We start from the raw sequence: 57,671 nt of genomic DNA, 5'->3' as shown, positions 1-57,671 counted from the left end.
TGAGGGCGCGTCAAAAGCTTCCATTTGCGGCGGCGGTGCCACCTGTTTCCAGAAGGTATACATGCCCCGCCGGTAGAGGTCCTCTCCGTCATCACGCACAAACTTACCCGTGTTGCTGTTCGGACGCATCGTCTTCTCGAGCCAGAGCCCGTCGGGTTGATAAGGCTTAACACTCGGCCCTCCGACCTTCGGAACAAGCAGTCCGGATGCGGCCAGAGCATTGTCACGGATGAATTCGGCAGGCAGACGCCGGCGAGGGAACCAGGAAAGATAGCGGTTTTCCGGATCGGCCAGGTCAAACTCAGGCCGGCGAACCGACTGCTGACGGTAAGTCGCGGAGAGGACGATCTTCCGCATCAGGGCTTTCACATCCCAGCCCGATTCCATGAAGTCGACAGCCAGATAATCGAGTAACTCCGGATGCGTGGGCAGTTCGCCCTGAAAGCCGAAGTCTTCAGCGGTTCGAACCAGGCCGTTCCCGAAAATGAGCTGCCAGTAGCGGTTCACTGTGACCCGGGCCGTCAGCGGGTTATCCTCATCGATCAACCAATAGGCCAGCCCCAGGCGATTCTTGGGATAATCCGGATCCATCTCACCAAGCGCCTCAGGCACGACGCGATCAACGGGCCTGTCTTTGAGAGGCGAATCATAGGCACCGCGGTCCAAAACAAAGGTTGGCGTCGGCTCATCCTTTTCCTGCATCACCGCCACGCGAATGGCGTTTTGCTGCAACAAATAGTGACGGTCGGTAGTGGCTCCCCATTCGGCCAGCATCTCTGATGCGTGCGCACCTTTCGAGACGGACCATTCCAGGGCAAATTGCTCCTTGTGACGATTGCGAACGCGCTGCGGCGCGGTCGCCGTGAGCGAAAACGGACGGACCTGCTCCGCCATATGCTTTAAAGTCTGCTGCCCTTTCGCCACATAAACATGAACCATGCTCGTTTGGATCGGCAACAAACTGTCTTTCTCCAACTGGAAAGCCAGGCGGAGGTGCCCTTGCTCCTCCGTAGAGGGCAGTGCTTCATCCAGACGCAGCATAAAGACCAAGGCACGGTCACTCGGACTTTGCACCCAGGCTGTGGCAGGATCATCGTCAAAGGCATTTGCAGCCGGGCGAGCCATGCCGAGAGCAGAATCACTGCTCCAGTGCTCGGCCACGCCGAGCGTTTTGACAATCTCCGGACTTTCCTCCGGTCCTTTGACCATGTGCAGATCAAACTCAGAAACAATGGCTTTACCTTCAGCGGTATCGAGGTCGCGACTGTTCCCGATTTTATCGAATTCCAGACCATAGAAGTGAACCATCACAAGGTCCGCACCTTCAGGCGCGTCTTTTAATGAAATATCAAACTCCAAACGCCCCGCTTCTTTGCGGCGCTCCTCCAGTTCCTCCAAGGTAGAATTAATTTTCAGATACTTGTAGTTGGGCCCGGATACTTTTTCTCCATTCCAGAAGGCGTGCCGATACGCCGGAGTCAGGTGTTTCCAGTCGAGTTCATACGACTCCACCAAGCGGTTGAATTCCTCATGCCACGCCACGCCGGAAATGGCATCCTTAATCTGAACCAGGGATTGTTTGGTCGCATTGAGCGCCTGCTGGTCGTCTTCGTTTGGCGCGATATACATGTAAGGACGGTAGCCCTCCGCTTTTTTCGCATCCTGCGCTTCCAGGCCCACTTCGTCGATGCTGTTAAAAAAGGAAAGGAAGCTATAGTATTCGTCGATGGAGACGGGGTCGAACTTGTGGTCATGGCAACGGGCACAAGCCATCGTCATTCCCAGAAAGGCCGTGCTGACCGTATGCACCCGATCGGCAGCATATTCCACAAGATACTCCTCATCGATCGCCCCACCCTCGTTTGTGATGGGATGATTGCGATTAAAGCTCGTCGCCAGAACCTGATCCATTGTCGGATCTTCCAGGAGATCGCCCGCCAGTTGTTCGACGATAAATTCGTCGTAAGGCTTGTTCTCATTGAAGGCACGAATCACCCAATCACGCCAGGGCCAGCTGGTGCGGATCAGATCCACGTGGTGGGCGTTGGTATCTCCATAGCGCGAAACATCGAGCCAATCGAGGGCCATTCGTTCGCCGTAGTGAGGCGATTTCAGCAGACGGTCGACCACCTTTTCATAAGCAAAGGGACTGTCATCCTCCAGAAAAGCATCAACCTCTTCAGGGGTTGGTGGCAGGCCGGTCAGGTCGAGTGTTACGCGGCGGATCAATGTCGCCTTGTCAGCCATTGCTGACGGTCCTGTGCCCATGCTCTCGATTTTCTCGAGAATATAGTGGTCGAGCTCGTTTTTCACCCACTGCTTATTGTCAACTGCGGGCAACCCGGACTTTTCCGGCGGGATAAAGGACCAGTGCGTTTTGTATTCCGCCCCCTGTGCGATCCAGCGCTTGATAATCGACTTCTCGTTTTCGTCCAGCGCTTCCTTGGTCGATTCGATGGGAGGCATCAACAAGTCTCGGTTATGGTGGTTGATCCGCTTCCAGAGTTCACTTTCTTCCGGAGAGCCCGGCACCACGGCAAATCTGGGAGCTTCCCCTTCCGGCGCGTAGTTGGTGGTTGCGCCTTCGCGGGTATCCAGGCGCAGACCGCTTTCACGGGTATTCGGGTCAAAACCGTGACAGGCAAAACAGTTGTTCGACAGAATAGGTTTAACGTGAAAATTGTAGTCGACCTGTGCATCCGCAGCCAGCTTCAAAGGCTCAATGTAGCCTGACTCCTCGGTCGTATCGGAAGAAGTTTCTCCTGGCCCGGTGTCGGTCGTCCCGGATTCAGGCCCTTGGTAAGCAAACCAGAATGCACCGCCCAGAACCGCAACCAGCAGTAAAGCGACGACTCCTCTTATGCTTGATGAACTTTGCATTTTCTAAAATTGGGGCACTGGGAACTTCATTGGGATAGACGCTTCAGTTTCGTCATTCGCCCGGACGCATTCCAGTCCTGCACATAGATATTACCATTTTCGTCAAAACTCAAACCGTGCGGCGCAGTAAAGAGCCCCTCATCAATCGCGTCCAACTCGACTCTGAAGTTTGCCCACTGTTTTTCGTTCGGATTGTCGCCCAGATGGGTCAAAATGTTCCCTTTTTTATCCAACAAGGTCACACGGCCCTCCAACTCGGCAATCGCGCAGAGGTTACCAAAAATGGAAACCGCACAGGGGCGTCTCAGATCGGTGACGATCTCACCAATCCACTTCCCCTCGAGATCGGTATGAAATAGCCGGCGGTTTTCACGGTCGCACACCAACAGGCGGGGCGGATCGAAACGGGTATCGACCTTCAAACCATGACTGGTACGCGTGACGACTTTGCCTGCTTCAGGCTTCCCCTTGCCCCCAAAACTTTTGATGTAATCACCGAACTTCCCAAACTTGTGAATCAGGTTGGATCCATAGCCCATCGAACAGAAAATGCTCCCGTCGGGTGCCACGGCCACACCGGTTACGCCTTTCCAGCCTCCTGGAAGGTCGGGGTGCGTCTCGGCCGAGATTTCCATCAGGATGTTGCCCTCCGTATCGATTTTGCAGACTCTGAGCGTGTCTTTCAGTTGCGCCCCGTAAATGACGGTTTCCCGGTTGTCCCTGCCAATATCCATGGCGTGAAAACCGCGGCATTGCGGAGCGATCGATTCCACGAATGTTCCGTTCGCCTCATAAACCAGAATCGAATGTTCGGCGTCGGTCGATACGTAGACCCGGCCATCCTGAGAATCGACCACTACGCCGCCGTGGGTCGGACCGATCGACTTGCCTCCCGGTAGTTCTCCCCAATGGGGAACGGCTTCATACTGATATTTTCCGTGGCCCACCACAACGGAATGATGGTGGTCATGCGCTCCGGGCCTTGTCCCGGGGTCGACATGGGCCGACACCACGACTGGCATGAACAGTGTAGCCCCAAGGGCCAGATAGTTAGGAAGGGACGTGCGACAAGTCATACGCTTCATGATAGAAAAGGGTAAATGGGCTTCGTAGGTCATTCCCAAGATAAGCTTTCGTTGAAACGAAAGAACTTTATACGAGGTTGGACAGTGTATTTTGTCAAAAAAGTAGCTGAATTCACTAGGCATCGATCCCCACAAACTGACAAGCCGCTTTTTAAAAAAGTCCTGTACGGTATAAGGACAGGGTACACATCAAAGTAATTCCTCTTTCAGGCTGCAATCGAGGAATTAGCTCAGGTGGGGCATTTGACGGAAATCGTCTAATAATGAGGGCCGAAAATCCTAAAAAGATTGCCAGCAAAGACAGTGAAAGGCTACTAAAGAAATCATGCAATCCGGCCCCGAAAGTTGACTGATCCGCACCGGATAAAACGGAACAATCACAAGATAAGGCTGACAATTGCTCATAGACTGAAGCTTCCAGACCAAGCGTCAGTATAATCCCTCCCATCGTTTAAATGAAAAAGAGCCCATTTCGCCCCCTACTTTCCCTATCTGTCAGTGCTGTAGCCCTTTTCGCCGGGGTTCATGCAACCTCGGCCCAGCCGGAATTCATCGAATTATTTGACGGTAAAACCCTGAAGGGATGGGACGGGGACCCGCGCTTCTGGCGGGTTGAAGACGGCGCCATTGTCGGCGAGACGACCAAGGATATAACAACACCGCACAACACTTTTCTCATTTGGGAAGGCGGTGACGTCGCCGATTTTGAGCTGAAGGTGGAATTTAAGCTGCGCAACCACAACAGCGGCATCCAATATCGCAGCTTTCCGGTTGACGGTAAAGACTGGGTAGTTGGCGGCTATCAGGCGGATATCGCGGAAAACCCGAAGTATATGGGGATCGCCTACGGGGAACGGCACAAAGGGATTTTGGCACATCGCGGACAAAAAACACTGGTCGGCGAGAAAAAGACCAAACCAAAAGTTATGGCTGAAATCGGCGACCGGGATGAAATTCTGTCCGCCGTCGATATGGACGGCTGGAACGAGTACCATATCATCGCCCGCGGCAAGCAGGTGATTCAGATGATTAACGGGGTGACGGTTTCGGCATTCTATGAAAATGCCGAAGACCGCCTGAAATCGGGCCTCATTGCCTTGCAACTGCACCAGGGCCCGCCCATGCAGGTCAAGTTCCGCAACATCCGGCTCCGTCAGCTGGAGCCGGGCGATAAAAAGGAAATTCTCTTCCTTGCGGGCAAAAAGAGCCATGGTTACGGCGCCCATGAGCACAACGCCGGCAGCCAACTCCTGGCCCGCTGCCTCAATGAAAGCGGGACCGACGTCATTGCCCATGTGGAAACGGAGGGAACCTGGCCCGAGCCGTGGGTCGGCTATGACAATCCGGACACCGTTGTCATGTATTGTGATGGATTCCGCCGTCACATGGCCAAGGAGCATCAGGATAAGATCCAGACACTCACCGATGCCGGCGTTGGCGTAGCCTGCCTGCACTTTGCCACCGAAGTGCACCCGGATGAGCTCGGGCCCCAATTTCTCGACTGGATCGGCGGTTATTTTGAAATTGGCTGGTCGGTCAACCCGCACTGGGATGCGTCGTTCGACCAACTGCCCGACCACCCCATCACGAAGGGCGTGCAGCCCTTTACTATCCGTGACGAATGGTATTACCACATGCGCTTCCAACCCGGCATGGAAGGAGTCACGCCGATCCTCTCGGCGATACCTCCGGTGAGAACACTGACTTCCCGCGCCAAGGACACCAACCGCGGCAGCAACCCGACCGTAATGGCAGCCGTCGAGGCCGGAGAGCCGCAACACGTGGCCTGGGCTTATGAGCGTCCCAACGGCGGTCGCGGCTTCGGTTTCACCGGGGGGCATTTTCACAAAAACTGGCAGGACGACGACTTCCGTAAAGTTGTGCTCAATGCACTACTCTGGACGGCAAAGGCCGACATTCCAACCGAAGGCGTACCCTCCCGAACCATAAGCGATACATATTTGGAACTGAACCAGGATTATCCAAAACCGAACCATAAATAATACAGAACACTAGGTACCTATGCAGAACATCACCCGTCGAAACTTCGTCAAAGCCGCCACCATCACCGGCGCGGCCATTCCCGCCTTTAATATTTTGGGCGCTCAGACCGTGAACGGCCTGAATACCAGCAAAATCAAAGTCGGATTGATTGGCTGCGGAGGCCGGGGCAAAGGCGCTCTGAAAAACTTTCTCCAAGCCACGGAGCTCTTAGGCATCGAGACGGAAATCGTCGCGGTGTGTGATGCTTTCCAGGACCGCCTCAATGGTGCCCTCCAACGCTTCGAGCTGGACAGTTCCGTTGGGCACTACGGCTTCGATGCTTACCATAAGGTCGCGAATTCCGATGCCGAGGTTGTCCTGATGGCAACACCTCCGAATTTTCGCCCCGTTCACTTCAAGGCCTGTATCGAAGCGGGTAAGCACTGCTTCATCGAAAAGCCGGTAGCGGTCGATCCGGCGGGCGTGCGCAGCGTGATGGAGACCGGGGAACTGGCCGCCAAGAAGGGACTTTCCGTTGTGGCCGGCACACAGCGCCGCCACCAACAAAACTATCTTGAAATGATCGCTCAGGTGGAAGCCGGTGCGATCGGTGATGTCGTCGGTGGTGCGGTCTATTGGAACATGGGCACCCTCTGGACCATGGAGCGCAAGCCGGACATGGATAACCGCGATTTCCTCGCCCGCAACTGGCTGAACTTCACCGAGATGTCCGGCGACCATATCGTCGAACAACACGTGCACCAGCTCGACGTCATGAACTGGATCATGGGCCGCCCGCCGAGAGCGCTCATTGGTTACGGTGGTTGCGCACGCCGCGAGGTCGCCGGCGGCAATCAGTTCGACTTCTTCAACGTCGACTTCGACTTTGGTGACGGCGTCCACATCCACAGTCAGTGCCGACAAATCGCGGATTGCTACAACCGTGTAGGCGAAACCTTCCGCGGCACCGAGGGCTACACCAACGGCCCCCGCGCCTTTGGTAAGGATGTCTCCATCAAACCGGTGACGGTCGATCACTCGGCTGGCATGGTTCAGGAGCATGTCGACTTGCTGAAAGGCATACGCGGCAAGGGCGGTCCCATCAACCGTTCCCGCGAGGTGGCCGAAGCCACGCTCTTGGCTGTCGGCGGTCGTATGGCAGCCTACACCGGCAAGCTCATTCGCTGGTCCGACCTGACGGAAAATGCCGACTCGGAATTCTACAATGGCACACTCGCACCCGCGGCCATCGATTTCGAGAAAGGCGATGTCGACATGCCCGACATGGAACCGGCCGTGCCCGGCGCGCACAGCGACTGGAAGGTGCTCAACGCCTAGTAAACAGGCACCTCTCGTTTATCGTTTGGATTTACTGGCCCGGGGTTTCATCGCCCCGGGCTTTTTCATAACCTTGAGTCCAGGCGCGGATGCTTCGCCAGTTCATCATCGCCGATGACTTTTTCCGCCCCCGGATCCCAATGCAGGGCGCGCCCCGCATCAATAGCAGCAATCGCCAGTTGACCGAATGAGGCGGCACGGTGCCCGGCCTCGGCAGGTGCTACGGTCGTCTCACGCGTCCGAACGCAGTTGATAAAATCCTCAAAGTGCGACGGCACGCGGTTCTGAAAATCCTCGGGCAACTCCCTCAGCATGGGGTGGCGGCGGTCACCCTCCTTTGCGTCCGGATCGCTTGCGGCGAACAACCCGTTACGGTTGACATGCATCCATCCGTTCTCACCGGTAAACTTCGCACCCCAGAAGTCGCTGCGTACCTCGAAGACCCGGCCATCCACGAAAGTCCCGTCGTACTGATACTCAGTGTAAACATCGTAAACAGGGTGCGGAGCTTTTACGCCGCTGCCCTCCACTTTGACCGGGCCGGTGTGATCGAGACCCAGCGTCCACATGGCGATATCCACATGGTGCCCGACCCAGTCCAGCAGCTGCCCGCCGCCGAAAACATTCGTCCACCGCCAATTCCAGGGATGAAGTACAGGATGATAGGTCTGCCTCCCGGCTGGCCCACAGTAGCGCTCCCAATCGAGGGATGCCGGAGGCTTGCCGATGCGCTCCGCCCACTCATCCTCCGGCGGTAGGAAACGCTCACCCCAGCCGCCGGGCGTGCCGCACTCGTAGCGGTGCATCTTCCCCAGAACACCCCGCTCGATGAGCGCCTTAAAACGGCGAAAAGGACCGGTCGAACGCTGCCAGCATCCCGTTTGCCAGACGCAGCCGTTCTGCTTGACCGCATCGGCCAACTTTCGCCCCTCGACCAGTCCCCAGGCAAAGGGCTTTTCCCCGTAAATGTCCAAGCCGGCATGGGCCGCATCGATGCCGATCTTCGCATGCCAGTGGTCCGGCGTGCTAAGACAAACGGCGTCCAGTCCATTCAAGGCGAGCAGGTCCTCGTGGCGCTCGAAGATTTTACAGTCCTTGTTACCGTAGAACTCATCCACCCAGGCCTTCTTTTCGGCCGCAAACTTGGCATCCACATCGCAGACGGCCACGACCCGGACGCCTTTGGTGTTGAGAAAGTTCTTAAGGTTGACCCCACCCCGCTGACCGACGCCGATACAACCGAGATGGACCTCGTCATTCACCGACCCGGCAAAGGAGCGATTGAGAATAAGCGGCGCCACCCCTAAAGCAACGGCCCCGGTTTTCAAAAACTGACGGCGCGGTAGAATACTCATAAACTGGAAACTGTGCAGGCAAAGACATCGGACAAGGCTGAAAATATTGACCGACCACAAAACACATAAAACGAGCCCAAAAAAAGGGCGCCACCGTAGGTGACGACCTTAAATTGGGTGCAGGGCCTGGATTGTTTGGTCGATCACTGCGTTCCTCCTGTGTCGGCGCTGAAGCGCCTCGGTAGAACCGACTGGTTCAACTCCAGTTTGCACCTGCAATAAAAAAACCCACTGTTACCAGTGGGCTTTTAAATTGGGTGCAGGGCCTGGATTTGAACCAGGGACCTTCAGGTTATGAGGCGGAAATTCGAGTCCTAATAATCAGTGACTTATGGCATTTCTGTCCCAATTTTTGGTATTTTATTTGGTTATTTTCCTCAGAAATCGGCCGAGCATTCATAAGTCTTCGCCAACATTCGTAGATGTTCAAAAATGCGTTTTTCTTAGTGGTATACTTCTTTGGAGGTTGGATTTTCTTCCTAACTTCCTTCTCGGATTTCTTTATCGACCATTTAATTTTTGGGTTTTGATTGCAACTATTCTTTTGCCCAACGTCGCGGTCTGGCATGGCGCATTAGCGATGTTACCCAGCTCCGTCTCGTTTGCACATGACTTGAGCTGCTTTAAGAAAGAAACGTCCGAAGATAGGAATATGGTTAGATCCAAAAAGGCGCTCAATATGAATCAGTTCTAAGTCAACACCAAAAGCGAATGCATGATCTATTCTACTGCAAACTGGCTTGTCGTCACCCTCATTACTTTCATTCACGCAGGTTGCAAACTGCTCATGCCTCCAGCCAGATATCGGAACAAAAGCCCCCGGGCAAATGGTGCTTGGGCATTCTACATATACAGTGCCTTTAGTAGGTAATTTCGAAAGGACATCATTACACTTTGAGTTAAAGTCACCTATCAAGCCACTAAATGGCTCTTTGGATAATTGCTCATATATTTTATTATTCCCTTTTTTTCTGTGAATTGCATCGAGCGTAAAATTACTGGTCGTTGTACGGCAATTGAAACGAATAAAATCATCGTATTGTGTATTCACAACTTCGATACAACCCGAGCTGATCATTTCCTTCCTAATCAAAACTATGAAACCTCTGCCACTTTCAGATGAACTAGCGGTGTAAGGAAAAAATCCTTTATTCTCATATCCTTTGATTGTTATAACTGAAGCAGATGTCGATTTAGGGAATTGAGGCCGATTCGCCTCAGACAATACGACGATATCTGGAATTAGTTCATCGAGTACTGCTTTAAGAAAGCTGATCTGATTCTCAAAAGTGGTTTCGGTGACGCCATCTCTAACGTTCCAGTAGAGACAGGAGACCGAAAAAGCACTCGAATTTGTCGTTAAATTATCGAACGGTCTATTCATTTTTTATTAACGTCAAAGTATATCACGTAGTGAAGCATGGAGCGCGTAACGGATTTAATACGACTGCCTCGATAGATTCTTTATTCGGGCCACCATGGGTGATACTTGTTGGTTGTTGAGGCTTCTGTATTAGACTTGCTCTTATTGCATTTTTCGCAGGCCAACTGTATGTTGCATGGGTCGTTAGCTCCATGCATATCAAGTGGGACAATGTGATCAAAATTCTTAGTAGTAAGCGTGTTTACGATTCCGGTTAAGTCGGTATTGCAGTAAATGCATCGCCCTTTGTCTCTGTGAAAGACTGCGTTTTGAACCCATTTAGGAATGCTTACCCTCTTTATCGTTCCTTTCTTTGTTAATACGTTTGTTGGGTATTTGGTTTCCTGTATCTGCTCTGCAACCAATCTATTGAATTTTATGAGAAAGTTACGATTTGGAAATAGAATATGAAAGACTTCTTCACTCATCTTATCAAATAAATCTAGGAAGCTGTCTTGATTATCGTCCATCCACTTTTCTGCCTCTTCTTCATCTTCGATTTTGAGTGGAACAATTTTCACTCCGTAGCTTGCGAAAAGTGACATCCAGTGTTCAAGCTCGTCTTCTTCGATAAGGTCACCATTTTTTCTAAAATCTCGATGATAGTGGTTGTAGGCGCGTGTGACTGTATACAAGTGTAACAAAGTATCTCTCGAAAACTTAGCCGATGCTGCGACGAACATCTCTTCATCGTGGTTCCAGAATTGCTCCTCGTAATGCACGGATCTGTCGATCAGTGAGACTAGAGAGTATATGTCGTGAAATTGAAATTCTTTCATCTAACGCCAGAATTATGTGCACTAATTTCTTTATGCCGTCTTTGTTCATTTTGATTTGGATCGGATCAATTCAGCAATTTCTGATGCGATCTCTTCAATTGTGTGGGTTGCCGTGCTGCGAGCGACTTTGTCAGCAAGCGATGGGCTAAAATCCATCACCTGCTGCTTAGTAAGACCGTGCCATATCGGCAGCAGAATCTGCTCACCTGAGACCGACCTAGTAACAATTCCATCCAATTCATAATTAGTCCACCCTTTCGTAATGAACGAAGCCGAAAGAACGACGAGCCCAACTCTACTGTGGGCAAGGCCTTGGTCAATCTTCTGCCTCAAACTGTCACCAATTCTTAATGTGAATTCGTCATACCAGACATCAAGTCCCTCCGAGATGAGCGCATTGGCTAATGGTCTTACTATCGCATCTTTATCTTCAGAAGCATGGGATATAAAGACGTCATGAACGCGACCCGATGCATCGGGAGACGGCGGCGTAAGTTCACGAACTAGTCCCGGCGCGGCAGAAAGTGGAGCCTCTCGAATATCAGGGAGTGCTCCAGGTAAAACTCTCACGCTTGCTCGTGTGCTCCCCCTCAAGCCCTGCATGTCAATAGCCACATGCCAGTGGCCAGAACGTGGGATTTGCAGTCTTAGAGGCGACGTTTTAGCCAGACCGCCAATATATGTATGACGCCGACCGTTTTTGTATGATGAGAAATTCGAGCTGTCCATCAATCGGACATTTGCCCCACTCGTTAACGTGATTTCCACTATTTCGCCACCGCTTCTGTGGCCAAGGTCATTGTGTATAAATTGCATTGTAGGTAACATTCTGTCCATAACGTCAAGAGGTGGCGCGGCGAATGCCGTTGCCACTCTCGACTGATTAGCCTTTTATAGGTTTCTAATGCTCTCAGGTGCGTGATCAAAGAAATAGTCCGCGCATGAGCAACGACCTACCTTAGGAAATATCGAAGTTCTGCCTATAGACCTTTTGGAAATATATTTCGCCCAAGAATTAATTTTTTCTTTTTCATCGGTATACTTAGGCGGAACGAGATTCTCCTTTATCTCGGCATACCGCCGAATGAAAAATGCTACAAAATCAGCTAGCTGAATTAGTGCTACATCCTTTGAATCACCAAAGTAAGGAACATCAATGATCTGATCTAACTGATTCTGTTTTTTCTTTTTATTGTAATATGTGTCGCACCATGCGGGTGGGTTTTTAATGAGGTCAATAAAGTCAACCATTTCACGATGCTCATTATCAAAGACAAAAATCGTATTACCCTTTTTCTTTGGTTCCGTTTGGTAGGCTCTCTGCATAGATAGTATGATGTGACAGCCCATGAATCGCCACAAGCTCCCTAATTCCTTAGGAAGAAGACCTGCCTTAAGACTCTCTTCATACTTCCCTTTCAAGACTGCTGTATAGACGACATGGTGCTTTCTAGCTTCAAGCCACTCGAAGATAACACTGATTACTTCTGCCCTATCGGGCCCGTCTAAATTCTTCCAGACACCAGAGCCGGCATAGAATTGGTGTGTGTGGAGTTCTTGCAATGGACGCCCAACAATTCTCGATAATTCAGCAAGTAGGCCTCCCCAGTGTTCTTTTGTTACGTGCATGCGAGATGAATCGACCACAATTCCCACCATAACGCCTATAGGTTCGGTCCCTATTCCAGTTTCATCGCAGTAACATACTTTCATTTCTCTTTCTGGCTAACGTTAGAGGTGTATCGCGGAGTGAAGCGGAGCGTAAAGGAGTTGATACCACCGACTGGTTGGCTCAGATTCTTTCCTCCCAGTAATCGGTCACATTGTAGGTGACTTCGCAATCACAGAAGCCTCCATATTCACCGAACCATTCACAAATTTCTTCGATATTTTGAATGCCTCGGGCCTGAAGAAAGGCTCTCGATTTGTTTAGTGTGTGATCGCAAAGAACAATTCTCTTTCCATTTTCTTCCCCAGCTAGAGCTGTCTCAAGGTGCTCGAACAATGCTTTCAGATCGCCATTCGGAATGGGCTTCTCTGCAAACGCATTCTCTTCTTCTTTTCTTTTAAGCTCTTTAACGATGGCCCTGCGTTCAGCTTTGCTTTTCTTGCTCATTTTCTTTCAGCCAACGTCGAACAGTGGTGCGCCTACGGCGTTGCCACCTGCGTCTGGTTCGGTATCTTATATTTAGGGTGATGAATCGTCTCTCCAGGCAACAATGCTCGTATTTTCTTTACCGATATCAATAGAGATTCTTTATCCTCTTCAATGGCACCGGTTAGTTCTATATGCGAACCTGGAACGGGGAGATCCTCGAATTCACTTTCAAGCTTCAGTCTAAAAACTAGATGTTCCGTAAGCTGAGACTCCGGGATAAACATCGTATGCTCTTGATTCTGATTATCGACGTATAATATGCCTCTCGTCCTGATAGATTCCTTCAACATAGTCGGGGTAATGGTTCGAGCATCAATCCATTCTTCATCATCTTCGACCAATTTATTTCCTAGTTCGACCCACGCTAGATCTGCAGAAGATCGAGTCTTATAACTATCTGAATTTCTTCTGATTTTCTCAGAGATAACTTTTCCATTCTCTACTTCGATAAAGAGGTCTTTTTCGTATATTGATGCGAAACCTTGGTTAACAGACTTAAGTAGCTCTCCCATTTGGATTTTCAGTGTTCCAGTATACCAGTCAGCAAATAGAGGGAGTTCCTCCTGTTTCGGAAGAAACTCTCCATAGTAGGTGTTAATCTCTCTACCATCCTTAGTTTTAATCGTTCTGGTTTGTTCACTTTGGCGGAATTGTGGCTCAACCTTTACGAGCCACAGTTTATCATCTGATATCTTCCATGTTCCATGATAACCCCGCCAGCAGCTACTTCTCGTATTTTTCATTTCGTTGGCCACCATGAAGGCTAATCTTTTTTCATCGCTTTCCTCTTCGCCTGGGAAGTAGCCCCATAGGGGGGTAGAGCTTAGCCACTTTTCTTCGCCTTTATAGATGAGTATTTCAGTTTCCTGAGCAGTCCCAAGTAAGCTGTATACACACGCGAAGTAAGCAAAGATATGTGTGACTAATTTCATATTTTTACCCAACGTCAATAGTGGTACGGAGTGAGCGCAGCGAACGGAGTTGTCCACTATCGCCTGGTTCAGCTTGTTTAGGCATAGGTCGCATCAAGCCTCGTGATTGTGAATCCGACATGCTCACCGATAACTCTTTCATCATTCGCGTGAACTACATCATGGACTTTGATTAATCCGCAATCAACTACGACTGGGTTGATCGAAATTACTTCACCAAATGCTCGATAACTCCACCCTTCAATATTCTCTATTGTCTTTTTCTTTTCTGGGTTACCTCTAAATATATCATCCCAGCTTTCGTCATCATCAAGAAGCATGGAAAGCTCGACTTCTATTTCTTGGTTAATCTCAGGGGAGTATCGATCGTCAATTGTAAGCTCATCCATGACCTTCAGGATTGTGGAACCGACTTCCAATGTCGCTTCAAGCCAAGGGCCTTCTGATGCTATGAATCTTGCTTTCATTTCTTTCGCTGAACAGTATTATCAGTAACACTCCGAAAATTACGAACTGAGAGAATCAGGGTTCGGAACATAGCATTAACTCACCAGCAATCCTCTAGTTCGTCAAGGTTTGCCCGTTTTGCTCTACCTACATCTCGGTAGCCCTTAGAATTCAGATATCACGCTCAACCAAGTTCTTCTAGCCTCTAAAGCGGATGCCCTAGTTACTTTGTTCGGAGCAGAGTTTCATGGTGGGCTTGAGGCAAAATTCTATGGCATCGCAATCCGAAGTCCTAGTGAAAGACTCACGGGTCGTACCTCCCAGAACGGCTTAGAGCTTGCATTCCCAATAAAAGCAGTAGAGTTCTACTTTTATGCCCAAACAGGAGAAACGCCAGGGAGTTCACAATCTTCGTAAAGTTCGCCGAATTGCAGGTCTAACCCAAGAGAAGTTGGCCAAGATAGTAGGCATCGCACAAGGAACGGCCAAAGATGCGGAGAACGGCATTAAACCTTACTCTCACGAGCTGGTGAAAAAAATAGCAAACCGCTTAGGCTGTGGCTACGTCCGGGATAGCGGGAATGGACTCCCCGGACTATCGGCTACAAGGATCGACACAAGCACACGCATTCCAAGACCTTCGGATGAGCCTTACACTCACCAGTGGTTTCTAGAATGGAATGAACGCTACATGAGACGTTTGATGTATTCTAATATATTTAAACGGTATACCGCCTGTCTACAGGAGATCATGGAAGCTGCAGGTGATCTGGATGCCAAAGATACAGAAGACAGCAACAATCCACAGTTTCATACCTCGGACGCATTCGTGCATGCTTTATTTGACAATCTGGATGATCTGGTCGACAGCGACGGGTTAGCTGAGGCCTTTTCAAAGCGTAAGCTGCTGAATCTGGAAAACTTCTCAATAGAAGAGGAATTAGACGAAAGTCATGCGCGTTATAAAGCGCTCAAGAGTGAGCTTGGCACGCTAAAGCCTAGAGACTGAGTAACACAGGTTCCGAGATATCTTGGACGATTATTTCTTGGTTTGTACTTCATGGCAAAAGGCCAGTAAATCGCTTTTGTATTCGTGTATACCGTACTCCCTACTGGGTATTTGACGGAGATCGTTTTGCTGGGGAGATGATTACCGGTGGTCTGTTTAGTCCATGCCCAAAAAGTGTCCCGTCTGAGAAAATCGAATGCATATCCCTTTCGGATACATTGTTGAGTGCCAACTACGATTTTGTGTTCAAATTGAGCAGTCCCATGATTGTGACCGGGTATAGCTTTTGGAGTGTTGTGATTGTCTACATTGCCTAAATAGTAGAGCTCTACTATTTTATTCTTGAAAAAAGTAGAACTCTACTAATATGTATGTGCTATGTCCCAAAGGTTCGTAACACTAAGCGAAAGCGCCCGCATCAGTATAGTTACTGTCGCGGGAGCGATGCGTGATGTGCCAGAGGAATTCGTGCGTGATTTGGACAGGTGGGCCAGTGAGTGGCCCCAAAAGATCAATACGGGCCAAACTTCCACAATCTGGGGGAAGGTCCGCCCTTACACCGTGGCGGAGCTGAGTCGCCTTCCAGGAATGCCGGGACAGACTAAAATTTACGAAATCCTCCACTCTCTCCCAATACCGCGGCACCAAATCAGAAATGTCGCAGGTAAACTCACGCCCGAGGCAGTACGCTTAATTTTTGAGAGGGTCAGCCAACCTGAGATTAAAGCGCAAGAGGGAACGGAGAAGGAGGCAGTACTATGAGCCTCGAACTAAGAAAAAACTCCAAGCGTTTCTACGCACGCTTAACTGTTAATGGGAAGCGAAAGGCATTCCCTCTTAATACACATTACCGAGGAAAACCACCTGACGGATTGAGGCTCAAAAATGAGGGTGATGCTGAATTCGAACGATCCAGGGGCGAGGCTTTGGCCGAAGAAAAGGCGCTTCAGAAAGAATTCCAAGAAGGTAAATCCGAACGCCAACTAAGGGAAAAAGTATACGAGGCCATGACTGGTAATGAGTTCAAGCCAGTTGATCTAAAAGATTTATTCAAGATAGCCAAAAACTTCCCGAGAACGAAGCCGTGGTCACCCAAATATGCTGAGCAAATAGAGAATAGGTGCCAGCTGTTTCTCGAATTCTTGAATAAACGCCATGTGAATATATCATACGCCCATGAGGTGACCAGGAATATGGTTGAAGGCTTTTTAGCTTTCTATCTAACCAAAACCAACTGTAGCGCCAAAACATTGGATGACGTCAGAGTTGGATTACAGGGACTCTGGACAGTTCTAGAAAAGAAAGAACTACAAAACGGGAACCCGTTCCGGGGAATCCCTAAAAAGTATCACATCACTACCACCAAGGAAATTTTTACTCCAAAGCAAATTGAACAAATCCTGCATGAGGCGGAGAAAGACCCGGAGTTATATCAGATCACGGTAACCTCAATATCGACTGGAATGCGCTTGGGAGACTGTTGCACCTTAAAGTGGGCATCGGTCAACATGAAGAAACGCATCATTTTCGTGCCTGCTGTGGGCAAAACCCAAAAGCCAGTCGCGATCCCGTTTTTCGGACAATTAGAAGAAGTCCTGAAAAACGCTGAGGAGGCACGAGTTGATGAAGAATACGTCTTTCCGTTGGTTCGAAGACTCTACGCCAGAGAGTCACAATATTTTAGTAAGTCTTTCTCTCAGCTGTTATTGCGCATAGGCTTTACCGACGATGAGAATCCAGAAACCTCGATCCGCCTAACCGGTGAATCCGGCGGCTCACGAAGACGCCCAGTAAGGTCATTCCACGGCTTGAAAACGACTTGGATGACCATGGCACTGAGAGGCGGGGTATCCCTCGAAGATATCAAGAAGATTTGCGGAAACGTGGATACGCAGGTGATCCTTAAGCATTACTTCCAGTCGGATGCTGAGCGCATACGTAGTGAGCTAAAAACAGCCATGCCGGAAGCTCTAAGTGGCGTTGCTTCCACAGGCTCAGAACCCGTATCCACGATACATCTTCTCAATCTTCTCGATCAAATGAGTGCGGATAACTGGGAATTCATCTCAAAGCGTATGAGAGAAGAGCTCCTCAAGACCAAAGGTAACGACGTGGATACATCTAACAATGATGTATCCACGACACAGTGAACGACGAATTACCATGAGCATAATTAGCGAGTTGAAGCAGAAGTGCTTGTCACAGAAAATGTCCGGGTGCGTCGCATATCATTCATGGGATGCCGCTGCCTCACACGACAAGGGCCTTTTTCAAATGAAGACCGGAATTCGCCTTTATAATCTATTATCAGACACGGACGTTAATGAGGAAGATCCCTGGAGTTCGATCGGATTAGATTTAATCTCAAACAGAAAAAACTTATTGGTCCTTCCAAGCATGGACCATCTGGGGGGTGACCTCGACTCGATCTACAAGACCCTCGAATTCCTGTTCAACGTTGCCGGCTGCGCAGTTACCACAGTTCGCCCATATTGCGAATTTACCTTCCCAGACGAAGAATTCGACCATTGGAATCAATCTCTCAAAAAGACTCTAAGTGAAAGGCATCTAATTGAAGAGATCCCTTCGAAGATGTCCCCTATGGACATCAGGAACCATCCGCTACTTGCGGATGCATTTGAATACCTAATCGCCGAAGGCGAAAACAATCAGGCGAAGCCTGAATTTCCACATCAGCCAGCAAACACGCCGTATCAGGTATACGGACGTGAGCTGGCTGAGGAGGTGGGCGCTGCCCCCTCCTTAGGATCCACCCCCATTGGCCGACAAGGGTCGGAAGATATCGCCATCAAGGATGAAAGGCGAATCTCAAATGACAATACTCCCGAGAAGTCACCGCATGTCATAACATCGGTAAAGAGGATCACGTCTGCGGCTGCCCTAAAATATGCGCAAGAGCGCGTAGAGCAGCAAAAGCAGATAAAGGATCCACCGAAGCCTGATCATACCGCACCAAGTAAGGCAGCTGATCATACTGACCAAGACAGAAACAAAAAAACATCGACAGAATCTGTGGATACAGCCGTTGATACGAAGACAAAAACCGGTATCAGCGATACAGACGCTGGCGATACTACGGTTGTAGTACCTCCTATCGCGGATACAAATGACACGCAGACAAAAACAACTGGTATACACGTTAAGTTTTCTACTGCGGAAAAAGAATCCCTCGAAAAGAAAGTTCCACCAGGCAGCAATAATTCAGAATTAATTTTAGATTTAATTACAGGTACAGATCCCCACAGGAGAGCTATCATCCGATTATGCCAATCACTGGATCTGCCTAAAGCTTCTATCCTCATCGGATTGAGCGGAATAAAGAGGAATATAGAAGAGGCCAGTATTTACTCCGAGGTTGAGCAAGCATCAGAGATACTCGATCAGATCGAGTCGACCCAAAGGCTACTCGCCAGCTTTCCGTCCAAGGATCTGCTTAAAGGTCACTACCCTAGCTTCCCACCACTTGAGATCGAAGTCGAAGAAGAGGAGAGGCTGGAATCAGTTAAGAAAATCGAGGAGGTGCCAATACGCCTTAGTCAATTAGAGAAGTCTTCGATTAAAATACCCGATCATACAAAATCGAGGTCCCACTACATAAGGAGTCTTTGCCGCCGATATAATCCAAAGAATCGAGAGACACTGAGACCGCTAGAAGACGCAGCGACATTATTGCAGGGGCTCGGTGGAAATCTCGGCCAACTTTGTCAAACAATCGAGAAGTCCACAGAAGAGTTTGAGCCATTCAATTCGAATTTTGTTCTTCAGACACTCTACGATACCGAGACAGAGATCAAACTTATCAAGGAGAAGCTATGCTAATAAAAATACTCCATCAAGGGGGCGCTGACTCAGACCCATTCGTTTATCTGTGTGAGAAAGAAAGGCCGGTGGCTTCTGAATACAACGAATTAGAAGTGAAAATCGCGAGAAAGCTAATTGCAAATAGCCCATACAAAAGAGCGTATACATCCGGTGTAGTCACGATTGAGAAAACAACGTACGAAAAATTTGGTCGAGATCATGTACTTCGCTCAATCAAGAAACGCGTGGAGAAATTCTTTTGCACTGGTATCAATCGAAGCGACATCCACATCGTTTGGATATTACACACTGAGCATGACCGCGATGAGTTACATTTTGTCATCATCAATACCCACCTAGGCACTGGAAAGCGCTTTCAACCATACTGGGTTGGCTCGGATCAAAAGCCATTGAAAGCTCTTCAGGAGCTACTCAACCTTCGATTCGGGCTTGCATCTCCTGATGACCCCGAGAGAGCTAGACTGGAATGTGTACCTAAAAGGTCGATTCCTGCTCGTAACAAAAGTATCTTCATAGATACGGATGCCGAAATATGTCAGCTTCTAAGAAAGGGGAGATTGAGAAGCTACAACGACATCTGCTCGCATTTGGACAAAAAAGGCTTCCAAGTAAAAAAAGGTAAGGGCTACATCGGGATTAGACCTAAAGAATCGAGCCAGAAAAATATTCGCCTCCGAGGCGTCAAATATACTGAGGGTTTTGACTACCAAGAATGGCTGGAATTCAAAAAGAATGCGCCAGCTTTATATCGCAATCCAGAAGAAATTAGAAAGCGAGAAGATGCACTAACCAATCAACTTAATCTTGGATTGGAGCGACGCTACGCCCGAATGGTCAAAAAATACGGTAAACCACATCAACCCGCAAAGGAGAAAGTAAATAATGAACCCAGAAAGTCCACTAAACGAGCGGATACGCGACCATTTGGTTCCGGTCCGCAAACAACTGAAAATGGTCCAGAGTGCCAACATCAACCTAAACAGTCGCATGAAATCAGTCGAAAGCAACCAGCACGAGTTCAAAGAGATTATGTCGAGCATGATGGACAACTTGGAATCAGCGCCTTCCTCCAACAAATCAAACAGAGGTTGCGTAGGCTTGCTGCACGTCGAAGACGATCAGACGAAGACTACCCACATCATCAAGATGAGCGGCTTCAGCCACTGCCGTTCCACCAAAAGTGGCTGCGATCTGTTTTTCTATTCCGCCGCCGGGACATTAACAGTCAAGATTACCGCGAAGCACGTGACAAAAAAAGAAGCCCCTCCGGAACCATATTGGTCGAGCCTGATTCCCGCATTACTAGAGATGACCAGAGTCCACCTACCATGTGAATCTGAACTCATTTACGAATTGGATGGCTACAACTACCATCTTTCTGCCTCAGTAGTTGATGAGTCCTGACTTTACGGATGAAACGATTAGGCAGCCAAAATTTCTTTGGCCCGATCAATGTATTCTTTGCACTCATCGGAAAGGTAAACTGCCACTCGGCTACTCCTGAAGCAGACGCGGAAGAAAACCAAAAGCGGCGCTTCTGAACCCTGTAACGCACCATACAATGATGCTTGGCAGACTTCATCTGGACTGGGAGCCCTCAAGAACTTGCCACAGGTTGTCTTAACTTCTCCAACAATACTTCTGTCGCCGCTACTTCCAATGAAATCAATTACACCCCATGTTTTATTGGACCTTATCGCGACCTCGGTGCGGATAGTAGCTATATCAACGCCAAGTTCTTCGACGCCGGCCATCACTCCGAGGCAGGCACCATAAAACCAAGGCTCAACGTGTTGACCTGACCAAAACCTTTCTAGCGAAGAATGGAATTTTTCACCAACTGCGACGGGGCTTCCAAAGGGTTGTCCCTTCAAAAGCGGAATCGAATAGATTAAGCTAGGCGTTGCGAATCGCCAGCGGAACGAATCCTTAGCTTCAGAGGGAAGAGACCTGGCGATTTCAGTTACTTTCATACTTTTAAACTTGCTCCTTTTGTCTTACATTGCAAGACATAATTCATGAAGTCTTCAGAAACGTTTACAATGCGGCTACCCAAGGAGGAGTTGGATCGAATTGATAATTTATCGGATCAGTTGGATGTCTCCCGAAGTCGTCTGTTCCGTCGATTGTCAGAGCTTGCTCTGGATGCCCTCGAAGACGAAGCCGTATCATGGCCTATTCGTGGGATGATGATCTATAGAGCTGAGAAATAGTCTGTTCCTGGACGTGTAGGGAGAACTCTTCGTTCTCCGACTAAGGTGCTGTCGACCTCGTTCCGTGGTCTCCTTTTGGCACCTGGATAATCTGTTTTTGTGCTCTGCAGAGGTTGCAGAGTGACGCTTACGCGTGCCTCAAAATCAGAAAAAACGTAAAATGTATAAGTCAAAATTTACAGCTAAGGGCTTTAAAGTCCCTATGGCTGTTCCCCCTCAAACCTTGGAATTACTCCATTCTTTCCAATGCGTCTCAAAAAATGAACAAGCGAATCTGATCTCGGCAAAAATGCGGTGTCCCGATGGCTTCGACCGAAGATGGCTGTCGCCAAAGTCACCATTAAGCTTGCCGCACCACTGGTGGCGAGATCGGGGCTGGAAGTTCGCTGTATGGATTCCAACTTTGAAAAAAGTCCTGAAGCTTAGGCTGGAAGGACCCTGTTGGCTACGTGACGAACTCGCAGATGACGACAATTGTAATCATCTATTGCCTACCAACATGATGAATGAAGCGTGGATTAAACTCCCGGCTTCTAAAAAACAAAAGGCTATAATTGCCGACATGCTCTGCATGCATGAGTCCGAGGTCCCATACCTTTGCGGATATGCAGCAAGCGCTGTGATTCAAAAACGCACCACGCTGAAACACTCCAAAGCCGTGGCCCGACATATTAGCCGGTGGCAGTTTGAACTAGAACAGAGTTCTCAAGCTGCCCCGATTTCTTACCCAGAGCTGAATCAACGCTCAGCATGACTGTTTCGGCCTAGTGTATGGGACAGGTTACGCACCGTTCCGGCACCTCCCAATCCCAGATATAATCCTACAAAATACAGATCACGTACGCTTAGAAGAAAGCGATCTCACGAGCCCGTCAGGCATCATTCCTGGCGGGCTTTTTTTCATCCACCTAATCACACACTTAACAACTAAACATTACATCCACCTATGAACGAAATTAATCTTCCATTACACCTCCTTAAAAACGCATCTCTGCTATCCACCAAATACGCGGACAACCAATTTTTTCAGGTCTCCTCTATTACCTTCGCAATCGTCGAACGAAAAAGTGGAGACCTGCTCTTTGCTTTCGCCTCCAGTGCGCTAGCTCGGTATATAGCCGAAAACGATAGTATCGAAGTTCTAGATGTATTTTTCATCCGAAATGAAGCCATGATAAGCTCTCTGCCCTGGCCGGAAAAGACACTCTACATTCAACTCAAAACACAACGTGCAATTGTATTAAACACGTACGACCACCTCTATGTCCAGGATCCGTACAAATCGCTCAATAGAACGCAAAGCCCACTAATCTCCCCTCACAAAATGTGGGGTGCGACTCCCTTTCGGCATTTCGATATGATGCTACTCACCGATCGACTCGTCGAAACGATTGAATCCCTTTCGGACGAGGGCCAGCAGCTTCATCTTGTCCACATTTTATGGCAAGATTTTCGCCTTGCAGTCGAACCACCGCTTCTGACTGAGCGGATCGTAATTACGGGTGAATTCATGGAGTTCAGTGTAAAGCCGCTGAGATTCCTTTTCGTATTCGACCTAGTCACTTCCACCGACGACGACCAGAGAAACTCATATTAAAAATTATCATATGCGCGGTGCCCCGCTTCCAAAGGGCACCCAAAAAGCGCACTTTAAAAGTAGCATATTCACTCCCAAAAATGAAAAAATTAACACATAAAGATATTAAGATTACGGAATTCTGCCTCATCAGTTCGCCAGATTCGCCTCGCCAATTATACCGTCTGCGCGACAACACCTACGTTATCGCTCTACTCGACCGCCCAACCGAAACTTTTAGTTTCGTATCTGAAATCTTTTCAGATGTCCTTGATGACCTCGGAGGCGGCATCGAAGATGTCACGCTAATCGAATACAAAGAGCCGGACCGTCGAGAAGAAAGCCCCATACCGGGGTTCGAGATAAGGCTGCACCTCAAAAAGGGTGAAACGATTTCAGTCAACCATCGCGACGAAGTGCGCCTTATCATTCCGACTTCATATAAAGAAGACGCCAAGAACGAAGAGGTCTATTCAGTCATCGAGATCTGGGAGGATTTACCTCCTAAACACCCATTCGATAGCCTACAAATTACTGAAGGGTTGCGGAAGGAGCTAAGCCCACATTTCGAGATGTTCTCTCCATCTGAAATCTTGAGCAGGCTTTGGCTCGATTACGAAAACTCAATTCGAGGGTGCATACTTGAACCTCAAACCGGCTACCTTGCAGAGGTGCGCGGTGAGTTCGGCGATTTCAGAGCCGTGCGCCATAATTGTGGGGTCGTCACTTTCATGCAATAGTTGGTTTAAGCGGGGAAGGTTGGTCCGACCATCAGATATCTGCGACAGCGTTCGGCAGCGCGCCCTTTTCGTCTTGCCCAGGTGCTATCCTCAAGCACTTACAGAAACTTATTGGCCTTAGAGACGGCTTTATTGATGGCCTGTATGATCAATTCAACATCCGTCGATGAATTTGCAGGAAAAGGTGTATTTGCACTACTGTGGTGCTCCTTGGCGCGTCGGGATGCTTTAGCTTGATTCGGCTATATGCCGAAGTGCTGAAACCAGAAATCTGCATTATTGGCTTCGAAGTTAATATCATACTCATCTTCGTAGTTCTCGACGAATTCAGTAGAGAATACCTCACCTCTCATTGCTGAGCTTAAATCATCCAGCGCATCCGATAAGCGACTTACTTTTCGATTCTCATAGTTTACATCAGTTGCACTATCTACGAGGTAATTACTTGATATGGCCTGATCATACTCATCCTGATAGGTTTGGAAGTCGGGTGTGTATGGTTTGTTAAAATAGTTATGAATGATAAATCTGGCGATCTCCTTGTCGAAGTTTCCTACGCAATTAGCGACCTCTTTAATTAGTGCATCAAATCTTTCTTGATCGTCAGATTCATCGAATTCCTCTTCAACCTCTTCGACTTCTTCGGCATTTTTACATTTTTTGAGGGCCTCAACTTTTTTCTCTAGCTGACTTTTTTCCTCCTCCAAGTCCGAGATATAATCTTTTGAATCAGCTAGTTCTTTTTGGGCTGTTTCATAGTCAGTAATTGATACTTTGTCCGGTTTAGGTAGCTTGGCTATTATATCCGGTAAGGCCTCAAGGAATTTCCTCTTCTTGGAATTCCAGCGGGCTGTGTTTTTTGCTCCTAATCCAAGAGTCTCGCAAATGGCATCCCCAAGTTCGTCTAGCTCTGTCTCATCATTAATCATGGTGGACTCAGTGGTTTTTAGGACACCTTGAACATCACGAAATGCTAATGGGGGGACGACAATAGGCAGGTGATCATTAGACATTGCCCAAGTGGCACCTAGTTCGCAAAGGCAGAATTCTGATACGTAGTAGTTCTTGCTTACAACCGATATAACCAAAGCAGGAGAGTTTATTTGGCTTTTGATTACTTCAAGGAAGTCTTTGCCTTTCTTGGGTCCGAGTCCCGCTGAAGATGAGCAGAAGAACCTTTTCGCCGGTATGTCTAATCCGGTTTGAAGGAAGTCGATAAGTGTCTCAATGAGATCGCTGTCGTCTACTGCGTGGCTGATGAAAATGTCAGGTTCAGTTTTTGTAGTCATAAGTTATTCAGTCTCTAACTCGTACAGAATCCAGAGTGAAAACCCTTCTGAAGAGAAGCAAGGCGGCATTTTCTCCGCAAAAAGTCCAAAATCAGCTAACCCGAGCAAAGCTGAATCGGCATCTAAATTTCGACCTGTTGTTTGCCTTCTATGCCTCATCGGGTTCAGCTAGTGAAATTCTATAACTCAAACTATGCGCCCCTCCTTAGGTTCGTAGCGGTGTCTCGGGAGTGTGCCGTCGATCAGTTTTTGAATTGCTTCTTCAATGATCGGCAGTGGCACGAGGAACCACTCTCTCGGTTCCACGTCAAAGCCGAAACGATCCTTCAGTTGCAGGTCGAGGCGTGCCGGATCGAAGAACTTGTGAAGGAGTTTTTCGAGTCGCTTCAGGTCGAGGTTAGAAACCTTGTAGGTTTCGACGATTTCGACACCTGCAAGCAAATAGGTCGGGTCTTTGGCGGCATTGACGACGCGTTGCTGAACGGAGCCTTTGGTGATGCCGATCTTATGGATCACCTTTCGGTTTTCGGCGATAAACGGATTGTCTGATTTGCTTCTCAAGACATAGACGTAGCCAACGGCTTGATCGTCATCCTCTTCCTGATCGGAGAACAATGGGCCAAGAGTCGGGTCGGTGACACGACGGCTTGATTCATCGCGATTCAATGCCCTTTGCATTGAACGTAGAAGCAAGTCGCTCTCAGTCCCATTGTCGTAGATCACACGCAAGCGGCGGTCTGGCTTATTGTAGCTGCTGATAAAGGGCTCGCCCCAATCTGCGATATACGCCTTTTGCCCTTCGACGATGAAGAAATCGCCTTTTTTGACTTCTCCATTGTCCTGATACTTGAGGGTTTTACGGAAGCCGGATTCCAGGTCGCTCTGCACCTGCTCGAAGAGTGGCTTGAACACGCCGAAGTTGCGGCAAGGTATACGCTGCGCGATTTCTTCGGCTGCCATTTTTTCCTGACTGGAGCGGACGTGCTTTAACTCTGTGATGTCATCAGCGACGCCATTGGCCACCCCCAGAGCTTCCAAAAGCTCCTCATCACTCGCCTCGTCCTCATTCACGACTGCGGACTTCACGTCGTCCTGCACGTCGAGTAATCGCTTTACATCAATGTCTTTGAGGACTTCACGGCATTCGGGCTGCTTCCTGATTTGATCCAATCGGACAGCGTATAGGCGCTCGAAAATATCGCGATTTTCGCCGTGTTCCGGCATTCTGCCATGCTGCTCTATAAAGCGTTCAATCTCTTCGTAGCCAGCGATGATACGCTGCTCACGAGGAGTGCGTGCAGCCTGTTTTTGGGGCGCGGTATCGACGCCCAGCTCATTGAGAAGATCCAAGTCTTCTTTACTGACCTTTTTAGGCATCTGCTTGATCCTCCTTTGCTTTGCGTTGCAGGAAGGCCACGCCTTCCGCCATGCGTTTTTCCCATGGGTCGGCTGCGGTCAACGAAGGCAGACGGCCTTTCTCATTTTTGAATTTCAGTGCACGTTTCGCCAGCTCACGCGCTTCTTCGAGGCTCATGCTGACTTTCTTCGCCTCGATGACTTCCTTGATCCGCTTGAGGCGTTCCTCGCTCATGGTCTTTGCAAGGATCGCATAGGCTTCGCCGAAGGGGTTGATCCGGTCAATAAGGTCAATGTCGAGCGACTTCACATCCATAGCATACTTACGCACGCCATCAATCAGCGCGGTGTTTGCGGTCGGTGCGCCATCGCCAGTGTCGATGATGTTCTCTTTTGCTTTTTGGATCAGGTTCAGTGCGGCCACCGCGTGCTGACGGACTGCTTCCTGATCGTCATCATCGAGTTCTGGATACTTGTCCTTAATGATCTTGCCCATGCGAACTTGAGTGAGTTCTTCGGGCACGAGTTCTTCGTCGAACATACCGCGCTCGACGGAATCCTTATCCTGAACGAAGGCAGTAATCACTTCGTTTAGGTCATCCTGACAAATTCGTTGAGCCTCTTTGCTCTTTGGCTCCACCAGACCATTGATTTCCATCTGGATTTTGCCCGTCTCTTCGTTGAAGCCGATATTCGGCTTGTCGTGCTGATAGCCGTCTTCGCCATAATCGTAGCCTTCACTCGGCTGACTATCAGGACGTTTCGGCTTGAACTCGAAGCGTGGCGCAAGCACCTGCTCCATGAGCAAGCTGGCAGCAATCGCCTTCAGCGTGTCATTGACTGCTTCAACGACAGCGTCCTCGGCTGCATCCGGTTCAGCAATCAAATTGGTGAAACGAGCTTTACGCTTGTTGGGTGCATCACGGGTGGCGCGTCCAATGATTTGAACGATCTCGGTAAGACTGGAGCGATAGCCGACTGTCAGTGCGTGCTCGCACCAAATCCAGTCAAAGCCCTCCTTGGCCATGCCAAGGGCGATGATAATGTCCACATGGTCACGGTTGTTTTTCTGAGCAGGGTCTTTCAGTGAAGTCGAAACGCGGTCACGTTTGGCAGCATCGTCATCAACCAAGTCTGCTATTTTAAGGACTTTGCCTTCAGCGGTCTTTACCAGTTGAAAGCCCGTGTCGGGATCGGTGCCTTGCCAATCACCTAGCTCTTCGAGGATGTGCTCCACTTCACGGATTTTATCCTTCGTGCTTTCCCGTGAATTCACGTTCGGGATATGAATGATTGTTTTCTCATTCGGATCGAGCACTTGAAGAATCTCATCCGAATAGCGGCCAGTGTAGAAGTAGTAACCAATGTCGAGTTGCTTTAGATACTCGTAGCCATTTAATTGCTCGTAGTAGGTGTAAGTGACGGTATCGAACTTGCCCTCGTCCTCGGGATGAAGGACGGCCTCTGCGTCCCCACGAAAATAGGAGCCTGTCATGGCGACAATGTGGGTTTTGCCCCGGGATATAAAATCGCCCAAATGCGCCCCAAGCTTGTTGTCAGGGCTCGCTGACACATGGTGGAACTCATCGACTGCCAGCAGGCAGTTATCAAAGGCTTCTACGCCAAACTTATCGACGGCGAAACGGAAAGTAGCGTGTGTGCAAACGAGCACTTTGGAGTCTCCGTCGAGGAAAGCCTTTACCGAGTTGACCTTGCCACCTTCTGAGCCTGGGGCGTTACAAAGATTCCATTTGGGCTCGACCACCCAATCCGCAAAGAAGCCGTATTTACTGAGCGGTTCATTGTGGAAACTGGAGCCAATTGACTTTTCCGGCACCACAATGATGGCCTGCTTTAAACCCTGGTTTTGGAGCTTGTCCAGTGCGATGAACATGAGAGCGCGACTCTTACCTGAAGCCGGAGGCGATTTAATCAGCAAGTATTGTTCGCCGCGCTTTTGGTAGGCGCGTTCCTGCATCGGGCGCATGCCCAATTCATTGGCGGCTGCGGACGTGCCCTTCTGTGCGTAGGTAACGGAAATGGATGGAACTGATTTCATGAAAAAATATTTACTTATGAGAATTGAATCCAGAAATGAAGAAGTTGGATTGATTGACTCCGGCAGCCTTTGTTCCGACCGTGAGTTGAGAGCATTCGATACTTAGGGTTGGAGTCCTGAAAACTTTCTAAAGCTTCACTGTCCTTCCACTTTTTCGCGTCTGACCGTGATAAGTCGGCGATCCAAGAATTGATGGCAGCGAACCATGATGCAGCCTCTCCATCTTGGAGATAACCTAATATAATCGCTAAATCATGTTCCTTCCCATGTAACCCTTCCTTGAAGCGTTGAATACCACCTGAAACCTTATCAACGCCAGTTACATATTCCCGCTCTCTCGACCTGCTTGGAGCAGGCAACCGTTTACCTTCAATTACGATGAACGGATCATAATTTGAATATCGGCGTCCTTCAATTATGGTTGGAGAGGTTGGTTTAACTGAAATATCAACACGTCTCTGACCTTCTTGTCTTTGTTCATGTTGAAACATAACCATGGGGAAATCAGCGGTTGCCCTAGCTTGAATGAAGTTATGAAACTGGGCATTCAAATCTTCTTCCGCTTCGACAAAATTTCGCTCGGGATCATCCCGCCATGGGGTGAGGCAATCCCAGATGAACTCAACAGTCTTCTCGATGAGACTATCATGGATTACGGTGGGGGAAAGCCGTCCAATAGAGTTTTGTATTGGTTGGCTCATTAGAATCCCTGCTCCCTTAAATCTTCAAGAGTTTCATCAGCGTCTCGGATCGCCGTCGAGGCTATCCAGTTACGGACACGGTCAGGTTTAACGATCACAAGTGTATTCTTTTCGTAAAACCGAATGATGCGGTGCGTTCTCAGCGCAGCGCCATTTTTCTTAATCAGAATTGACTTCAAGTGACTTGACCAATCATCAGGCCAATCGAGCTCTGATGAGTCCCCAAATGTAAACGCTTGGAATGCCAAGCCATCCATCCTTCCGAATTTCCCTACACGGATATTGCGGTAGATGCTCCCGATTAAATGCGTAAACGTCTTACTGTATTTATCAAATACTTCATGGGTTGCGCACTCCTTGTATTGGTAAGAGTTGTGTCCAACTCGAACAATTGGGGCGTAAGCTTCGGAGGCATCAGAAAGAAGTATCTCCTCCCACCAAGACAAACTCTTGAAACCGTCGTCTGTTTTAGGCCAAGGAAGCTCTTCTATATCTCTTTTGAGTATTGCCGTAGATTTGCCAATGATCGACCTCGAACTTTTCAGGAGACAAAAAGTTCTTAGGTCACTTTTGTGTTTATCAAAAGATTCGGAAAATTTGACCAGCTCTTCCTTCTGATTTTCAGGAGCATTGATACTAATAATGCTATGCAGAAAGCTTAGCTCTCCCTTTAACCACAAAGAAGATGGCAGCTTTTCATTCTCACCAATCAGTAACATGGGAGGACTATAACGAGCTCGCACCCGAGGAGCGGCGAATACTTCCTCTTCAACAACCTTGATTGTATTTTCTTTAATCCCTTCGTCAGTCAATGATTCAGTGGGAAGAAACGGCATACCTTTCAACCATTCAGCCTTTTTGTTGCCAGACTTTTTACCAACGATAAAGCCCTCACCATGCGTCCAGCCTTGCTCATTAAGAAAGTCCTTCAACGTCGGCCATTGCATGACCTTGTGTGTCAAGTGAACTAGTCGGCCTCCGCCTAACAGGTTCACTTTCCATACCCACGGGCATTCTCTACCAGTCTCAAGTGGGACGGAATGTAAATCGTAGTGATCTAATTCAAACCCCAACCTTTCATGAACGCTTTTCGTTCTGCGAAAAGTAAGATGCCGAATAGTGTGTCCTGCCGCTGGCTCTTCATTGCGTGCCAGAATGGCAATAGCTTTGGTGTCTGCTGATTCGAAAAGATTCCGAATTGAAACAAAATCCAGAACAGCATCCACGGAATGTAGTCCAAGAAATCGCTTAGCGAAATTGCGCGATTTCGAGTTGTAAAGTAGTCCACTTGGTTGAAGTAGGCACATCAACGAGCCTGAACTAAGCTGTGAAGCGCATTCCTCTAATACGCGATAAGCAATGTTCCCATCAGGGATGGGTATGGCCTGTAAGTCTTCAGCTCGCGTCTTCTTGGCTGCTTGGGTAAGTTCTGAATGAAATGGAGGGTTGCCGACGATACAGGAAAACCCGTTTGGCGCAGCATCTTTCAGATTATCGAGATTCTCAAAGAAATCACCTACGAATAGGTTTCTCCCTAATAGCGTATCAAACTTCAAGTGATCCCAGATGACCCTAGGCTGCAAGGCATCGCAGACAGCAAGTGCAAGATTAAGAGCGGCAACATTGGCTGCTTCTGTTAGGTGTTCGACTCCAAAAATTGACCTTCTTAGAATGTCCTTCAGCTGCCTGACACGAGGGCGACTCCAATCATTATTGCTCTGCCAGTAATGAATGAGACGGCGAAATGCACCCACCAGAAAAACGCCTGATCCGCACGTCGGGTCGAGGATTTTTTCATTCCCCTGAATCTTATCGTAGGGCAATACATGATCCAAAATTAGGTCGGCAACAAATGGTGGTGTGTAAATCGCACCTTTACCTGACTGAGCAAAGTGTTGATACAAATGACTCAGCACACTTACGGGAATGAAGCGGAATGAATACTGTTCCCACAGATATCGCTGACGCTTAAGCGTCTTTGCTTCCAATAAATCAACAAACTGTGTGAGAACTTGGGGAGTCAGTGTTCCACCGAAATTTTCTAATGTAAAAATGTCTCCGTTAAATTTTTCTTTGAGCGAATTTAGCATCTTTTCCACGGCGGTGGTATCGGTGCTTTTAAGGACATCTATAAAGCTGGATGCTCCTTGTTTGTAGTCTTCGAACCATCCGTCCGGAAAAACGCCTCTATCCTCTAAATACTTAGCGAAAACAAACAACAATAGCAGTCTGCGCATCACAGGCTGAACATCTTTTGCTGCTTCTTTTTGCAAGCAATTGTCGGCCTCAATTGTAGCAAGCAAAAGTAGCTTGTGCGCTGCGCTATCCGCACGCGCCCAATCTTTATTCGCATTGTCCTCCCAGAATGTGCCCGTAGAAAGTCGGAATGCTGAAAACCTTTTAACTTTGTTTTCATCTAGAGCTCGCGATGCATCGGAGGCTATCCTTATACTTTCAGCAGCGGAATATTCATAATCGCCTGAGCGACTGTTCCAGAAGTCAGGCTTTGTTGCACATCTCAAGATATCGACTTGAGTTGGCCATTCCACATAGAGCAATGGGGCTGATCCATTGAGCCAGACTCTTCGATGTAACTCAGCTAGGGCATCTTTGCTGTAAAGGCTCTTTGAGTTGTCTACAACGTATGCTGCGACCTGAGGCGAACGCCCGTCGCTAAAACGGCGGAAGAATATAAAATCAATACCACATACTTCATTTTGCTTTTCATCCTTGAGGAGAGAAGCTTCGCGGCGTGCCACAGATTCCGCAATTGATTCAGGTGGCAGTGTGTCGTCGTGAACGGAAACTAGACCAGAGAGTGCAGGCTTGTTGTCTACTGGTGCCAAACAGAGCTCTTGCAGTAATTGGCTCATTGTTTGCCTCCTGTCATTTTAGTGTAGAGTTCAAAAAGCTTTTCTAGCCGCTCGGTGTCGTTTTTAAAGCGCCTACCTATGTAGATGCGCTCCAGCACTTCGTCGTTTCGTTCATGGGCTTTGCGAAGGTCATGTGGCATTTTTTCGGGGTCGTATAGGTCGGCTATATTATTGGGAAAATGAGACTCTCTAGCTAAAAGTATATTTTCCGAGCACTGCGTAAGTTCTGCTTTATTAGACTCCGTTAATTTTGGAACAGGAAATGTATTCCACCCGAGAGTATTCGAATACCTGATTCGCGTCTCCAATTGGCCGCAAACTGTAGACACCCAAACGAGATGCATCTTTGATGCTACGAGGGACATATGCCACAACGGGGCATCATACAGCCCAAATGCACTATTAGATAAAATTGAACCATCGGGCAGTAATCCAATAGGTAAATATGGCCTTCTCTCAGAACTTACGGCAGGAATAATTAAGGTGGTTTCACCACCTGTCTGCCGCACTTGTTGAAATCTATGAGGACGGGATGCATCTGAACGAGTCAGAGCCTTCTTACTTTTCGATCTAAATTCCTCAACCAACTTAAAACGCTCTTCAATTAGAGGAATGTTTCTAGCATCTTCAAGATCATCATCTAAAACCCAGATGCAATATCTAGAACTCCCCTTAATGTATTCCGCCGAACCATAATACGGGCGAATGAATCGGATTGAATCTTTATTCGACGATTCAATCAAATCCTTTTCATGGACATCTAACGTAAGAAACCCACCGTCTACTGGTTTACTGCCTATCGTAATTTCGCTAATTTCAGAAATTGGATTACTAAGTGCCTTTACAGTTACGTTTTTTTGCCCGATTAGGTAAGCGTTAATATTATCAACCACGCGACAACTTGGAGAGCCATCCGAATCTATAGCGTAAATTTTTCTAGAGGAACTGTTATCTCTGGATAAACCAATTATAACTACGGTCACACCTGCGTTGTGGGCGGCTAGGTTTTTCCACTTGAAAGATGTGTGCGCAAAATTGATGGCTAATATGTCATTTAATATTAGCGGCCATAGCCTAGCAACTTGCTCACCTTGGCAGATTGAATTTGTGCTAACAAAGGCACAGGCAGAGTCTGTGGCTCGCGAGTAGAGAGCAAATTTGTAGAACCAGCCAGATATGTAGTCTAGTGATTTCCACGTTGAAGTAACATCTGAGAAAACTGACGCCATATCAGATTTTTGCTCAGAGTTCTGTTCTGTGCCACCCTTGTATGGAGGATTGCCACAAATATAGGTTTCTCCCCCCTCATTCTTGAAATCAATTTCAGCTTGGTCGAGTGGCGTTTCAAAGAAATCCTCTGTTCGATGTTTTACGCCTTTTCCTGTTGGCGGGCAGATACTTAGCCAATCAAGCCGGAGAGCATTGCCACAGGTAATCCAGTTGGCTTTTTCAAGAGGTAGAAATTCAGCCAGTGCTTCTTTCTGGCCACGATACCTCACATCGCATTGGTATTCGGCGATGATGAGTGCCAAACGAGCGACTTCGGCAGAAAAGTCTCGCAGTTCAATACCACGGAAATTTGTCAGTGGGATATTAGTCCGACGCTCGCGTTCTCCACGACGCAAATTGATTTCCGCCTCAATAGCCCGCATTTCCTTATAGGCAATGACGAGGAAATTACCTGAGCCACAAGCAGGGTCGAAAACGCGGATTCGAGCAATGCGGTTGCGGAGATTGAGGAGCTTTCGAGAATTGTCTTCGGCCTCTTCAAGCTTGGCTCGAAGGTCATCCAAGAAGAGTGGATTGAGCACTTTCAGGATATTTGGGACACTGGTGTAGTGCATCCCGAGTGCGCCGCGCTCTTCATCATCGGCCACGGCCTGAATCATGGAGCCAAAAATATCTGGATTGATCTTCGTCCAATCCAGATTGCCTACATGCAACAGGTAGGAGCGTGCAATCTTGCTGAACCGAGGTGCTTCGAGGCTGCCCGAAAAGAGACCGCCATTAACCAGAGGAAACTGATTTGCCCATGGCCGAAAATTGCCAGCTGCACGATCCTCAATTTTCGTGTCCATGGCACGAAAAATTTCCGCGATAATCTCATGGGTATTTGAAGAATCCCTATCACTCATCTGCTCAACGGTGGCCGTGAACAAGCCGCTGCCGTTGAAAATATCGGTATCCTCGGCAAAGAAGCAGAAAATGAGACGTGCCATGAAGTGATTCATCTCATGGCGGCGGGCTTCCGTGCCCCATTCAGGGTTGTCCTTCAACAGTTCGACATAGAGACGGTTTAGGCGGCTCGTTGCCTTAATATCGAAGGCGTTTTCCTTGATCTGGCGAACCGTGCTGATTCCAGCCAGTTCGAGGAAAAATCCGAAATAGTTGGAGAAATCACTGAAGTCACAGGCAATCGTGTCGCCGCCTTCCAGGTCTTCAGCCTGAAAATCGCTGCCATCGGTAGCCAAAATGAAGCGAGCTTTCTGCTTCGCAGTGGAAGGGCTCTCACGAAGCGCATCCAGTGTGGTGGCGACTTCACCCTCATCACACGTCTTGATATGAATGTTGCCACGCTGCAAGACGCCGCCGACATCCGATTTATTGGTCGCGCCGCTTTTCAGGCGCTTGATCGTCGTCGCCTTATTGCCAAAGGCCTCCAGGAAGGCATACGGGAACGCATCAGCCTCGAAAGGCTGCTCGGCCAGCATGGATACTGCTTCTTCGATTTCTACGGCGTTCATGCTAAAGATTTAACCTTTTCCGGTTGCGACGCATGCCTTCCATGCATTTCTGACTTCGGCGAACTCATCAGGGTTTCTGCAGATAGCCTTCCATTTCCGAAGCGGATCTGGGAGTGCCTCGCCATTCTTAAAACAAATTTCGCTCAGAGTAGATGCCAACCCGGCTGTTTTGACCCTAAGAAACAGGCGTTCTGAAAATGCAGATGAATCAATATCATAACCTGTTTCATTACTAATAGCATCGAGCCCTCCGAGGATGGATTCTTTGACCTCTCCGACGATTAAATCTGGATACTTTCTCGCTACTGATTCCATCAGATCAATGGAAACTGGAAGTTCGGTAGTCTGCCGCCAGCGGATCTTGAGAGCTAGTTCATTTACGGTCTGATCTAAAACAGATACCACTTCACTATCTCCTGGAAGGCTCAGTAAGACGTCAATGGCACGAATCGCTTCGACGACATCCTCGCTACTATTTGAGGAAAGCAATTGACCTACCTCAGAGCTAATCATCTCTGAATTGGCAGACTCGTGAATTTCTAGTGCGACCTTCAGCCGGAGTGCAGTTACATTTCGGTCGTTCAACTCTTGCAAGATTCTCCTGGAGACGGCTAGTGAATCATCCAGGTCAAGTTTTACCGCCTGAGGAACAATTATTCGGGCCAGAACATTCTCCATTTTCTCGAAGCGACTTTTGAATTCGTTACCGATATCAGCCCATGCTCCCGCTTGTTGCTTGTTTTGAACTAACTGACTTTTGTCGCAATCCCACCATTCTGAAAGCTTTGCCGTGAGCATCCGAATGTCCTTCTTGCGCCACTTCAAAAAGTTATTTGCTCCGAGTAGTTCACGGCAGAGTAAAATATCTCCTGCGAGAATATGAACGTTCTTCTCTGTCCTTTTACTCTGAACAGGGAATTCGGCCTCATGTAAAAATTCCCTGATCCGCTCAACAACTTTAACATTCTCAGGACAAGGCATGTTTAGGTAAGCGAACCGATAGAAGCCGGTATCGGCTGGGAGGCCATGTTGATCCAACTTGGACCAAAGTGCTTCAGCGAACTGATTCTGTTCCGATTTATTAAGAAGTCCCCATCGGTACAGGTTCCCAAGGCTAAGGGTCGCCCAAGTCCTTGTTTTGCTATTCGAGCTACGGGCTTTGCTAAGAAATTCTGAAACTGAATCCCTACAATTAATGCCTTTCAATTGCCTGATTTCATTCTCGGTGAGGTCAACGAAGTGTAATGGATTTACGAATTCACCTTCGTCGATAATGTTTAGATTCTCAAGAATGGGAAATTCGAGGAGCTTCTCGACAAGTGCAGCTTTATGGGAGGAACTGAACGACGTGACTAACCGCTCAGTTAAAGTGCGGATCTTCTTATATTTCCCGCGATCTTCCGATTCATAGACCCCTTTGAGGAAATTAAGCAGCAGAAATCGCTTTTCATCAGTGCACTTAGTGCAAAGGCGCGATAAGATCTCGGGAACAATAGCCGCTAAAGTCACCCCAAAGTTGTCTCGGTAGATTCGATTTCCCCCGACAATATCGACCTTAACTTTTTCAAGGATCGACAGGTAATCCCCAATCAATTGATCGACCAACGGCTGAGAGTAACGAACCAGCGACTCTCTATTATAAAGAACATCTACCAGTTTTTCATCGCCGAGTCGCAGGAGTGTGGCTGTAGCCCAGTATGGTGCATACTTCGATATTCTTCTCAAAGCACCCTCAGCAGAATTTTTCTCAGAAGTTGTATCAGAGATTCTAAATACTAAACCCGTATCCTCAAAAAAGCGTAGAAATGCATATCCGAATAATAACTCTTTGTCACCACCCATGTGCTGAGTTTGCGAGAACCGCCCCACATCAAAGCCTGAGATTATGCTGACGGCCTCAAACTTTTTAGGCGGACGTTCCAAGTGTGCAGAGAAGACACGAACTTCATTCCAAGGGTCACATTTATACCTTTTAAGACTATTCCACCTTTCTTGGTAGAGCTTTAGCTCCTCAATCCGCTTCTTACTTCTAAGTTCTCTGACCAGGTCCTCCCATTCTTTCTTCCTGTCTCCGATTCTGTTATTCGATAAAGCGACCCAATCGTCTTCGCTGTTACCTTTATCCCGATACAAGTCACGGACCTCACTGATCTCTTCTGCATCAGACTCGATAAGTTCGGTATGGAACGAAGCTGTATCTTTTACGTATTTGTACAAGACCATGATATAAGCCTCTTGCGATACTAGACTGTAGTTGTTCGATACCGGCTTAAGATTGCGCTTTGATCGCACCTGATCGAGCGCATTCGCTAAAATTGCGGCGGCCTCATTTACCTTTCCAATTTCAGCGAGCAACATAGCACGCTTTGCCTCCATCAATGGCAAAGACTCATTTGGATGCCAGTTACTCAAGGAAGTTTTGAGCTTTGGGATATCGGCACTAAATAGTGCATTCAAAGACTGTTCGTAAAACACCTTAGATTGTTGACTAGGTGAAAGCATTTCCCAACGCGTCAATAGCTCCGAATAAGTTTTATCCCATTCGGGATGGAGTCCCTCTTCACGATAATACCGAAGCATGTGAATTTGTAGCCCTATCCACATCTCCATTTCCTCTTCGAGAGAACGTCTGGAGCTGCCATCGTCCCAAATCTTCGGTCGATACTTATCCAATACTCTTGAGATCAGAGGTGCCTGATCATTAAAGATTGGGCACAGGCTTTTGTCCATACGCCAGACAAGTTCATGGAACCATCTGAGGTCCTGCCATTCATCCACATCGTCGTTCTCTCTGAGGAAATAGCACCAGTGCTCAGTGTAACTCCAAAGAGAACTACGTCGGTCCTCAGGAACAACAACCCAACCCGGATAAGACTTCCTTTGTTTCTCCCAAGCCGAGACGGTTGCATCGAACTGCTCTTGCCTATCTTTATGCGGGTCTGGGAAAAGCTTCGAACTTGATGAGGGCCAGCCTAATGCAGAATCAGTTTTTTCTTTCGAAGAAAGAAAATCAAAGAAACGCTCTAACCCCTCATAATATAAGTTCGAATCAATGTCCGGACATTCGGCCATGTTCAGAACGACAATATTTCTCATTTCCAGCAGCTTTCTCTGGGCACTGGAGAGATTAATGACACCTACGAGGAAGATTTTTGGGGCATTTAGTTGGCCAAGATTGTCTCTGATCCATCCTATCCACTGTAGGAAATTCGGATCGTCGCCTGAAAACCCAACCAAGCATAAGGTATTTTCAAGCAGCGACTGCTGCACAGTGTTTACGAATGGTGCATACACCTTTGGGTATTTGCGGTAGTCTTCCTCGGTAATCACAAATGGCCTCTCCGAAGGAAAGCTACCGTGTAATTTGATGATCCGAGGTTTTGATGAATAAACGAGATCCTCTTTGTTAACAACCACGTCAAACCTCTGATTTGATACGGAGGTAGAGGCTCGCTCCAAGAGCGTGTCATAATTTGTGGTAAAGACGTCCGTCCAGGGCAACTGAAGTAATTTCAAATGCAATGCTGATGGCTCATAATCGAGATCGGGAATAGAATCCCTGAGCAACTGATCCAGCACTGGACGACCAAGTGAAGCGTGGACTTCGTCAGCAAGCTTCAGGACGTTCATATATTTACCGGAAGCATCGGGTAACTTACCGTGAACTTTCTCGTAAAAGAGATCTCCCAACTGGGACCAGTCGGGAAAGCCTGAACACGATGCGCTACTATTAAGCTTGGCGTTCTTACTAAAGCCAGAGCCAACCATAATAGCAGCATGGCCAGACCAGAGCCTCTCAGCGATTTGGTTCAAATAAGGGCGAAGATTCTCGGCAACCTCAAACTCCTCTGCCTTTGTAACTGATGTCCCTCCTTGGCCCTTATCGGTTTTCATAGCGAGGCTCCTTTCCCATGGCCTAGAAGTCTCAAAGAAGCCTCCAAATCAGCCACACAGACAATCTTACCACCTTGCTCGGTAATACGATCCGCCTCCGCGAGGGTCGTGTCATTTTCGTAGGGCACGACTACCAAGACAATTTCCAGATCCAAATGCCCCTTGAGCAGTTTGACCGAGGCAACGGTACGATCCCAATCGCGGTTCACATTATATTTACAGTCCACTGCGATACGCGGAGGCCCAGGGAGCAGGAAGTCGCAGATGAGATTCTCCTGCCTATAGGCGCGTTGAAAATCGAGACCCGTGCGATCCAGCTCTTTCTCAACGTCATCCTGGAAGGTGACGGACATCGACTTGATCTCCATATAGCGCTTCACTCGCTCCATCTCATCCAGAGGAATCGGCTGCTCCGGCGAAGACGGTCGTTCGGGCAACTCGGCCATCTCGGCATGGTCGTAGGCGGCTAGGATCCGCTGCTGCTCCTCGGCGCTGGGCTGGAGTTGCTCGATGAGCCGAGTCAGCGTCAGCTGCCGCGGACGGGCCTTGCCGTTCAAAATGTTCGAGAGGCTCGCCTCGGTAATTCCGATTTTACCCGCCAGAACCTTCTGGCGCAGGCCGCGATCATCCACAACCGCACGGAGAACCTCTCCGAGGGCAGCATTCTTGGGGCTTGGATCGGGGCTCGACATGCGCTCCAACCTGATTCAATCCACGTAAGGCACAAGATAAATTATAGTTCAGGCCGAATTATTATAGTTTATAGCCTCTGGAACCATGTTTGGTTTTCAAAAAGCCAAACAAGCATGTTTGGTATATTGTTTGGCTTTGCCGTCTGTCTTCGCAGGTCTTCGCCAGTCTTCACGAGCCAAACATGGTGAATCGCCGGATTTTCACCAGATACAATAAAGCCCGCTAAGTCAGTGACTTAACGGGCTTAAATTGGGTGCAGGGCCTGGATTTGAACCAGGGACCTTCAGGTTATGAGCCTGACGAGCTACCGGGCTGCTCCACCCTGCAATATGTGAAAGCGCTGGAATAAAGGTCTCAGAAGGTTTCGTGTAAAGGGTTTTTTTGAGATTTTCTCAAAACTTTGATTATACGTGTGATTGTCTTTGGTCTTGCGGGAAAGATTTGCGGAAACAGGGTAAACCAAGCTCACCGTAGTATGGAAGCTCTCCTCTCGAATGAATTCGTAGTTCTGGCGCTCGACGCCCTCCTTCACTTGGCCTCGGTCTTTGTGTTGGGCATCATTGTCATTATTGCCTGCAAACTACTGACCAAGGGCTTCGTCGATGCCAAGTGGCTGACCGGGATGATCATTGCGCTCCTGCTGGTCTTCATGCGGGTCTTCCTGCTCAATAATGCGCATTATTTGGGCGGCGTGGATGCGATCCTGATCATGGTCGCGGTGGGTTTCGTCCTCTTCCTCACCAGTCTGATTCTGGTCTACAAACTGGTGGCGATTCCAGTCCTCGGGACGATCCTCAGCTCGATCGTCATCGTAGCGGCCCAGCTGGCACTCGCCCACTACACGCCCATCCTTTCGCTTAAGCTGATGCCGGAGGGCCAACGCTTTGCCGAGTATGCCGGGGTTTCGAATGAGCGCACCAAGCAACTCATGGAACAGGCCAAGAATTTCCGTGGTGAAAGTAACAGCAACATCGGTAGAATCCTTAAAGAAGCACTGGCGACACTGGCCTTTCTATCCTCGGAGAAGGAGCAGGAAACCCTCTCCAAGGACCTCGCTTCGGGAGTCCAGTTCATTCAGGAACGCCGAGCCTACATGGAGAGCATGTCGGAAGAAGAACTGGCCGAATACCGTGCGGCCATGAGCTCTTTCATGCAGGAGCAGGGTGTCGATCTTCAGAATCGCTACTCACTGGAGAACCTGAAGAACGCCACCCCGGAAGACCTCGAAAATCTGGCCAATTTCATGAAGGACATGAACAAAGTTTACGGCTTCACCGAGGACTTGCCTGAGGGGATGGCAGAAGACGACGACGTGCCACCTACCCTGGATTCAATCCGGGAGATCGCCAGAAACCTGCAGGGCATGGAAATCGGAGGCGAAGGGAGTGAAGAATTTGCCGGCCTTTTAAAAAGCATCATCGGCGATGAGGACTTCGGCAACGAGATGGCTAAAGTTCGCGGTCAAATAGCGGATTTAAAAGCGAACTCGGGGCAACTCATGGAAACATTTCGAAATGCCGACATCGATGGTATGCGGCGTGACCTTGAGTCGGCTACCGGTGGCGGTAGCGGCATACCCCCCGACTTACCACCTTTCTCCGCTGGTAATGTCCCGACCGGCCGGGGCGAGAAATTGTTTTCTCAAAACGCCGGCACAGGAACTGCCGGTCGGATGCTATCCGCTTTTCAGTCCAATTCTGAAAACAGCATCAATAAAGAACTCATGGATCTGGTCGTTTTCCAGGAGACCGGTTACTATCCTGTAACTGAAACCAGTTTTGAAGCTTCTCCTTTGGGTGCAGGTGACGGCCCCACCTCAGCGGAAACCTCAGCCCGTTCCGAAAACAGCTCTGTCAACGTACGGGAATGGCTGGACAGCGAAGCCGCAACAGCCTCCACAGCTGAAGCACAAACTGCAGAATTCGCGGCCGCAAGTCAGTTTAATACGGGTGCCTTTCCCAGAAGCTCTCACGCAGAGAGCAATCGCGTGGACTATTACGTGCCGGTAAATACCTTCAGCGATTTTCCGGAACCGCCCTCTGAAAATAAAAGTAGAGAGAAACAGGCGCTTCACGAGCCCGAGTTTGAGCCTGAAGAATCCATAAGTGACTTCTTCCCCGAATCAGAACTAAGCAACAGTTTGACTGACGACTACGTACTGCGCGCGCCGAACGCGTCTGATGAACGCAGCCGTTGGGTTGAAGTGGCCAACAAAATACGTATCGGTGCCTGGTACGAGGGAACGGGTGGAGATAACAACGGAACCGTCTTCATTGACGGAATGGCGTTCCGCTCGGGCGAAAAGATCGAACGGGAACATCAAGGTGAGAAATACCTCTTCCGTTTTGAAGGTGTCGAAAAAGGCCAGGTCATCATTACTTCATTGAAGCGGGAACCCAGCGCCCCACCGGAGACAGCCGGTCAAATTCCCGAAAACATGTAGCGCTTCCCTACTCCATAGCAGCGCGGGTACTTGCGGCAGATGGCACGAAGCGCGGAATCGAGACCTTTCCGGTCAAACGCCTCATCACTAAAGGCCAGAACCCGATTCTCGTATCCGTCGATTTGATACATCATGGCATGGGGCAACCGGGACTTCAATTTCCGGTCTTTCAAAAGAGGCAGATGATTCACCTTTTCCGGCTCGATCGTATTAAGCACCAGAATACCTCCGGGCTTCAGCAATCCCACCAAGCAGTTAAACCAGTTTTTATCCATAGGCGCACACCGGACGGGCATGCCGTCCTCTTCGCTGTATAGGTCGTCGATGATTAAGTCATACTGCGGCGACTCATCCCCCTCGCCAACCCACTCCACCGCATCGGCAGCCACCAGTTCAAATTGCTCGGAGCACTCAAAAAAACCCTGGGCGATGGAAAGGTGCATCGGATCCATCTCCACACCGACCAAGCGTTTGATGCCTGCAAGGTCGCACAATTGACGGGCTACTGCCCCCGCGCCGAAACCAAGCATGAGCGCGTCACCAAGGGCCCCTGTGGGCCGATGTAGTGCAGGTAGAGTGATCAGATCCCAGATCGAACCGGACAGAGGCCGATTCGGATTCCACTGGGAATGATTCACCCCGTTACGATAGAGACGCAAGCTGGCTCCCGCTGAACGCACCTCATAGTGGCTTCCGTCAGCCTCATGACTCCATAGCAGCGCCATCGGTTCTAAGCGTTACGACCGCATCGACGACGCACCATGTCGTGCGCTTCCGGCGGCACCCAATTCTGCCAATCCTCGTCGTTATCTTCGATCATTTTTAGGATTTTCCGGCTGGTCTTGGCCAATAAGCTGGGATCCCCCACTCCAATCGGTAAAACACGTTTATTCTCCAGCAAATGCTGGTAGAAATGCTCCCAACTGTCGGGCGCTTTGAAATTTTCCGCTGTAACCAACTCCATGCTGTGCGTGTTATGCCAGGGATAGACGAAAAGTTGCACCCGGTTTTTAAAGAGCCGGCCGAAGGATTCGAGAATACCACCGGGCAAGTTCTCCGACCATTTGGCTTTAAACAATTCATTCAGTAGCCCGATACTCAGGATGATGGCAATCGGCTCTTCCGTGTAGCGGCTGAGGTAGGTCGCGATGCGGTGAAACTCGGCTGTGCGGCTGATCAATACGGTCTTCCCAAGCTCCTGCAGGGCATCCGCCCGGTCGATAAAGTCCTCGTGGTCGACCGCACCGCCATCCCGCAAAAGATTGTTCATACTGATCTCGCAAATCTCCATGGCACGGTCGCGCTGCTCTTCAGAGATCACACCGGAAAAAACCTTTCGGGATTGCTGAATCATATCCAAGTGCAGCTTCAACACGGGATTGAAACTACCGCGCAGCAGTAGAATCGGGCGCTTGTATAGAGCATCTGCCGCTTGCACCACCTCGCCCTTTTCATTGAACATGGCTGCATCGGAAAGCCCGCTTTGCACGAGTTGCAGTGCGCACAAACGGTTATCGACATAGCGGAAGCCCTCTCCGGTAAAACGCAACATATCCACTTCGATACTCCAGTTGGAAATGCCATCCCTCAGCGAATCAACGAAACTCTGCAGATTGTCCCTGTAATTGAAGGCCGCATGAATTAGATTCACTCCCAGCTTACCGAGTGCCTCCATTTGATCGGCATTCGTCTCATCCAGAAGGCGTACATGCAGAACAATATCGCAAGGCTCGGTTTGCGGCTTGAGCTGCAAGCGTATCCCCAGCCAACCGTAGCACTCTTCCGTGTCCTGATAGCCCCTTGCCCGGACCGTATTACAGAAGGAAAAGAAGGTCGTGTCTTTTCCCCGCTCCGCGCCCAGCCGATCTTCAAGGATGCCATACTCGTACTCCAGCATGGAGCTTAGCCGCGATTCCGACACATAACGCTTGGCCTTACCGTAGATGGCGTCACTCATCGTCATGTCGTAGGCCGAAATCGTTTTGGCCACCGTGCCTTTGCTGCCGGAGACCCGAAAAAACCAGTTCGCCGTCTCCTGCCCCGCTCCGATCTCGGCAAAAACCCCGTAACGGGTTTCGTCGAGATTGATCGCCAGTGCCTTCTCGTAGGTGCTGTAAATCTTACGTTCCGCCATGATTATGGAATTAAAGCAGGCTAAAATGAAAGCAACACCGGAAAGTGATCGATTGTAAAGATGCCATCCCGGCTTGGTAATGTCCGCTGCCCCAACGCTCCCCACAGCAAACACGGATGGACGACATAAAAAAAAACCACCCATTTAAGGGTGGCTTTTGAATGGTGGCCAGACGCAGAATCGAACTGCGGACACAAGGATTTTCAGTCCTCTGCTCTACCAACTGAGCTATCTGGCCTCATTCGTAAGCGCGCGATTAAGTGAACCCCTCTATAGCCCGTCAACTGAGTTTTTCGAAAATTTTCCAAAAAGTAAGTTCTTCTAAAAATTGCGATTATTTCAAACAAGTGTTTGATTTCGTTTACGGATCGGGCATCACTCACTATTCAATATCAAGCAGACCGATTCGACCGCACAATCTACGTATGAAAAAAACCATCTTCATTCTCAGCCTATTTTTGGGCGTGATTCTGTTAATCGCGTTTCTTGTCGGCACGAAAATGATGCAGTTCGGTGCGATGGCCGAAGCTGGTGCCAACGGCGGCCCTCCCCCGGAAACCGTATCATCGACAGAAGCCAGCACCCAGGTGTGGCAGACCCGTTTGCGTGCCGTGGGCACAATTGAGCCAGTGCAGGGGATTCTGATCGAGAGCGAGACCTCCGGCTTAGTCGATGCGATCGCTTTTGAGAACGGACAGGAGGTTCAGAAAGGCGATCTACTGGTTCAGCTCGACATTGACGTGGAGAAAGCACAACTGCGGGCCGCGGTTGCAACGGCAAAGTTAGCCGACCTTGAATACGAGCGGGCGAAAAGCCTGAGAGCTTCAGGCAGTATACCGGAATCCCGGCTGGACTCGGCGGCGGCGGATCTGGAACGCGCGCAGGCGGAGATTGAGAACATCAACGCGGTAATTGACCGTAAGACGATCAAGGCGCCTTTCGATGGGCGCGTGGGCATTCGCCAAATCAATCTTGGCCAATACGTCCCTCTTGGCTCTCCCATTGTCAACCTGCAGTCCGACGAAAACGTCTACGCCAACTTCAGCTTGCCCCAGAAGGATTTGTCTCAGATCGAGAAGTCCATCCCCCTGACCGTACGCAGCGATGCTTATCCGGAGAAGGAGTTTCAAGGTGAGCTCACAGCCATCAGTCCGGAGATCGACGCCACCACACGCTCGGTCGCTCTGCAGGGAACCCTACAAAATGCTGATGGCCTGCTGCGGTCCGGCCTGTTTGTGGAGATCGAGATCAACCTTCCCGACCAGCGGCAGGTGGTGGCCGTACCCAGCACCGCAATTTTGTATGCTCCTTATGGGAACTCGGTCTTTGTCATCGAAGAGAGCGAGGGGGCCGAAAACGGCGAGGGGCAGCTGACTGCCAGACAGAAATTTATACGTATCGGCCAGACACGTGGGGATTATGTCAGCATTGTAGAAGGCCTGAAGCCGGGTGAAAGGATCGTATCCGCCGGAGGCTTCAAGCTGCGGAACGGCAGCCGTATCCGGATCAACAACGAACTCGCCCCGGAGCCAAAGACCGAGCCGAGACCGAACAACACCTAGAACCGCCTCAAAGCTGCTCGCTTCGATCTCACGGCATGGAAAAACAAACCGCATTTACCGACATTTTTGTCAGGAAGCCCGTCCTCTCACTGGTCGTCACCCTCATCATTGTCATTGCCGGCCTGCAGGCGATCAAAACATTGACCGTCCGGCAGTATCCGCAGAATGAAAATGCCTCCGTCACGGTGACGACCGTCTATACAGGTGCCGATGCGGCTTTGGTGCGTGGCTTTATTACCACACCGCTGGAGCGTGCCATCGCGACCGCAAACGGGATCGACTACATCAGCTCCAGCAGCGCTCTCGGACTCTCCACCATCACGATACGTCTGGAACTGAACTACGACTCGACCAAGGCGTTGGCCGAGATCAGTTCGAAAGTGGATCAAGTTCGCAACGACCTCCCCCCCGAAGCCGAGGTACCCGTGATCAACATCGAGTCCGCCAACAGTGCACGGGCCGCAGCCTACCTCTCCTTCTCTTCCGAGATTCTGAAAGCCAACGAAATCACCGACTATCTTGTGCGTGTGGTACAACCACGACTCACAGCCGTGCCCGGTGTACAGGAAGCCGAAATTCTGGGTGGGCGCACCTTCGCCATGCGCATTTGGCTCGACCCGGACCGCATGGCCGCACTTGGTGTAACCGCCTCAAGGGTCAGGGAAGAACTCGCGGCCAACAACTATTTATCTGCGATCGGACAAACCAAAGGCAATTTGGTCCGGGTCAATCTCACGGCCAACACCGACCTCAATACCGTTGAAGACTTTGAAGAATTGGCGATTCTCAACCGTGAGGATACCATCATACGGATCAAAGACATCGCCACGGTCGAACTGGGCGGTGAAGACTACGATTCCGAGGTTCGCTTTTCGGGCGAGCGGGCGGTTTTTATTGGCATGCAGGTTCTGCCCGATGCGAACACCGTCGATGTCATACGCGCGGTCCGAGAGGAACTTGATTCGATCAAGAAAGAGCTGCCAACCGGATTGAGCGCAGACATCGGCTATGATTCGACCGTCTACATTGAGGAGTCGATCGCCGAAGTCGTAAAGACGCTGATGGAAACACTACTGATCGTGATGACGGTGATCTTTCTTTTCATGGGACGCATCCGCACGGTTCTGGTTCCGGTGCTGGCCATCCCCATTTCTTTGATTGGTGCGATATTCCTGATGCAGATTTTCGGCTTTACGATCAATCTGCTCACTCTACTCGCCGTGGTTCTTTCCGTCGGACTGGTGGTGGACGATGCCATCATTGTCGTGGAAAATATCGAGCGACACATCGAGAACGGACATTCGAAAATGGAGTCGGCACTGCGCGGCGTGAGGGAACTGATCGGCCCGGTGATTGCGACCACCCTGGTTTTGGTTGCCGTCTATTTGCCGATTGCCTTTCAGGGCGGGTTGACCGGGTCACTTTTTCAGGAGTTCGCCCTCACTTTGAGCGGTGCGGTCATCGTCTCATCCATCGTGGCGCTCACCCTGAGTCCGATGCTTTCCTCCAAGGTGCTCGCTTCCGGCGAGCATAAGGGTTTGGCCCGCTTGATTAACAACGGGTTCGCGAGCCTGCGACGGGTATACGGACGCCTGCTTTCCGTCTCTCTGAAATGCCGCTGGGCCCTGTACGGCGCATGGCTACTCCTCACATTATTCTGTGTTCCGATGTTCATGATCTCGTCCAAGGAATTGGCCCCCAAGGAAGACCAGGGTGTTATTTTTGGCATCGTTGACGCCCCGGCCAACCAGTCGATCGAGGAGAACGTCCGCTACACGGAAAAGGCCAATGACACCTATTTCTCCATACCCGAGACCGATTACACCTTTCAGCTGACCAATCCCCAGGGAGGCTTCAGCGGTATGATTCTAAGGACCTGGAACCAACGCGAACGGACCACTTTCGACATCATGCCGATCGTACAAGAGCGCCTCGCCGGTATCTCGGGGGTCAATATCTTCCCAACGACCCCGGATCCGTTGCCCGGTGGCGCCGAGAACTTCCCGATGAACTTTCTCATTCTATCCACTGCTGAACCGGCACAGATTCTGGAGTTCGCGGAAATACTTAAAAATAAAGCAGCTCAGAGCGGACTCTTCGCATTTCCACCAATTATCGATACAAAAATCGATCAGCCCCAGACGAAATACAAGATCAACCGTGACATGGTCAGCAGCCTGGGGCTCGACCTCCGCTCGGTCGGTGCGGACCTCAGCGCTATGGTGGGCGGCGGCTATGTCAACCGCTTCAATATTGAGGGACGCAGCTACAAAGTCATCCCCCAAATCGAACGGGTCAACCGTCTCAATCCGCACCAGCTGCAGGACATCTACATTTCAGGCCCGAATGATGAACTCATCCAACTCAGCACGGTGGCCGAGATGGAGCAGAGCGTGCAACCGCGCTCTCTGAATCGTTTCCAACAGTTCAATGCGGTCAAGTTGAGCGGGATCGCAATCCGCCCGCTTGACGAAGCCCTGAGCTTTCTGGAAGAAGAAGCGGATAAGATCCTCCCCGAAGGCTACCGCTACGATTATTCCGGCGAAGCACGGCAACTGCGCAAGGAAGGCAACACCTTCCTGCCAGCATTCGGCCTGGCGGTCATTCTGATCTTTCTTGTACTTGCCGCTCAGTTCAACAGCTTCCGCGACCCCTTCGTCATACTCCTCGGCTCCGTGCCGCTGGCGATGTTCGGGGCCTTGATCTTTACCTCACTTCAGATGAATGCACCCGGCGTTCCGTTCTGGACCAACGGATTGACCACGACCCTGAACATTTACTCGCAGGTGGGCCTGGTCACGCTGGTGGGCCTGGTCGCCAAGAATGGCATTATCATCGTGGAGTTTGCCAATGAACTTCAACGCGAGGGGCGTTCCAAGCTACAGGCCATACAGGAAGCTGCCGAAATCCGGCTTCGCCCTGTCCTGATGACCTCAGTTGCCACCGTCGCCGGACACTTTCCGCTGGTTTTGGTCACCGGAGCCGGCGCTGAAGCGCGCAACTCCATCGGCCTGGTGATTGTCGGCGGCATGGCCATCGGCACGACCTTCACCCTGCTTTTTCTGCCCAGCATCTATATGCTGATCGCCAAAGACAGACAGGCGGAGAAGCAGGCGGTCACTTAGGCTACGAATCGACCATCCGCCTTACAGACCGATGCGACGAGCCAGCCGGTGCAGGATTAATTTACAATCCCGCCACTGCTGAGGAAGATACCCTTGAGGTTCATCTCCAACTGGCGCGGGTTCGGGGAACTACTGAGCGCATCTTCCCGGGTAACCTTGCCTTCCTTCACGAGGCGGAAGAGGTCCTGATTGAATGTCTTCGAGCCGTTGTCTTCGCCTGATTCGATCACCGCCTCGATCTTCTCGAAGTCACCCTCCATAATCGTTTTTCTGGCCAGTGAATCGAGAATGAAGGATTCCGAGACAGGAAACCGTCCCCCACCCTCGAGTGCGGGCAAGAGCTTCTGCGTGATGGTGGCTTTCAGCGCATAGGCCACCTGGCGTTGGAGCGCAACCCTCCGCTCTTCAGGGAAAAACTCGAAAAGACGCTGAACCGCTTGCTGGGCATTGGAAGCGTGCAAAGTGCCAAAAACGAGGTGCCCTGTTTCCGCGGCCTGCAGAGCGGTTTCAAAGGTGTGCTTGTCGCGCATCTCACCGACCAGGATAACGTCCGGGTCCTGACGCAGCACGGCTTTCATACCGTGCGCAAAGGTCGGGCAATCGATCCCGACCTCTCGCTGGTTGATGATTGATTTGATGTCCGTGTATGTAAATTCAATCGGGTCTTCCAGAGTGACGATGTGCTTGTCGTAGGTGCGGTTGATATGGTTGATCATCGCCGCAAGCGTGGAACTCTTACCGGAGCCGGTCGCACCACAGAGCAGGACAATCCCGTCCTTCTCCTTGCAAAGCCTGGACAGGGTATCTCCATCGATATTCAAATCCTCAAAGGTCGGCGGATGGTCGCTGACGTGCCGCATGACAACCGTAGGTAACCCGCGCTGCAAAAATCCGTTCACACGGAAACGCCCGATATTTTCCACCCGGTAGGAATAGTCGACCTGACGATCGTTCTGCCAATCTTCGTAAAATTGCTCGGGTACACTCTGCTCGATGAATTCCCGTAAATCCTCCGGTGTGATCGGATCCATTTCAACCGGTTCCAGTCGGCCACTCAGTCGCAGGTAGGCCTGCTTGTTGGATTTGAGATGAATATCGCTGGCGCCGTTTTCAACAGCGAGGTTGAGTAGACCGTGGATGGTTTCGAGAACTGCCATAACAAGAGTTGGTGGATGGAATAATTTTTCTGTTGAATAGTCAGAACCTTATGCACGTTCTAGTGCAAAACAGCAGGAGATAAGCTTTTTACATCATTTTTTGAAGGAGACATGAACTCAAACCAATTTTCAGGCGTTTTTACTGCTCTGGCCACGCCTATGTGCGATGGCGATATCGACTATGCCAGCCTCGGAACCCTGATTGAGCATCAAATCAAGGGCGGTATTAACGGGCTCGTATCGATGGGGACTACCGGCGAGTCTCCGACTCTCGATCACAAGCAGCATATCGTCGTCATTCGGGCCACCGTTGAAGCAGCCGAAGGAAAAGTCCCGGTCATCGCAGGAACGGGCTCCAATTCCACGGCGGAAGCGGTGGCTTTGACCAAGCTGGCGGAAAGCGCCGGTGCCGATGGTTTCCTTGTCGTCGCCCCTTACTACAACAAGCCAAACCAAGAGGGGCTTTTTCAGCACTTCAGTGCGATCGCTGAAGTCACTGAAAAGCCGATCGTCCTTTATTCGATCCCCTCCCGGTGCGGCATCGATATTTCCGTCGATGTCACCGCCAGACTCTACGAAAAATACCCGCACGTCTGCTGCATGAAGGCTGCCGAAGGCTCCTGCGAAAAGGTGGTGGAATACGTCCGCAAGCTGGGGCCGGACTATGCCGTGATGAGCGGCGATGACAGCCTCACGCTCCCCTTCATGTCCGCTGGAGCCAGCGGCGTGATCAGCGTCGCCTCCAATCTCATTGTCAGCCCTCTCGTGCAAATGGTACAGGCGGCAAACAAGAACGACTTCTCAAAGGCCCGGGAGACCTACTTGAAATATTATCCATTCTTCAAGTCCATCTTCCTCGAACCCAATCCGGTACCAATCAAGTATTGCCTGCACAAGGCCGGCATCATCACTTCCGATGAAGTTCGCCTCCCGCTGGCCCAACTGACTCAGGAAACCCGGGACGCGCTCGATGCGCTCATGTCCGAACTCAGCCTCGTTTAATCATGCCACTCAAAATTCTACTCAACGGTTCCAAGGGGCGTATGGGCGTAGCCATCGCCAACTGTGCCGAGGACAACGACGCAATGATCGCCGCCGCCTGCGACGCAGGTGACGATGCTTCAGCTGTGATTTCAGGCTGTGAGGCCGTTATCGACTTCAGTTTTCATGAAGTGACCCCAAAAATCGCGGTGCTCGCCGCCGAGCACAAACTGCCGCTCGTAATTGGCACAACTGGACACACCTCCGAGGAGCGCAGCGCGATCCTGTCAGCGGTTGAGGGCAAGATTCCCGTTGTCTGGGCAGGGAACTACTCGGTTGGAGTCAATACACTCAACTTCCTGACGCGCAAAGCAGCCCAGATACTCGGCGAAAAATACGAACCCGAGCTAATGGAGATGCATCACCACCACAAAAAGGATGCCCCCAGCGGCACGGCCGAGCGACTCATCGAAATCCTGAAAGAGAGCTACGATTACTCGGACGAGCACGTCACCCACGGCCGTCAAGGCCTGACCGGCGCGCGTCCCCAAAAGGAGATCGGCGTTCATGCCATCCGCGGCGGAGATATCGTCGGCGAGCACACCGTTTACTTCATCGGAGACGGCGAGCGCATTGAGCTGACTCATAAAGCGAGCGACCGTAAGATTTTCGCTCAGGGAGCGGTTCGGGCAGCACATTGGGCGGTCGGAAAATCTCCCGGAGTTTACAATATGGAGGACGTGCTCGGGCTGGTCGACTAGCTGGACTGGGTCGGACACTATCACATACCGTGATTGCACATCTCAAAGGAACCGTCCTAGAAAGCACGCCGCTGCTGGTGGTGCTGGATGTCGCAGGTGTTGGCTACGAGGTTCATATTCCCGTCACCACGGCGGAAAAAGTGCCGCCAATCGGGCAGCCGTGCAGCCTCTTCACCCAGGCGGTTTACCGCGAGGACAGTGCGTCATTGTATGGCTTTGCCACCCGCGACGACCGCGATTTCTTCCGCCTGCTGGTGGAGAAAGTTTCCGGAATCGGGCCGAAGATCGCTATCAGCATGTTGAGCCGTATGTCCCCCGAACTACTGAGGAGCGCCATCGCCAGCTCGGATACCGCCCTACTCGCCAAATGTCCGGGAATCGGCAAGAAGACTGCAGAGCGCCTAGTCATTGAACTAAAGGACAAAGTGGGCCTGCCTGCCTCCGGCGAAGCCCTCGCCAGCGAAACGGCTACCGCCAATGAACCGAGTCATTTTCAGGACGCGGTGAGTAGCTTGATGATTCTGGGCTACAAACCCGCGGATGCGGATAAACTCATCCGTAAAGCGGCCAGCCGAATCGGGGCGGATGCCACCACGGAAGCGCTGATCAAAACGGCTCTGTCCTGAATGACATCTATAAAATCCACTTATTGCGTTTAATCGCCTTTGACAGGATGGTTAGAGAGTTATTTGTTGTTTGAATTCCAGTCTGTATTATGAAAGCAATTCTCCCCATTTTAATCTGTTCAGCCATTTCCGCAGCCCTCGGTTATTATTTCGGCCACATAACCGTACCTGCAGATGCACTGGCCCCCGAAGGCACGGGCAATACCTCTGCGGTAAGCAGCGCGGCCAGTACAGCACCGTCTACAGAATCTCCCGTATTTGAGAGCAGTGAACCCGTTGAGCCTGTCGAAGTGACAACAACGGAGGTGCCTGCTGAACCTGAACCTGAAGTCGAACCGGAGACCCCCGCGAGCACGACGACAGCAACTTCGACGACAAGTGAAGCCGACTTTGAGGAGCGAGCCGCTTCGACCACGCAGACCCTAACCGACACCCAGGGGCGCACCATACAAGCGACTATCGTCAAGGTTCTGGATGCTGAGGTGAAAATCCGACGTAGCGACGGCCTCGAAACCACCATTCCGCTGAACATGTTAAGCGAGGAGGACGTCGCATTCTGCAATTATTTGAGAGAGCAACAAGAGGAAGTCGAAGAGGTGACAACACCCGATACTTCCGATGGCTTTGACTGGGACGCGTACTTCAATTCTTGATTGCGCCTGCAGCCATTAAAGTTGGTCCCCCACCATAATTACCGGCTGTTTTCCCCATAAAATGAAACAGTTCTTTGGTAAAAAATCACGCAGTACGCTGGCTCTGGTCATCATGGTCAGCCTTATACTGCATATTGTGGCTGTTGTTATTTTCGGGACGATAAAACTGGTCTCTTCCGTGTTACGCGAGCCGGAAATTTTTGAACCGGCCACTCTTGATGTCGCCCCTCAGAAAGAGCCGGAATATCAGGTCAACATCCAACAACGGAACCAGTCCACACCGCCCCCACGACCACCGGCAATCGTCGTCAATAATCCGTCTGAATTGAATATTCCCTCGCTGGACATCGATGTAAACATAGACAGTAGCTCGGTTTATGGCCGCGGTGGAGGTGGTTTTGGCGGTGGGCTTTCCGGTGTAAGAGAAATGGCAATCAGTGACCTTAAGCTAACTGACTTTGGCTACTCTGGACGGGCACCCGGGACCCTGGAAGGTACGCTGATTGACTTAAAGCGGGACAAAAATGGGGACCCCACCAATTTAAACGGCATGAGCCAAAGAGTAGATGCTATCCGCGACTTTACAGATGGCACTTGGACCGCATCGCGTTGGACCAATAAATTTTATTCCGCAGAAAATAAGCTCTACGCATCGTACTGGATTATTGGGATGGGTTCCGCCTCCAAAGCTCCCCGCTCCTTCGGCGTCGAGGGAGAAATCGAACCCAGCGGTATCGTAGCCTACTACGAAGGGAGCTACGTACCACAAAAAGATATGCGCATGCGGTTCTGCGGTGCTGCCGACGATGCCATCATCGTTCGCTTGAATTCCCGCATCGTGTTCGACGGCAGCCGGAGCAATGAGTACAGTAAATACGATGTTACCGACGACGACAGGCCCTATGCGCCACCGATCGCGGGGATGAACACAAAGACCGCCTTTGGCGACTGGATCAGCTTGGAGCGGGGAGAAAGCTATGACTTGAAAATCCTTCTGGCCGAGGTGCCCGGAGGTTCCTTCGGCTGTATGCTCTACTATCAAACAAAAGAGGACGAAACCATGCGGGTCTTTTCCACGAAGCCGTTTACCACCGAAGAGAAGAAAATGCTGCGGGATATTCACCCGGATGTAGCCAAGGGCTTGGAGTAAGACCGAATTCATAAAGGTCTGTCTCGGTAGGCTCGCGTGGCGATGGCACGATACATATCACGTCGTCTTGTCCAGCATAGCCCTAAGGCGACGACGGAAGCTCCCGGAGCGAAAGATAGGGTGGAAGACGGGACTGCTTCGCCATCTTCATGTTTTCCGCGCGGCACATCTGTGCCTGAAAACATTAAGTCAAACCCGCTTATTCGCGGCTTCTCCTCGGAATACTCATTTCACAGCTTACGGCATAGCTACTCTACCTGGCTGAATGAAGCTGGATTCTCCGAAACCGACCGAATGCGTATTGTCGGACATGCTGACAAGAAGGTGTCGCAGAAATACACGCATGCTCAAATTGAAACGGTTCAGGAGAACTTAAAGAGACTGAAGCTTTAATACTTCACTACCCTATACGCGCTGCCGTAGGCGTATGATATTCACATAAGCTAATAGCACTCACATAAAGATATTTAGTCCCACATAGTTCTATTTTCGGCCTCTATTTTGGTTGAGGGGGTGTGTGACGGAAATGCGGGATTTTAGACTTAGAGCATGTCTCTATTGATGCAAGGGGCTGCATCAATGGCCCCTGAGAGGTCCTTCCATGTCCCACTATGTCCTACTATGCCGCTTGACACGATAAACGTTTTTCGTTTATTTCACTTGTTGCACTTAATTCACTTAGGTGCCCTGAATCATCAAATCATCACTATGCCCACTCTAGATCCAGTCTTACCTACGCCGGAAGATAGCAAACTGGCCAACGAGGCCAGCCGTAACCTTTTGCCGCTTTTAGGAGGAACAGAACCGGGGGTTCGAATCCTCCTGCCCCATGAAAAGGGGGAGCCAGAGGAAACGATCATCCTGCCGCGTTCCGCGGTTCAGCTCTTGCAGAACCTATTAACGCAAATGGCTCGCGGAAACGCAGTGTCCCTTGTACCTCAGCACGCAGAATTAACCACAAATCAAGCTGCCGATGTGCTTGGAGTTTCACGCCCCTACCTGGTCAATGAACTCCTCGAAAAAGGCGAAATCCCCTACCATCGCGTTGGCACGCATCGCCGGATTGCCTTCGCGGACCTCATGGAATACCGGAAGAAGATTGATGAACGGCATGAAGAAGCCATGCAAAAACTGGCAAATATCGCACAAGAGGAAGGCGGCATGGGCTATTAGGTTATGTTCACCGCTTCATTTACAGCCGTATACGATGCTTGTGTGCTTTATCCGGCTCCACTCAGAGACCTACTGATGGAGCTGGCGTCGTATCGGCTCTTTAAAGCTAAATGGAGCGAAGCAATACATAACGAATGGACGCGCAATCTGTTGGCCAACCAAGAACACCTTAAGCCTGAAAGGATTCAAGCGACCAGAGAAGCCATGAATCAGGCCGTCCCGGACTGCCTGGTAACGGGCCATGAAGGGCTTATCGACTCTCTAAATCTCCCTGATCCAAAAGACAGGCATGTCTTGGCGGCTGCCATTGCTTCGAATGCGGATGTGATTGTTACGTTTAATCTAAAGGACTTCCCCGAGGGAGTTTTGCAACTTCATCAAGTCGAAGCGCAGCACCCAGATGAATTTATTCGACACTTGATAGACCTGCATCCGGATGAAGTCTGCCGGGCCGCAAAGAAAATTCGAACCAGACTGAAAAATCCGCCTTATTCCGCCGACGACTACTTAATGAGCCTAGCGAAGCAAAAGCTGCCGCAAACGATTGAGTATTTGGCCGAAAGAAAAGACCTAATTTGATTCAGCCATGAGCATAGTTATGCACCTGGAGGTTACTGAAAGCCTCGATTCTAGCATCTTGAGATTGCTTGAAGAACTCGAAGCGCTTTCAGACTACCCCATTAAAGATCACACCGTCTATCAATCGATCCAGAGAGCTTTTTATCCTGAGGGTTTTGGAAGCTCGTTCATTGGTATCACGAAAGATAAATTAGACGAAATCGATCCGGCGAAAGAATTCTTACTCCGCAAGAAATTAGATGAGATTGAAGGCAGTCCTGCTTATAGGCTACTTTCTGAAATCATTCACGTGCGCCTGAAGGTCCCTCATCAGCGTAAGCATCGTAGTTCTCTCTATGTCATCCTCACACAGTGCATGCGCAAAAAGGTATACAGCAAGCACAGCCCCAACAGCTTTCCTTTACCTCATTACAAGGAAACTGTGGATTTAAACGATTTGATCCACTCGAAAGGCAAGCCAAGCTACAGGTAGCGCTTTATTTGCTTAAGGAAGGCAATTAAGCTGCCTACAGCAAAATCAGTCTCGCACAGACCACTTGATCTCCATGCATCAACAATGTCTTGTTCTCTACCATTTAGAGGTCTCCCGCCGCTACTGCCCCCAGGGCTTGGGCAATCCCTAACAGGTAGGTCAATATTCGCATTCGGCTCATCGATATGAATAATTATCTCTACGGGCTCGCCTACGTTCTTCCGATTTTCGATCTGATTGGCAATCCATTGCACAGTCTGCCGATCCTCAAGATCCCTAGTCTCGCTACCTATTTCGACAGTAATCATTTAGTATGGCAATCGGGGCAGCAAGTAGCACAGCCATCAACGTTAGCGTAATATCTACGAGCCTAGCAACAGCAGTCTCGCACATAGAATGCTTACCAAGGTCGTTTTTGGACTGTATATGCCACAAGAAAGGGCATTGCTCGGAGTGAACTTCATGCTCACCAGTGACTTGGGCATCATCGTTTACGTAATACTTTAGGATCATGCCTTCACCTCCTGACTGGGCTTCTCGGCCTTATTGTCGACCTTTGCTTGGTGACCAGCATCCGGGGCTTTGTTTCCGCTGCGGCATACGCTGCAAGATCCTCCATTTTTGGAGCAATGCTTACAGTATTTGCAATTTGAACAGGCAGTACAAGTTCCGGTCGGACTACAGCGACCGGCGAGTGAGATTGATGGAGCGAAGGCGAATCCGAAGACTAACAGGGTAATTAGGACAATGATTTTAATAAGATTTTTACAATAAGACTCGGGGATTAAAATAGTCAATGCTATCCTCTTACGGAATTGTGGGAAATAGCAGTGGCCAACTCTCTCAAAAAGCTCACAAACTGCATAGAATCGAACACATCCCGAACTCGTTCGACATGACGCGGTCAGCTTACTCTAAGATTTTTAGTTCATTACTTCGGGCGAGTGGTCTAAGTAACCATCTTCCTCCCCATTAATGTCATAGAGTGATGCTAGAGAGCCTTTATCGATTACAATACTCAAATCATCGTGAAGTAGCTTGTAGTCCCGAAAGTCGTCCTCAGCCAGGTCATCCCAAACTCGAAAATAGTAAACCTGCTCTGATGGCACCCACATCAAGACCCCCTTTACGCCACTCGCGTCACGAACAAGTGCTTCAAGCTTTCGGTATACAACTTTTCTTTGCTGGGAATCTGGCATAAGCGTTTTGAGTTAGATTCTGCGTCTATGTAACTATTTTAGTTTGCGTCTACTCTAAATGATCGCAGTGACAAAATCCCACATTTCCGTACGACACCCTCCCCTCTTTAAAATATGCTTTCCGTGTGCATAATCGTGTACAGCATGCAGCCTATAAATACGCTCTCCATCAAAGATTGGGGACATGGAGCAATTAAGCTACCATGTCCCCGATGATTAACAAGATAGGTCTAGCAGGATACGAAGTGATCGAGGTCTCTAGCAAGGCTGATGTTTACGAGTTGCG

Annotated in this window: 44 protein-coding genes and 2 tRNA genes (1 of these 46 running past the window's edge); 21 read left to right on the top strand and 25 right to left on the bottom strand. The window is 49.8% G+C overall.

Annotated elements, in window-relative coordinates:
* Nucleotides 1-2,880 carry the 5' portion of a PSD1 and planctomycete cytochrome C domain-containing protein gene (locus DDZ13_RS08260; protein WP_110130976.1) on the bottom strand. 396 nt of this gene lie to the left of the window's left edge, so 2,880 of the gene's 3,276 nt are visible here — the first part of the coding sequence; its start codon is at nt 2,878-2,880; its stop codon lies beyond the left edge, outside the window.
* 26 nt (nt 2,881-2,906) lie between these two features.
* On the bottom strand, nt 2,907-3,902 hold the full coding sequence (locus DDZ13_RS08255; protein ID WP_158279847.1) for an NHL repeat-containing protein: 996 nt from the start codon (nt 3,900-3,902) through the stop codon (nt 2,907-2,909).
* Nucleotides 3,903-4,420: 518 nt separating this feature from the next.
* On the opposite strand from DDZ13_RS08255, the gene DDZ13_RS08250 reads away from it, so the two are divergent.
* Complete coding sequence (locus DDZ13_RS08250) at nt 4,421-5,968, top strand: DUF1080 domain-containing protein (RefSeq protein ID WP_110130974.1); 1,548 nt, start codon at nt 4,421-4,423, stop codon at nt 5,966-5,968.
* Nucleotides 5,969-5,987: 19 nt separating this feature from the next.
* Entirely contained in the window at nt 5,988-7,286 is a 1,299-nt protein-coding gene (locus tag DDZ13_RS08245) for a Gfo/Idh/MocA family protein (RefSeq protein WP_110130973.1), read from the top strand.
* A 65-nt stretch (nt 7,287-7,351) separates the two neighbouring features.
* Here the strand turns inward: DDZ13_RS08245 and DDZ13_RS08240 are convergent, their stop codons facing one another.
* The 8 genes from DDZ13_RS08240 to DDZ13_RS08205 all read right to left on the bottom strand — a co-directional run bounded on the left by DDZ13_RS08240 (nt 7,352) and on the right by DDZ13_RS08205 (nt 14,400).
* Nucleotides 7,352-8,641: a Gfo/Idh/MocA family protein gene (locus DDZ13_RS08240; RefSeq protein WP_110130972.1), complete on the bottom strand. Its 1,290-nt coding sequence runs from the start codon at nt 8,639-8,641 to the stop codon at nt 7,352-7,354.
* Nucleotides 8,642-9,224: 583 nt separating this feature from the next.
* Nucleotides 9,225-10,025 carry an endonuclease/exonuclease/phosphatase family protein gene (locus DDZ13_RS08235; RefSeq protein ID WP_110130971.1) on the bottom strand — a complete coding sequence of 267 codons (801 nt, stop codon included), beginning with the start codon at nt 10,023-10,025 and terminating at the stop codon, nt 9,225-9,227.
* Nucleotides 10,026-10,105: 80 nt separating this feature from the next.
* Nucleotides 10,106-10,843 carry an HNH endonuclease gene (locus DDZ13_RS08230; RefSeq protein ID WP_110130970.1) on the bottom strand — a complete coding sequence of 246 codons (738 nt, stop codon included), beginning with the start codon at nt 10,841-10,843 and terminating at the stop codon, nt 10,106-10,108.
* Between the two features lie 45 nt (nt 10,844-10,888).
* Nucleotides 10,889-11,659, bottom strand: a complete 771-nt coding sequence (locus DDZ13_RS08225) for a DUF1883 domain-containing protein (protein ID WP_110131145.1) — start codon at nt 11,657-11,659, stop codon at nt 10,889-10,891.
* Between the two features lie 75 nt (nt 11,660-11,734).
* Nucleotides 11,735-12,556 (bottom strand): DUF3800 domain-containing protein, encoded by an 822-nt coding sequence (locus DDZ13_RS08220; protein ID WP_110130969.1) that lies wholly within the window; start codon nt 12,554-12,556, stop codon nt 11,735-11,737.
* Nucleotides 12,557-12,635: 79 nt separating this feature from the next.
* Nucleotides 12,636-12,959, bottom strand: coding sequence for a DUF2695 domain-containing protein (locus DDZ13_RS08215; RefSeq protein WP_110130968.1), 324 nt, complete (start codon nt 12,957-12,959; stop codon nt 12,636-12,638).
* Nucleotides 12,960-12,991: 32 nt separating this feature from the next.
* The gene (locus DDZ13_RS08210; protein ID WP_110130967.1) at nt 12,992-13,933 is read right to left on the bottom strand and encodes a hypothetical protein; all 942 of its coding nucleotides are present in this window, start codon (nt 13,931-13,933) and stop codon (nt 12,992-12,994) included.
* 77 nt (nt 13,934-14,010) lie between these two features.
* A complete protein-coding gene (locus tag DDZ13_RS08205) occupies nt 14,011-14,400 on the bottom strand; it encodes a hypothetical protein (RefSeq protein ID WP_110130966.1) in 390 nt (129 codons plus the stop codon).
* Nucleotides 14,401-14,753: 353 nt separating this feature from the next.
* Between DDZ13_RS08205 and DDZ13_RS08200 the strand changes: the two genes are divergently transcribed.
* The 4 genes from DDZ13_RS08200 (at nt 14,754) to DDZ13_RS08180 (ending at nt 20,566) form a co-directional block, all read left to right on the top strand.
* The gene (locus DDZ13_RS08200; RefSeq protein ID WP_110130965.1) at nt 14,754-15,389 is read left to right on the top strand and encodes a helix-turn-helix domain-containing protein; all 636 of its coding nucleotides are present in this window, start codon (nt 14,754-14,756) and stop codon (nt 15,387-15,389) included.
* A 758-nt stretch (nt 15,390-16,147) separates the two neighbouring features.
* Nucleotides 16,148-17,539, top strand: coding sequence for a tyrosine-type recombinase/integrase (locus DDZ13_RS08190; protein ID WP_110130963.1), 1,392 nt, complete (start codon nt 16,148-16,150; stop codon nt 17,537-17,539).
* Nucleotides 17,540-17,663: 124 nt separating this feature from the next.
* Nucleotides 17,664-19,229 carry a hypothetical protein gene (locus tag DDZ13_RS08185; protein ID WP_146209304.1) on the top strand — a complete coding sequence of 522 codons (1,566 nt, stop codon included), beginning with the start codon at nt 17,664-17,666 and terminating at the stop codon, nt 19,227-19,229.
* Entirely contained in the window at nt 19,223-20,566 is a 1,344-nt protein-coding gene (locus tag DDZ13_RS08180; RefSeq protein ID WP_110130961.1) for a relaxase family protein, read from the top strand. Before DDZ13_RS08185 ends, DDZ13_RS08180 begins: the two co-directional genes overlap by 7 nt.
* 87 nt (nt 20,567-20,653) lie before the next feature.
* Here DDZ13_RS08180 and DDZ13_RS15335 read toward each other — a convergent pair whose 3' ends face one another.
* Complete coding sequence (locus DDZ13_RS15335) at nt 20,654-21,205, bottom strand: hypothetical protein (protein ID WP_146209303.1); 552 nt, start codon at nt 21,203-21,205, stop codon at nt 20,654-20,656.
* Between the two features lie 373 nt (nt 21,206-21,578).
* On the opposite strand from DDZ13_RS15335, the gene DDZ13_RS08165 reads away from it, so the two are divergent.
* The 3 genes from DDZ13_RS08165 to DDZ13_RS08155 all read left to right on the top strand — a co-directional run bounded on the left by DDZ13_RS08165 (nt 21,579) and on the right by DDZ13_RS08155 (nt 23,761).
* Nucleotides 21,579-22,199 (top strand): hypothetical protein, encoded by a 621-nt coding sequence (locus DDZ13_RS08165; protein WP_158279846.1) that lies wholly within the window; start codon nt 21,579-21,581, stop codon nt 22,197-22,199.
* A 192-nt stretch (nt 22,200-22,391) separates the two neighbouring features.
* Nucleotides 22,392-23,042, top strand: coding sequence for a hypothetical protein (locus DDZ13_RS08160; RefSeq protein ID WP_110130957.1), 651 nt, complete (start codon nt 22,392-22,394; stop codon nt 23,040-23,042).
* Nucleotides 23,043-23,122: 80 nt separating this feature from the next.
* A complete protein-coding gene (locus DDZ13_RS08155) occupies nt 23,123-23,761 on the top strand; it encodes a hypothetical protein (RefSeq protein ID WP_110130956.1) in 639 nt (212 codons plus the stop codon).
* A gap of 242 nt (nt 23,762-24,003) precedes the next feature.
* Here the strand turns inward: DDZ13_RS08155 and DDZ13_RS08150 are convergent, their stop codons facing one another.
* The 9 genes from DDZ13_RS08150 to DDZ13_RS08110 all read right to left on the bottom strand — a co-directional run bounded on the left by DDZ13_RS08150 (nt 24,004) and on the right by DDZ13_RS08110 (nt 39,697).
* Nucleotides 24,004-25,050, bottom strand: coding sequence for a toll/interleukin-1 receptor domain-containing protein (locus DDZ13_RS08150; RefSeq protein ID WP_110130955.1), 1,047 nt, complete (start codon nt 25,048-25,050; stop codon nt 24,004-24,006).
* A 186-nt stretch (nt 25,051-25,236) separates the two neighbouring features.
* Entirely contained in the window at nt 25,237-26,427 is a 1,191-nt protein-coding gene (locus DDZ13_RS08145) for a GIY-YIG nuclease family protein (protein WP_110130954.1), read from the bottom strand.
* A complete protein-coding gene (locus DDZ13_RS08140) occupies nt 26,420-28,465 on the bottom strand; it encodes a DEAD/DEAH box helicase (RefSeq protein WP_110130953.1) in 2,046 nt (681 codons plus the stop codon). Before DDZ13_RS08140 ends, DDZ13_RS08145 begins: the two co-directional genes overlap by 8 nt.
* A gap of 14 nt (nt 28,466-28,479) precedes the next feature.
* Nucleotides 28,480-29,166, bottom strand: coding sequence for a hypothetical protein (locus DDZ13_RS08135; RefSeq protein WP_110130952.1), 687 nt, complete (start codon nt 29,164-29,166; stop codon nt 28,480-28,482).
* The gene (locus DDZ13_RS08130) at nt 29,166-32,039 is read right to left on the bottom strand and encodes an HsdM family class I SAM-dependent methyltransferase (RefSeq protein ID WP_110130951.1); all 2,874 of its coding nucleotides are present in this window, start codon (nt 32,037-32,039) and stop codon (nt 29,166-29,168) included. The genes DDZ13_RS08135 and DDZ13_RS08130 overlap by 1 nt, the downstream gene beginning before the upstream one ends.
* Nucleotides 32,036-34,783: a class I SAM-dependent DNA methyltransferase gene (locus DDZ13_RS08125; RefSeq protein WP_110130950.1), complete on the bottom strand. Its 2,748-nt coding sequence runs from the start codon at nt 34,781-34,783 to the stop codon at nt 32,036-32,038. Before DDZ13_RS08125 ends, DDZ13_RS08130 begins: the two co-directional genes overlap by 4 nt.
* Nucleotides 34,784-34,792: 9 nt before the next feature.
* A complete protein-coding gene (gene dsr2 / locus DDZ13_RS08120; protein ID WP_110130949.1) occupies nt 34,793-38,677 on the bottom strand; it encodes an anti-phage defense-associated sirtuin Dsr2 in 3,885 nt (1,294 codons plus the stop codon).
* Nucleotides 38,674-39,369: a helix-turn-helix domain-containing protein gene (locus DDZ13_RS08115; protein ID WP_110130948.1), complete on the bottom strand. Its 696-nt coding sequence runs from the start codon at nt 39,367-39,369 to the stop codon at nt 38,674-38,676. Before DDZ13_RS08115 ends, dsr2 begins: the two co-directional genes overlap by 4 nt.
* Before the next feature lie 251 nt (nt 39,370-39,620).
* Nucleotides 39,621-39,697, bottom strand: a tRNA-Met gene (locus DDZ13_RS08110).
* Between the two features lie 148 nt (nt 39,698-39,845).
* Between DDZ13_RS08110 and DDZ13_RS08105 the strand changes: the two genes are divergently transcribed.
* A complete protein-coding gene (locus tag DDZ13_RS08105) occupies nt 39,846-41,813 on the top strand; it encodes an ABC transporter permease (protein WP_110130947.1) in 1,968 nt (655 codons plus the stop codon).
* Here DDZ13_RS08105 and DDZ13_RS08100 read toward each other — a convergent pair.
* From DDZ13_RS08100 to DDZ13_RS08090, 3 genes are all read right to left on the bottom strand, one after another.
* Nucleotides 41,792-42,538, bottom strand: coding sequence for a spermidine synthase (locus tag DDZ13_RS08100; protein ID WP_110130946.1), 747 nt, complete (start codon nt 42,536-42,538; stop codon nt 41,792-41,794). The genes DDZ13_RS08105 and DDZ13_RS08100 overlap by 22 nt on opposite strands.
* A gap of 5 nt (nt 42,539-42,543) precedes the next feature.
* Nucleotides 42,544-43,947, bottom strand: a complete 1,404-nt coding sequence (locus DDZ13_RS08095; RefSeq protein ID WP_110130945.1) for a TonB-dependent receptor — start codon at nt 43,945-43,947, stop codon at nt 42,544-42,546.
* A gap of 162 nt (nt 43,948-44,109) precedes the next feature.
* A tRNA-Phe gene (locus DDZ13_RS08090) sits at nt 44,110-44,185 on the bottom strand.
* 187 nt (nt 44,186-44,372) lie between these two features.
* On the opposite strand from DDZ13_RS08090, the gene DDZ13_RS08085 reads away from it, so the two are divergent.
* Entirely contained in the window at nt 44,373-45,509 is a 1,137-nt protein-coding gene (locus DDZ13_RS08085; protein WP_110130944.1) for an efflux RND transporter periplasmic adaptor subunit, read from the top strand.
* A gap of 35 nt (nt 45,510-45,544) precedes the next feature.
* Entirely contained in the window at nt 45,545-48,634 is a 3,090-nt protein-coding gene (locus tag DDZ13_RS08080; RefSeq protein ID WP_110130943.1) for an efflux RND transporter permease subunit, read from the top strand.
* A 56-nt stretch (nt 48,635-48,690) separates the two neighbouring features.
* Here the strand turns inward: DDZ13_RS08080 and DDZ13_RS08075 are convergent, their stop codons facing one another.
* Nucleotides 48,691-49,791, bottom strand: a complete 1,101-nt coding sequence (locus DDZ13_RS08075; RefSeq protein WP_110130942.1) for a type IV pilus twitching motility protein PilT — start codon at nt 49,789-49,791, stop codon at nt 48,691-48,693.
* Nucleotides 49,792-49,902: 111 nt separating this feature from the next.
* Between DDZ13_RS08075 and dapA the strand changes: the two genes are divergently transcribed.
* From dapA to DDZ13_RS08030, 9 genes are all read left to right on the top strand, one after another.
* On the top strand, nt 49,903-50,793 hold the full coding sequence (gene dapA / locus DDZ13_RS08070) for a 4-hydroxy-tetrahydrodipicolinate synthase (RefSeq protein ID WP_110130941.1): 891 nt from the start codon (nt 49,903-49,905) through the stop codon (nt 50,791-50,793).
* Between the two features lie 2 nt (nt 50,794-50,795).
* Nucleotides 50,796-51,533 (top strand): 4-hydroxy-tetrahydrodipicolinate reductase, encoded by a 738-nt coding sequence (dapB, locus tag DDZ13_RS08065; RefSeq protein ID WP_110130940.1) that lies wholly within the window; start codon nt 50,796-50,798, stop codon nt 51,531-51,533.
* A gap of 29 nt (nt 51,534-51,562) precedes the next feature.
* A complete protein-coding gene (gene ruvA, locus DDZ13_RS08060) occupies nt 51,563-52,159 on the top strand; it encodes a Holliday junction branch migration protein RuvA (protein ID WP_110130939.1) in 597 nt (198 codons plus the stop codon).
* Between the two features lie 89 nt (nt 52,160-52,248).
* Entirely contained in the window at nt 52,249-52,812 is a 564-nt protein-coding gene (locus DDZ13_RS08055; RefSeq protein WP_110130938.1) for a hypothetical protein, read from the top strand.
* Between the two features lie 61 nt (nt 52,813-52,873).
* Nucleotides 52,874-53,962: a hypothetical protein gene (locus DDZ13_RS08050; protein WP_110130937.1), complete on the top strand. Its 1,089-nt coding sequence runs from the start codon at nt 52,874-52,876 to the stop codon at nt 53,960-53,962.
* 42 nt (nt 53,963-54,004) lie between these two features.
* Complete coding sequence (locus DDZ13_RS16005; RefSeq protein ID WP_110130936.1) at nt 54,005-54,355, top strand: tyrosine-type recombinase/integrase; 351 nt, start codon at nt 54,005-54,007, stop codon at nt 54,353-54,355.
* Between the two features lie 228 nt (nt 54,356-54,583).
* Nucleotides 54,584-55,135, top strand: a complete 552-nt coding sequence (locus DDZ13_RS08040) for a helix-turn-helix domain-containing protein (protein WP_199221084.1) — start codon at nt 54,584-54,586, stop codon at nt 55,133-55,135.
* A 3-nt stretch (nt 55,136-55,138) separates the two neighbouring features.
* Nucleotides 55,139-55,714: a PIN domain-containing protein gene (locus DDZ13_RS08035; protein WP_110130934.1), complete on the top strand. Its 576-nt coding sequence runs from the start codon at nt 55,139-55,141 to the stop codon at nt 55,712-55,714.
* A 7-nt stretch (nt 55,715-55,721) separates the two neighbouring features.
* The gene (locus DDZ13_RS08030; RefSeq protein ID WP_233246122.1) at nt 55,722-56,186 is read left to right on the top strand and encodes a hypothetical protein; all 465 of its coding nucleotides are present in this window, start codon (nt 55,722-55,724) and stop codon (nt 56,184-56,186) included.
* A gap of 923 nt (nt 56,187-57,109) precedes the next feature.
* Here DDZ13_RS08030 and DDZ13_RS15725 read toward each other — a convergent pair.
* Nucleotides 57,110-57,385, bottom strand: a complete 276-nt coding sequence (locus DDZ13_RS15725; protein WP_110130931.1) for a hypothetical protein — start codon at nt 57,383-57,385, stop codon at nt 57,110-57,112.
* Nucleotides 57,386-57,671 lie beyond the last annotated feature (286 nt).

Source organism: Coraliomargarita sinensis (assembly GCF_003185655.1).
Lineage (GTDB): Bacteria > Verrucomicrobiota > Verrucomicrobiia > Opitutales > Coraliomargaritaceae > Coraliomargarita_B > Coraliomargarita_B sinensis.
This window is presented reverse-complemented; position numbering and strand designations above follow the sequence as displayed.

Bases quoted from the DNA above. Each gene is read 5' to 3' on its own strand.
- DDZ13_RS08240 (WP_110130972.1), bottom strand. From the start codon at position 8,641: ATGAGTATTCTACCGCGCCGTCAGTTTTTGAAAACCGGGGCCGTTGCT.
- DDZ13_RS08150 (WP_110130955.1), bottom strand. From the start codon at position 25,050: ATGACTACAAAAACTGAACCTGACATTTTCATCAGCCACGCAGTAGAC.
- DDZ13_RS08180 (WP_110130961.1), top strand. From the start codon at position 19,223: ATGCTAATAAAAATACTCCATCAAGGGGGCGCTGACTCAGACCCATTC.
- DDZ13_RS08105 (WP_110130947.1), top strand. From the start codon at position 39,846: ATGGAAGCTCTCCTCTCGAATGAATTCGTAGTTCTGGCGCTCGACGCC.
- DDZ13_RS08215 (WP_110130968.1), bottom strand. From the start codon at position 12,959: ATGAGCAAGAAAAGCAAAGCTGAACGCAGGGCCATCGTTAAAGAGCTT.
- DDZ13_RS08155 (WP_110130956.1), top strand. From the start codon at position 23,123: ATGAAAAAATTAACACATAAAGATATTAAGATTACGGAATTCTGCCTC.
- DDZ13_RS08130 (WP_110130951.1), bottom strand. From the start codon at position 32,039: ATGAGCCAATTACTGCAAGAGCTCTGTTTGGCACCAGTAGACAACAAG.
- DDZ13_RS08205 (WP_110130966.1), bottom strand. From the start codon at position 14,400: ATGAAAGCAAGATTCATAGCATCAGAAGGCCCTTGGCTTGAAGCGACA.
- DDZ13_RS08100 (WP_110130946.1), bottom strand. From the start codon at position 42,538: ATGGCGCTGCTATGGAGTCATGAGGCTGACGGAAGCCACTATGAGGTG.
- DDZ13_RS08135 (WP_110130952.1), bottom strand. From the start codon at position 29,166: ATGAGCCAACCAATACAAAACTCTATTGGACGGCTTTCCCCCACCGTA.
- DDZ13_RS15335 (WP_146209303.1), bottom strand. From the start codon at position 21,205: ATGAAAGTAACTGAAATCGCCAGGTCTCTTCCCTCTGAAGCTAAGGAT.
- DDZ13_RS08085 (WP_110130944.1), top strand. From the start codon at position 44,373: ATGAAAAAAACCATCTTCATTCTCAGCCTATTTTTGGGCGTGATTCTG.
- DDZ13_RS08125 (WP_110130950.1), bottom strand. From the start codon at position 34,783: ATGAACGCCGTAGAAATCGAAGAAGCAGTATCCATGCTGGCCGAGCAG.
- DDZ13_RS08075 (WP_110130942.1), bottom strand. From the start codon at position 49,791: ATGGCAGTTCTCGAAACCATCCACGGTCTACTCAACCTCGCTGTTGAA.
- DDZ13_RS15725 (WP_110130931.1), bottom strand. From the start codon at position 57,385: ATGCCAGATTCCCAGCAAAGAAAAGTTGTATACCGAAAGCTTGAAGCA.
- DDZ13_RS08030 (WP_233246122.1), top strand. From the start codon at position 55,722: ATGAGCATAGTTATGCACCTGGAGGTTACTGAAAGCCTCGATTCTAGC.
- DDZ13_RS08210 (WP_110130967.1), bottom strand. From the start codon at position 13,933: ATGAAATTAGTCACACATATCTTTGCTTACTTCGCGTGTGTATACAGC.
- DDZ13_RS08245 (WP_110130973.1), top strand. From the start codon at position 5,988: ATGCAGAACATCACCCGTCGAAACTTCGTCAAAGCCGCCACCATCACC.
- dsr2 (WP_110130949.1), bottom strand. From the start codon at position 38,677: ATGAAAACCGATAAGGGCCAAGGAGGGACATCAGTTACAAAGGCAGAG.
- DDZ13_RS08040 (WP_199221084.1), top strand. From the start codon at position 54,584: ATGCCGCTTGACACGATAAACGTTTTTCGTTTATTTCACTTGTTGCAC.
- DDZ13_RS08235 (WP_110130971.1), bottom strand. From the start codon at position 10,025: ATGAATAGACCGTTCGATAATTTAACGACAAATTCGAGTGCTTTTTCG.
- DDZ13_RS08185 (WP_146209304.1), top strand. From the start codon at position 17,664: ATGAAGACCGGAATTCGCCTTTATAATCTATTATCAGACACGGACGTT.
- DDZ13_RS08140 (WP_110130953.1), bottom strand. From the start codon at position 28,465: ATGAAATCAGTTCCATCCATTTCCGTTACCTACGCACAGAAGGGCACG.
- DDZ13_RS08225 (WP_110131145.1), bottom strand. From the start codon at position 11,659: ATGCAATTTATACACAATGACCTTGGCCACAGAAGCGGTGGCGAAATA.
- dapA (WP_110130941.1), top strand. From the start codon at position 49,903: ATGAACTCAAACCAATTTTCAGGCGTTTTTACTGCTCTGGCCACGCCT.
- DDZ13_RS08160 (WP_110130957.1), top strand. From the start codon at position 22,392: ATGAACGAAATTAATCTTCCATTACACCTCCTTAAAAACGCATCTCTG.
- dapB (WP_110130940.1), top strand. From the start codon at position 50,796: ATGCCACTCAAAATTCTACTCAACGGTTCCAAGGGGCGTATGGGCGTA.
- DDZ13_RS08055 (WP_110130938.1), top strand. From the start codon at position 52,249: ATGAAAGCAATTCTCCCCATTTTAATCTGTTCAGCCATTTCCGCAGCC.
- DDZ13_RS08145 (WP_110130954.1), bottom strand. From the start codon at position 26,427: ATGCCTAAAAAGGTCAGTAAAGAAGACTTGGATCTTCTCAATGAGCTG.
- DDZ13_RS08250 (WP_110130974.1), top strand. From the start codon at position 4,421: ATGAAAAAGAGCCCATTTCGCCCCCTACTTTCCCTATCTGTCAGTGCT.
- DDZ13_RS08095 (WP_110130945.1), bottom strand. From the start codon at position 43,947: ATGGCGGAACGTAAGATTTACAGCACCTACGAGAAGGCACTGGCGATC.
- DDZ13_RS08190 (WP_110130963.1), top strand. From the start codon at position 16,148: ATGAGCCTCGAACTAAGAAAAAACTCCAAGCGTTTCTACGCACGCTTA.
- DDZ13_RS08080 (WP_110130943.1), top strand. From the start codon at position 45,545: ATGGAAAAACAAACCGCATTTACCGACATTTTTGTCAGGAAGCCCGTC.
- DDZ13_RS08115 (WP_110130948.1), bottom strand. From the start codon at position 39,369: ATGTCGAGCCCCGATCCAAGCCCCAAGAATGCTGCCCTCGGAGAGGTT.
- DDZ13_RS08255 (WP_158279847.1), bottom strand. From the start codon at position 3,902: ATGCCAGTCGTGGTGTCGGCCCATGTCGACCCCGGGACAAGGCCCGGA.
- DDZ13_RS08035 (WP_110130934.1), top strand. From the start codon at position 55,139: ATGTTCACCGCTTCATTTACAGCCGTATACGATGCTTGTGTGCTTTAT.
- DDZ13_RS08220 (WP_110130969.1), bottom strand. From the start codon at position 12,556: ATGAAAGTATGTTACTGCGATGAAACTGGAATAGGGACCGAACCTATA.
- DDZ13_RS08050 (WP_110130937.1), top strand. From the start codon at position 52,874: ATGAAACAGTTCTTTGGTAAAAAATCACGCAGTACGCTGGCTCTGGTC.
- DDZ13_RS08230 (WP_110130970.1), bottom strand. From the start codon at position 10,843: ATGAAAGAATTTCAATTTCACGACATATACTCTCTAGTCTCACTGATC.
- DDZ13_RS08200 (WP_110130965.1), top strand. From the start codon at position 14,754: ATGCCCAAACAGGAGAAACGCCAGGGAGTTCACAATCTTCGTAAAGTT.
- DDZ13_RS16005 (WP_110130936.1), top strand. From the start codon at position 54,005: ATGGCACGATACATATCACGTCGTCTTGTCCAGCATAGCCCTAAGGCG.